The following is a 56493-nucleotide window of genomic DNA, read 5'->3' as shown; positions in this document are numbered from 1 at the left end:
CCAACAGTTCCGTCATTGTCCCCCACCTTGTCCGCCGACGGCAGCCGTTGCCTTCAGCACCATTTCGTCGTACTCCGCGACCGGGTCGGAGTCGAGCACGATCGCACCCCCGGCCCCGATCACGGTCTCGTCCGCGGTCAGCACCGCCGTCCGGATCACCACACTCAGGTCCGCCCGCCCGTCCACGGTCAGGTAGCCGAGCGCACCGGAGTACACCCCCCGCGCACTCCACTCCAACGAGTCGATGATCTCCATCGTGCGGATCTTCGGCGCGCCGGTCATCGACCCCGGCGGGAAGCACGCGCGGACCGCGTCCACCGCGGTCACGCCGTCGCGCAGCCGGCCGCGGACGGTCGTCACCAGCTGGTGCACGGTGCGGTAGCTCTCGACCTGCATCAGCTGCGGCACGTTCACGGTCCCCGGCACGCTGACCCGGCCGAGGTCGTTGCGGATCAGGTCGACGATCATCAGGTTCTCGGCGCGGGTCTTGTCGTCCTCGGCCAGCGCCTTCGCCGCGAGCTGGTCCTGCGCCGGGTCGAGGTCCCGCGGCGCGGTCCCCTTGATCGGCCGGCACTCGGCCCAGCCGTCCGCGTCCACGGTCAGGAACCGCTCCGGCGACGAGCTCGCCACCGCGAGATCGCCGTGCCTGAGGAACGCGGCGTACGGCGCGGGGTTCGCGGACCGCTGCCAGCGGAAGAACTCGAACGGGTCCTGGACCGCCGGCAGCCGGACCCGGTTCGTCAGGTTGACCTCGTACGTCTGGCCCGCCTCGAGCTCGGCCAGGACCCGCGCGATGCCGTCCAGGTACGTCGTCCGGTCCTGCTCCAAGTGCGCTTCGAGATCCATCCGGGCGATCGCGGGGACGTCGACGCTGCCCATCCACCAGTTCGACGCGGCTTCCTCTGCCTTGTCCAACCAGTCCTCGCCGACGCCGGCCTCGTCGAGGGCCACCAGATGGGTGACGTCGCGGTCGTGGTCGATGACGACGAACCGGTTCGCCCAGATCCACAGCGCGTCGGGCGTCGGGGCCTCGTGTGCGGCCACTCCTCCGGTGAGGGCCTTGAGCTCGTAGCCGAAGTAGCCGACGTATCCACCGCAGAACAGGCCGGTCAGCTCGAGGGGCGGCTCCGCGGCGCGGGCCGCCAGCAGCTCGTTCAGCTCGGCGAAGACGTCACCGTCGGTCACGTCGCGGGTGATGACGTCGTCTGTCGTCGTACCGAGCACCGAGAGCTTGCGGGCCGTGCGGTCGGTCAGGCTGCCGTCGAGCCAGTAGGCGACTGGCTCGGCGGCGAGCAGCTCGCGGTAGACAGTCTCACCGTCGAGCGCCCGGTCGAGCGTCCGGACGGACCAGCGCAGCGCACTCACACGCACACGGTACCGAGATCAGGACGTGCTCAGCGCCACCTTGGTCCGCATCGCGGTGATCCGGCGGATCGGGATCGCGACCTCGAGGCCGTCCTTGGACTCGGCGCGGTCCGCGAGCCAGGCGGCCGCGGTGTCCCGGCGGACGTCCGGCGTACCCGGGAGGTAGAGCGCGTTCACCAGCCGCATCGCGTCGTCGCGGCTGTGGATCATGTACACGTACCGCTCGCGCTGGCTCTCCATCACGTCGAACCCGGCGTGCCTCAGTTGGTCCTTCAGCTCGGTGATCTCACCGCCGGCCGGGAACTGCGGCGTCGATCGCAGGCGCGTGGTCAGACCGCTCAGCGTGCGGATGTCGCCGCGCCGCAGCGGCCGTACGGCGGGCACGATCGCGGCCAGTACGCCGCCGCGTCGCAGCACCCGTGCCGCCTCGGCGAGCACGTCTGCCAGCGGCTGGAGGACCATCAGACCCATCGAGCACGTGACGACGTCGAAGACCTCGTTCGCGAACGGCAAGTGCAGTGCGTCCGCCCGTACCTTCGGGCCGGGCGCCCCGGCGAGCTGGGCCTGGTTGTTGTCCACCCCGACGACCCATCGCCCGTACAGCTCCCGCGCCACCGGCCCGTTGCCGCAGGCCAGGTCGAGCACCCTGCGCGCCTCGCCCGAGACAGCACGGACGAGCCAGCGGTACGGCGTGTGATCGCCGGCCACGGCACGGGACAACAGGGCTTCGGTACTCCCCGGAGCCGCGGTGTGGAACTCCCGCAGGTACTCCGGCCAGTTGATCGCATTCTCAGACATCGCGGCCCGAACCTACCGGCTGGCGACCCGGCGTGCCTCGTCGGGTGCTCAGCGTTAACACTTTGTTGACTGTCAGACCCTGCTGACGAAGATGTGGCCCGCGGTTTCGTCGGTGATGACGCCGCCGGCTTCGCGACTCCCGACCAGGACGCCCTCGGCGTCCAGGGTGGAGTCGACCTCGCGACCGGGCAGTGCCCCGGCCCGGCGCAGGACCGCCATCGCGAAGTCGTCGGTCTGCACCGGCTCGGCGATCCGCCGTACCAGCACTCGCACGCTCTCCCCGGTGGCCGCGTCGAGGACCTGGTCCAGGGGCTCGACGCCGATCCGGAAGTCGCCGATGTTGCTCACCTGGTGGTCCTTCTGCAGCTCCTCCAGGCCCGGGATCGGGTTGCCGTACGGCGATTCGGTCGGGTTGCCGAGGAGCTGCAGCAGCCGCAGCTCGACGGCGTCGCTCATCACGTGCTCCCAGCGGCAGGCCTCGGCGTGCACGTCCTCCCACTCGAGCCCGATCACGTCGACCAGCAGCCGCTCGGCCAGGCGGTGCTTGCGCATCACCCGGACCGCCTGCTTGCGGCCGACGTCGGTGAGCTCCAGGTGGCGATCGCCCTCCACCTTGATCAACCCGTCACGTTCCATCCGCGCGACCGTCTGGCTGACCGTCGGACCGGACTGGTGCAGCCGCTCGGCGATCCGCGCGCGCAGCGGCAGGATGCCCTCTTCTTCCAGCTCGTAGACGGTCCGCAGGTACATCTCGGTGGTATCGATCAGCTCGCTCACGACCACCATTCTCACCTATTGAGGCAAGCCTTACCCAATTCGGCTGGGTACCGGGGCACGATGAGCACGGTGACGTCAGTGATGTGGTTCCGGCGGGACCTTCGGTTGAGCGACAACCCGGCGCTCCTCGATGCCGCGGCCCACGGCCGCGTGCTCGGACTGTTCGTGCTGGATCCGTTGCTGTGGGGACGATCGGGCGATCCGCGCAGGGACCAGTTGGCCGCGTCGTTGCGCAGCCTGTCCGAGTCGATGGGCGGGCGGCTCGTCGTACGGCGGGGTGATCCGGCGGTCGTCGTACCGGCGATCGCGGACGAGGTCGGTGCGGCGAGTGTGCACGTGAGCGCGGACTACGCGCCGTACGGGCAGCAACGGGACGAAGAGGTTGAAGCCTCATTGAAGTGTCCGTTGGTGCGGACGGGATCGCCGTACGCCGTCGCACCGGGGCGGGTGCTGAATCAGCAGGGCCGGTCGTACCAGGTGTTCACGCCGTACTTCAAGGCATGGCTGGCGCATGGGTGGCGGCAGCCGGTGGAGGCGCCGTCGCGCGTCCAATGGATCAACGCGGAGAGCGAGGACCTGCCGGAGAGCTCGCTGGTCGCGGGTGAGCAGGCGGCGCTCGAACGATGGCGGGACTACGACGTTGCGGCGTACGACGACAAGCGCGACCGGCCCGATCTCGACAGTACGTCGCGGATGTCGATCCCGTTGAAGTACGGCGAGATCCACCCGCGGACGATGCTCGCCGACCTGGCCCGCAAACGCAGCGCCGGCGCGGAGGCGTACCGCCGCGAACTGGCCTGGCGCGAGTTCTGCGCCGACCTCCTGGCGCGGCACCCGCACGCCGCGTGGAAACCGCTGCGTCCCGAGTTCGACCGGATGCGGTACGACGAACCGGGTGAGCTCCTCGAAGCCTGGCAGGAAGGCCGCACCGGCTTCCCGTTCGTCGACGCGGGGATGCGGCAACTGGCCGAGACCGGGTTCATGCACAACCGCGTCCGGATGGTCGTCGCGTCGTTCCTGGTCAAGGATCTCCACGTGCACTGGAAGTTCGGCGCGCGGTGGTTCATGCGCTCGTTGCGCGACGGCGACCTCGCCTCGAACTCGCTCAACTGGCAGTGGGTGGCCGGCTGCGGCGCGGACGCGGCGCCGTACTTCCGGATCTTCAATCCGGTCAGCCAGGGTCTGAAGTTCGATCCCGACGGCGCTTACGTACGGCGCTGGATCCCCGAACTCCGCGACCTCGACGGCCGGACCGCTCACGAGCCGTGGAAGCACGGCGGCGCCGACGGCTACCCGGAACCCGTCGTCGACCACGCGGAGGCGCGGACCGAGGCCCTCCGCAGGTACGACGCCATCCGCTCTTGACGCCGGTTCGCCTCGTACATCTATAGTGCTAGTTACATAGATGAATGGGGATATCGATGATCGAGTTCCATCTGGACGGCCGGTCGGGGGTCTCGCCGTACCAGCAGATCGTTCAGCAGGTCCGGAACGCGTTGCGGCTCGGACTGCTGCGGGAGGGTGACCAGCTGCCGACCGTGAAGGACGTGGTGGCGGCGCTGGCGATCAACCCGAACACTGTGCTCAAGGCGTACCGCGAGCTGGAGCACGAAGGCCTGGTGCAGGCCCGGCCCGGGCGCGGCACGTTCGTCACCCGCACCCTCACCGACAACACGCTCGCCGCCCACGGCCCGCTTCGCCAGGACCTCCGCCGCTGGCTGGCCAAGGCCCGCAAAGCCGGCCTCGACGAGGAAAGTATCGAAGCCCTGTTCCTGACCACCTTTCGGTCCGCCGCTCAGGAGGACATAGCGTGACAACAGTTCTGCAGGCCCACGGGTTGGGGAAGAAGTACGGGCGGCGCTGGGCGCTGGCCGGGTGTGATCTGGAAGTGCCGGCTGGGCATGTGGTCGGGCTCGTGGGGCCGAACGGCGCCGGTAAGAGCACATTGCTGAATCTGGCGGTCGGGATGATCACGCCGTCCGCCGGATCGGTTGAGGTGCTCGGAGGGCCGCCAGGAGCACAGCAGGCCAAGGTCGGGTACGTCGCCCAGGACACGCCGACGTACGCACGGTTGAGCGTCGCGGATCACCTGCGGCTGGGGGCCCGGCTCAACCCGGCGTGGGACGAATCCCTTGCACAGCAGCGACTCCAGCATCTTCGATTCGATCCGAAGCAACGTGCGGGCAGGCTGTCCGGGGGGCAGCGCGCGCAGCTCGCGCTCACGCTCGGGCTGGCCAAGCGCCCCGATCTCCTGATCCTCGACGAACCGGTGGCCGCGCTCGATCCGCTCGCCCGGCGCGAGTTCCTCCAGGACCTGATGGAGGCGGTCGCCGACCAGGAGCTGAGCGTCGTACTTTCCTCGCACCTCGTCTCCGACGTCGAGCGGGCCTGCGACTTCCTGATCGTCCTGGTGGAGTCACGGGTGCAGGTCAGTGGCGAGATCGACACGCTGCTGGCGACGCACTTCCGGCTGACCGGTCCGCGGCGCGACCAGGAGGACCTGCCGCGCGACCAGCACGTCGTCACGGCCAGCCACACCGACCGGCAGTCGACGTACCTGATCCGGACCGACAAGCCGATCCTGGATCCGGCCTGGACGGTCTCCCAACTCACGCTCGAGGATCTCGTGCTGGCCTACATGGGCCGCGACGTCCAGCCCGAGCGCCCGGTCCTGGAGGTGCAGCGATGATCTGGCTGACCTGGCGACAGTTCCGCGTCCAGTTCCTGGTGGTCGCGACGGTCATCGCGGCCGCCGCGGTCCTCCTGGCGGTCACCGGGCCCGGCCTGCTCGACGACTACCACCGACTGACCGGCAACTTCATCCAGAGTCTCGGCTTCGAGCGCCTCAACCCGTTGCTGTACTTCGTCGGCCAGGTGCTGCTGTACGCCGTTCCGCCGGTGATCGGGGCGTTCTGGGGCGCACCGATGATCGCTCGCGAACTGGAGACCGGTACTCATCGGCTGGCGTGGAGTCAGAGCGTCTCCCGCGCGCGGTGGCTCGCGACCAAGGTCGGTGTCACCGGCCTGAGCGCGGTCGCGATCACAGGTCTGCTGAGCCTCGCGGTGACCTGGTGGGCGGACCCGATCGATGACGCGATCAACGCCGGCCAGGACTCGAACACCTACATGCCACGGATGTTCCCGGGGGTCTTCGGCGCCCGCGGCCTGGTCCCGATCGGGTACGCCGCGTTCGCGTTCGCTCTCGGAGTCGCGATCGGTCTCGTCGTACGCCGGACCCTGGTCGCGCTCGCGATCACCCTGGCGGCGGTGATCCTGGTGCAGATCCTGGCGCCGACGTTCGTCCGGCAGCACCTGCTCGCTCCGACGGAGTCGTACCTCACCGTGTCCCAGGACAACATCCGCGGCTTCGGGATGACAGGTCCGAACGGCACGGTCAAGGAGATAGAGGTGGCATCCGGGGCTCCGGCCGCATGGAAGTTCTACGACAGGACTGTCGACAAGGCCGGTAAGCCGGTGAGCTCGCTTCCGGACTGGGTGGTCGACTGTGCACCACCTGCACCGCCTGCGGGGAACGGCAAGACGTCGTTCGAGGGCACGGTGTCACCCAAGTCCGCCGCCTGTTACCAACGACTGGCCGACGAGGGCTATCGCCAGCACCTGAAGTACTTCACGGCAGACCGCTTCTGGGCGCTGCAGTGGCGGGAGTTCGGGTTCTTCGTGCTGCTCGCGCTTGCGCTGACCGGGTTCAGCTTCTGGCGGATCCGGCGCGACCTGTCGTGAAACGCCGTACCAGCAGGGCTGCGGCGAGGACGGCCGCGGCGACGACCGCCGACGTCCACGGCAGGGTGACCGCGAGGACGACGCACCCGGTCAGGCCGATCACATTGACGGCGCGCGGCCAGCGGCGCTGATCGGCCGGCTGGGTGAAGGCGGACGCGTTCGCAATCGCGTAGTACAGCAGGACTCCGAACGACGAGAAGCCGATCACGCCCCGTAGATCGGTCGTGAGGACGAGGATCCCGACCACCACGGCGAGCGCGAGCTCGGCGTGGTGCGGGACCTGGTAGCGGGGATGTACGGCGGCCAGCCAGGTGGGCAGGTCGCGATTGCGGGCCATGGCGAGCGTGGTGCGGCCGATGCCGGCGATCAGGGCGAGCAGGGCGCCGAGGCTGGCGAGGGCGGCACCGATCCGGACGACCGGGACCGCCCAGACCGCACCGACCCCGTCGACCGCGGCCGCGAGGGGCGCCGTGGTCGACGCGGGGTCGCCGGTCCGCAGCAGGGCCAGTGCGACGGCCAGGTAGATGCCGATGGCAATGACCAGCGCGATCGTGATCGCCCGCGGGATGGTTCGCGCCGGCTCCCGGACCTCCTCCCCCATCGTGGCGATCCGCGCGTAGCCGGCGAACGCGAAGAACAACAGGCCCGCCGACTGCAGAACGCCGTACGGCGAGGTGCTGGTCGTCTCGTGATGCTGCGGGGTGCCCGTGAACAGGACGACGAGCACGAGGGCCAGTACGACGAGGGTGCAGGTGACGAGGATCCTGGTGAGGCGTGCCGTCCTCGTCACGCCCCGGTAGTTGACGGCCGCCAGCGCGAGGACCGCCGCGAGGGCGGTCAACCGTCGCAACCAGCCGATGTCGGTGACGTAGGTTGCGAAGGTCAGCGCCATCGCGGCACACGACGCGGTCTTGCCGATCACGAAACACCAGCCGGCGGCGAACCCCCACCACTGCCCCAGGCGCTCACGCCCGTAGACGTAGGTGCCGCCCGATACCGGGTAGACGGCCGCCAGTTGCGCCGACGACGCCGCGTTGCAGTAGGCAACGATCGCGGCGAGGACGAGGCCGAGCAGCAGACCGGACCCGGCGGCCTGCGCAGCCGGCGCCCAGACCGCGAAGACCCCGGCCCCGACCATCGACCCGAGCCCGATCAGCACCGCATCCCCCACCCCCAGCCGCCGCGCCAGCGCGGGACCGGGGCGAGCCGCGTCTTCCAGGCCGGGGCGGTCGGCGTTCATCTCAGTCGTCCGCCGCCATCGCCGCCGCGATCTTGGCTTCGGCATCGGCGACGTCCTCCTTGGGGGCTTCGGGCAGCAGGTCCGCCCACAGCGGCAGCATCTCCCGGCGCGCCTCGAGCATGCCGAGTGGACGCGGGTAGAACCAGACGTGGAAGTGGGCCGAACCGTCGCCCCAACGATAGACGTGCACCCGTGCGATGTCGCCGAGGGCGAGGATCGCCCGCTCGATGCGTGCGACAACCGGACCGTAGCTCTGCGCCACCTTGTCCGGCAGGTCGGAGAACGAGTCGTGGTGACCGCGGCCGGCCAGCCACACCACGCCCGGGATGGTGACGCCGGTGGCGCGGCACAGCGCCCAGTCGTCGTCGTACCAGAGCGGCGGTTCGTGTTCGGAGTTCTCGAAGTCGGCGAGCCAGTCGCACAGGCCGCAGTGCGGGCCGCCGGGTTCACCGACGCGGGGCGGTTCGGGGATCACCCGGGGCTGCGGGTCGAGGCGGACCAGCGGCTCGGCGTACGGAAGCGTCATGGCGGTCTCCAGGGTTCAGGAGGTGATGATGCCCTCTAGTGAAACATGTTCGTTGCATGCCCTGCAACAGGTATGTTTCAGGCTTCGATGACGCCGCGGAGCACCAGGTCGAGGGTGAGCCGCCGGGCCCGGGACCGCGACCAGTGGTGCCGGCCGCGCATGTGGACGTAGGTGAAGGCCGCCGAGACCATCAGCACCTCGGCGACGTCGCTGACCCGGCCGTGCGGGTGCAGCGTGCCGTCCGTCTCACCTTCGCGGAGGAACCGCTCGAACGGGTCCAGGAACGACACCGGCCCGTTGCGCGCCTGCTCCTGATGGAAGACCAGGTCCGACGACAGCATCAGCGGCAGATGCCGGTCGATCACGTCGAACAGCGCCTCCAGCGTCCGGATCAGGCCCTCCCGACCGGACCCCGTGCCGGCGAGCACCGGCCACAACGTGTCGCGGTAGTCCTCGGCCAGCGCGTCGAGCAGCGAGTTCAGCAACATCTCGACGGTGAATCCCTGCCGCCACAGCGTGACCCGGGAGCGTCCGACCTTCTCCGCGACCCGCTCCAGGGTCACACCGGACCAGCCGTGCTCGGCCAGTACGGCGATGGTCGCCGCCCGGAGCGTCTCGTCCACCGCCACCGTCATCCGCGACCCCTCACTCTTGTGCAACGAGGCTGTTGCACTGCACGATGACTGTACCAACCACCGAGGAGGCAATGGCCATGAATGGCGTCGACCGCGTGGGCGGCGTGGACACCAGGACCGAGCTCCGGGTGCGGTTCACCGACCAGGAGCGGGACGGACTGACCGCGCTCGCGGCCGGTCTGCGAGGAGTAGCCGAGTCCGACCTCACCGAGGAAGACGCGCTGGTCGCGGCGCTGGAGCTCGCCCTGACCCGCCTGATCGACGACTTCGAGGTCCCCGACCCAGCCACCCGCGCCCAGGTCCAACAAGCCCGCGACAACCTCCGAGCCAACTGGACCCGCGGCAGCGCAACCCTCTAACCACCCACCCGTGCATTCTGGACAGGAGGTGTCGGGTGGCTGGGTAGTGCACCTGAGCGTGAGTGTGGTCGTGCGTACGGTGTCTCGCTGGTGCTCTACCTGTCGAGCTTGCACGCCGTCGGCCGACTGCCTGGGCGTTCGGGGTGGTGACGGGTTGCGTGTTGGGGTGGGTGGTTAGACCGCGTTCAGTACGCCGAGGAGGCGGGCGACCTCGGTGGCGACGGCGTCTCGGGCCGGGCCTAGGTACTTGCGGGTGTCGACCAGGTTGGGGTTGTCGGCGAGGACCTGGCGGACCTTGTCGGTGAAGACGTTGTTGAGGTGGGTGGCGATGTTGACCTTGGTCATGCCGGCCTCGACCGCCCGGGTCAGGTCGGGGTCCGCGACACCGGAGGAGCCGTGCAGCACCAGCGGTACGGCGACAGCCTCGTGCAGGCGGGTGATGAGGTCGAAGTCGAGCGTCGCCGTACGTTCGGTCATCGCGTGCGAGGAACCGACCGCGACGGCGAGTGCGTCCACACCGGTCGCCTCGGCGAAGGCGACGGCCTCGTCCGGACGCGTACGGGCGCCGGGCGCATGGACGCCGTCCTTCCCGCCGACCTCGCCGATCTCCGCCTCGACGAAGACACCGTGATCGTGGCAGAAGGCCGTCACCTCGGTGGTCGCTGCGACGTTGTCGGCGTACTCGAGCTTGGACGCGTCGTACATCACGGACGTGAACCCGAGCGTGACGGCCTCGGTGACCAGGTCCCGATCCATCGCGTGGTCAAGGTGTACGACGACCGGCACCGTGGCGGCGGCGGCCGCGGCCAGCGTCGCGACGCCGATCGGCTTGAGCGCACCGTGGTACTTCACCGCGTTCTCGCTGATCTGGAGGATCACCGGCGCACCGACCTGCTCAGCGCCCGCGATCAGCGCGATCGCGTGCTCCAACTGGATCACGTTGAACGCGCCGACCCCACGGCCGGCCTTGGCCGCGGCCAGCACGACCTCGGCACCGGAAACCAACGGCATGGGAACTCCTTCTAGTTAACGATGACCTGGGGTTGCCAGCGCCGATAGGCGGCGAGATCGATGTCTCCGGCAACAGGTGTCAGCACAGCGGCGGCAGAAGCAGCGACCGCGGACTTGAGTACAACGGACCAGTCCGGCTCCGGTGAATCCGCAACAGCAGCCGCGACGACCGCCGTACACGCGTCGCCCGCACCGGTCGGGTTGCCTCGCACGGTCTCGACCGGCAGCGCCCGCCAGACGCCCTTCTTGCTGGCGGCAACCATTCCGCGTGGCCCGTCGGTGATCACGGCCGCGGTCGCACCGAGCGCGACCAGTTCCGAAGCGCCCTCCTCGACCTCGACGTCACCAACGGCAGCACGCAGTTCGGCGGCGTTCGCGCGCACCACCGCACCGGCGCGCGCAGCGGCGTTCAGCGCATCGCCGCCCGCATCGATCACGGTCAGTACGTCGTGGTGCCGGGCGCGGACCGCGATCTCGGCGTACGCGTCGGCCGGCAGCCCGGGCGGCAGACTGCCCGAGCACGCGAGCACTCCGAGCCGTCCCCACGGCATCCGGTCGCCGAACGCGCGCCACTCGTCCGCGGTGACCGTCGGCCCGGCCTCGTTGAAGATCGTCGCATCCCCGTCCACATCGTTGACGATGGCAACGGTACGGCGGGTCTCGCCGGCGATCGGAGTGAGCAGCGCGGTCAGCCCGGCGTCGAACAACTCCTCGGCGACCAGCTCACCGGTCACCCCGCCGACGAATCCGAGCACCAGCACCTGATGTCCGAGCGTCGCCGCCACCCGGGCGACGTTCACGCCCTTACCGCCCGCGCGTCGCCGGATCCGGTCGACGCGATGGCTGCCGCCGACCCGCAACTCGTCGACCTCGTACGTGACGTCCAGCGCGAGGTTGAGGGTGACGGTACCGATCAATCCAGCCACGACCCGGCCCGCATGACCTTCTGTACGGCGTACTCGTCGTCGAGCAGCACCAGATCCGCCCGCTTCCCGGTCTCGATCGAGCCCACGTCGTACCAGCCGAACGTCTGCGCCGGCGTCGTCGACGCCATCCGGGACGCGTCCACGAGCGATACCCCGGACTTCACCGCATTGCGGTAGGCCACGTCCATGGTGAGGGTGCTGCCGGCGATCGAGTGGCTGCCGTGGGCGAGCGTCGCCAGACCGTCCTTGACGTCGACCTCGAGGCTGCCGATCTTGTACCGGCCGTTCGGCATCCCGGTCGCCTCCATCGCGTCGGTGATCAGCGCGATCCGGTTCACCCCGGCCGCCGCGAGCGCGACCCGGACCACCTGCGGGTCCAGGTGCATGCCGTCGTTGATCACCTCGAGCAGCAACCGCTCGTCGTTCAGCGCGGCGCCGACGGGGCCCGGGTCGCGGTGGTGGAACGGCCGCATCCCGTTGAACAGGTGCGTCGCCACGGTCGCGCCGGCGTCGGCTCCCGCGACCATCTGCTCGTACGTCGCGTCCGTGTGCCCGAGCGCGGCGACCGCGCCGGCGTCGACGACCTGACGAATCGCGTCCAGCCCGTTCTCCAGCTCCGGCGCGATCGTGATCATCTTCACCGCGTCGCTCAGCACCTTGGTGACATCGTCCTTGAGCGGCGGCCGGAGCAGCGTCGGCTCATGCGCACCGCAGCGCGCCTCGGACAGGAACGGTCCTTCGAGGTGCACGCCGGCGATGACACCGTCGGCGATCAGCTCGGCGAGGCAGTCCGTCTGCGCGACGAGCTCGTCGAGCGGCGCCGTCACCAGGCTGGCCAGCGTGGTCGTCGTACCGTGCTTGCCGTGGAAGGCTGCGACCTTGCGCGCCTCCTCCGGATCGGTGGTCGAGTACGTCGACCCGCCGCCGCCGTGCGTGTGGATGTCGACGAACCCCGGTACGACGGTCACGTCGCCGAGATCCTCGGGCCGTTTGCCGTCGGCCGGCATCCCCTCGGACCGCCGGCCGAAGGCGCGGATGTCCTCGCCCTCCACCTGGATCCAGGCGTTCTCCAGCACGTCGTCCGGCGTCACCACGCGACCCACGCGATAGGTCGTCATCCCCGGTCCTCCTCGTCGGCGTTTGCGCGGTCCCAGGCCATCTGGGCGGCGCCGAGCATGCCGGCCTCCTCGCCCAGGACGGCCGCCACGATCTCCGGTTCGCGCTGGAACGTCAGTCGCGCGTGGACACCTTCGCGCAGCGGCTGCAGCAGCGTCTCGCCGGCGCCCACCAGACCGCCGCCGATCGCGATCCGGGTCGGGGCGACCAGGGTCGTGTAGAGCACCAGGGCGTCGATCAGGGCGGCCAGCGCGTCGCGCCAGACCTGCGCGGCGTCCGGGTCCCCGGCCGCGAGCAGTTCCATCACCTCGCGCGCGCCGTCGACGGTCCGTCCGGTGCGGGCCGCGTACCGCCGGGCGAGCGCGGCCGCGGACGCGACCGTCTCGAGGCAGCCCCATTGACCACACGCGCAGAGTTCGGCGGCGTCGCCGTGGATGAACTTGGAGTGGCCGAGCTCACCGGCGTACCCGTCGCCGCTGACCAGGGAGCCGTCGACGATCATCGCGGCCGCGATCCCGGTGCCGAGCGGGAGGAACATCGAGTTCGTGGTGCCGGCCAGCGCGCCGTGCCGCAGTTCGGCGTACCCGCCGGCGCGGACGTCGTGCGCGAGCACGATCGGTACGCCGTCGCCGACCGCGGCCTTCAGCTCGGCGAGGACCGGCGTACCGGTCCATTCGAGGTTCTCGGCGCCGACCGTGCCGTGCTCGGCGTCGATGACACCAGGGACGACGACACCGATGGCGCGCACATGATGACCCGCTGCGGTCGCCTTCTGGCTGAGCTCGACGACGGTCTCCAGCAGCACGTCGAGCACGGCACGGCCACCGTCTCGCGCGTCGGCCCGGGGCGTCGGCCTGGTCTCGCGGTGCAGCACGGCACCGTCGGCCGCGACCAGGCCGCACTTCATCCGGGTTCCACCGAGGTCGACGGCAACCACGACTTCACAGGGGTCCACGGAGCGCCATTATGCAGCGTTACCTGGCAGTCCGAACATCCATGAGCAGAATCCGGACAAACTCACACGGACCAGTGCGCAATCCGGTCCTAGGATGCGCCTCACTCTGACTCGTATCTGACTGGGAACCGTGGGCAGGGAATCCACGGTTTCCAGGTGTCAGGAACCCAGGCCGTGGTCGAACGCGGCCACCAGGAAGGTGACCAGGTTCTCGGCCAGTTTGCCCGGGTCCTCGTTGCCGGCGGCACCCGGCGTCGGGGACAGTGCCTGCGACTGATGAAGCGCCAGCAGGCCGAGCATGTTCATGTAACCGAACGCGACCGCGTCCGGTGATGCCTGCGGCAGCGCCTGCTGCAGCGCCGCCAGGTACCTGCTCTCGATCGGCTCCGACTCGATCGCGTACAACTCACGGATCCGGCGGCTCGGATCGAACGCGATCCTGCCGATGAACCGTGCGATCACGGCGCCGCGCTCACCGCGGCGCAGAACCAGTTCCAGTCCGGGCTCGACGAAGGCCCGGATCAGGGCCTCCGGTGTCGGCGGAGCGCCCGCCTCCAACTGGTCCAGCCGGCGCCGCCGTTCGGCGTTGACCGGCGCCATCGCCCGCGCCACGGCAGCGCGGAGCAGGGCCTCTTTCGAGCCGAAGTGATAGTTGACCGCGGCGATGTTCGCCGCCGCCGCGACCGTGATGGCGCGCAGCGACGTTCCTTCGTAACCCCCTTCACCGAACCTTTGCTCGGCGACGTTGAGCAACCTCTCCCGGGTCGTTTCGACCGGTGTCTCCACAGAGTTCTCCTTCCCCCCGGCTACCGCACGCGCAGGCACCCCACCTGCTCACGCGCAGTAGCCTGCAGTCAGCATAGTTCAAACGGTCATTTGAACTGGAGGGCTCAGCTCACTTGTTCCGAGAAATCCTCAGATTTCTCTGAAACCCTTTCCTTCCCAGCACTCTCACCGTTCACACCTCCACCACGGCACGTACACAAACGAGTGATTCCTGTTAGTGGCCTAAGGTCCTGGGTCATGGCTTTCGTGCGGATCCAGCGGCGGTTCCAGGGGCCGGAGAGGTCGGGCAACGGCGGGTACGTCGCCGGTCTGGTCGGGACCGCGCTGGCAGCGGACCTCGGGCCGGAGTCGGTGCCGAAGGTGACACTGCGGATGCCGCCGCCACTGGACAAGGACCTCGAACTGGGCGCCGGCCGGTTGACGGACGGTGACGCGTTGGTGGCCGAAGCGCAGCCGGTCGGCAGTGAGTTCCTCGCCGACGCGACGATCGATCCGGTGCGGCCCGAGGAGGCTCGCGCGGCCGAGGCGGCGTACCGCGGGCTGCGCGACCACCCGTTCCCGGGGTGCTTCGTGTGCGGTCCGGCGAACCAGAACGGTCTGCGCCTGAAACCCGGCCCGATCGGCGATGGTCGTACGGCGTGCACCTGGACTCCCGCCGCGGACCTCGCGACCGACGGCCTGGTCGACGAGGTGTTCCTGTGGGCGGCGCTCGACTGCCCCGGCGGCTGGACGATCGACCTCGAAGGACGACCGTCGGTGCTCGGCCAGCTGACCGCGTGCATCGACGCGCGCCCGGAGGCGGGTGAGGAATGCGTCGCGCTCGGCCGCTATCTCGGCGAGGACGGCCGCAAGACGTTCACGGCCAGCACCCTGTACGACGCCGACGGCCGCGTCCTCGCCCGCGCCAAGCACACCTGGATCACAGTCGACCCAGCCGCCTTCAACTAGCGAGCCCGAGCGGCGTGGGCGCGGACCTTGGCGCGGTTGCCGCAGGTGGCCATGGAGCACCAGCGGCGGCGGCCGCGGGCGTCGAGGAACAGCCAGCCGCACGACGGGCAGGTCCGCACGTGCTCGCGAGACGAGCCGGTCAGTAGCTCGCCCGCGAGCCACGCGAGATTGTGCAGCGGGAGCTCCAGATCCTCCGGCAACTCCCAGGCCGGCCCGGCTTCCGAGCGCACGAGCTGCCGTCTCCCCGAGGCCTTCTCGATCAACCGGGCCGCGGCCGCGAACGTGTGATCGGTCGCCTGCCCGGTGAGTACGTCGTACAACTCGGACCGGAAATCGAGGGTGGTCCGCAGTCGCCGGCCCAGTTCGGTCGGACTGCTCCCGGCCCGCTCGATCAGCCGGAACACGGTCGCCGGCGGCAGCAGGCCGACGTACGAGTTCCAGATCAGGAAGGCCTCGTACGACGTCAGCCACTCGGTCCGGGCGGGGCCACGGGTGGTCCACTCGGACCGGGTGTTGACGAAGTCGAGGACCGGATGCGCGCCGACCGGCTTGGGCAGGACGACGCCCTGCACAAGCTCGAGATGGGACGGCAGCGAACTCATCGAGTTACCTGGCCGGTGTCGTGGGCTGGGTGGTCGGTTGCTGGTTGGTCGTGGTCGGCACCGGGATGCTGACGTTGCCGTTCTGCGGGATGACCATGAACTGGATCTTGCCCGACTCGATCGCGGTCTTCAGCAGGTAACCCTGCGCCCCGAGCATCGCGACCTGCTGCTTGACCGACTGCAGCTCGACGTTCACCTGCTGGTTCTTCTGCTCCTGCGTCGCCTTTGCGAGCTCGGCGCGCTGCTTGGCCTCCAGCCCGTCGATGATGCCCTTGTCCAGCGGCATCGGCTTCTGGACCGTGAAGGACAGCTCACCGCAGTCGTTGCTGCCGTTGTAGCCCGGGCCGCAGAAGTAGTCGCCGCCGACCGCGGCCGGCAGCAGCCGGGTGAACTCCTTGGCCGCCGCGGACTGGAACGCCGACTTCATCTTCTCGTTGTTGTAGAGCTCCGCCCAGCCGTAGTTGGTCGCGACCGCGGACAGGGCGCGGTCGATCTGCGGGCGGAAGTAGCTCTGCAGCATGTCGTTCCAGCCGCGCTCCTCGTACGCCTCGGTCTTCAGGCCGATCCGCTCGTGGAACGACTTCAGCACGTCCTTGTTGCGGTTCAGCGTGAAGTAGACCTGGACGCGGACGCCGAGCCGGACGTTGTCCTTGCTGACCACGGTGACCTCGTCGGCAGCATCCGTGTCCGCGCCGTCGCCGCCGATGATGTACGAGCGCTGGTCGATCGGGTACGTGTACAGCGTGTCGCCCGGGCCGATCAGCTTGTTCGTCGAGCCGGGCGGGATCACCGACTTGAACTTCTTGTCCTCGATCACACCGCCGCCGTAGTGCAGACCGATCCGGTTGGCATCGGTGTTGGCGAAGTTGAAGATGTTGAACAAGATGATGATCACGATCACCACCAGGAACAGCAGCCCGATCACCTTCGCCTTGCCGCCGCCCCCCTTGGGCTTGATCGCCGCCGCGGCGTTCCCCAGCTTTGCCATCAGTCGTGTAGCTCCTTGCGTTCCACCAGTCGCCGGACGTCGGCGAGGGTCAGGTCGGCGGTGACCGCGACGTCCCGCGGCACCGACGGATGCGAGCTGAGCGTACGCAGACCCTGCTCCGCAGCCGCGACTGCCCGCTCCAGTGCCCTGACCTCCTGCAGCAACGCCCGATGTTCGGCGTTCAGCGTGGCCAGTGCCTGCTCCGCGTCGACGGCCCGCCGGTACGAGGACCACGCGAACCAGGCAGCGCCGATCAACAACACGATCGCCGGCAGTCCGAGTCTGATCATGCCGTCGATTGTGGTTCATCCCAGGGCGAAATTGTGTTGAAGCGACAAGCGGGTGGCAGTAAGTTCGCAGTACACGCGAAGGGAGGTGGTCCAACGCATGAATTGCTATCGGACTCGTGAGGTGGCGGCGGGCTAACCGCCAACCACAGTTAAGTGGGCAAGTGGTCGGCCGAAACCAACGCCAGCCACCGGGCCTGCGGGCAGTCAGGTAGTCCGCCTGACCCTGAGTTCGGCCACCCGGTCGTGTCTCTGGAAGCGCCCGCAGGCTTTTTCTTTTACTCGGGCTCCGGGCAGTCCAGGCCCAGGGCCTTCCCGATCTCGAAGAGCTGCGCCTCGAAGTACGCCGCGGCGTCCGGCAGCACCCAGTGGAGCTGGCCGAAGACCTCCATGCAGATCAGGCCGTAGAGCCGGGTCCAGTAGTTCAGCGACAGGTAGATCGCGCCGGGCGGCATCCCGTGGAAGTGCTCCGACTCGGCCGTGAGCTGCTCGACCAGCACGGTCCCGAGCTCGTCGTCGGCCGGGTGCGGGAACGGCTTCTGGTGCCAGATCTGCGCCACGAGTTCCTTGAACAGCGCCCCGAACCGCATCGCCGCCTGATGCCCGGGCGTCTCCTCGTGACCGTCGTCCTCAGGATCGGGTACGGCGGTACCGAACAGCAGCCCGAACTCGGCCGGATGGGCCAGCGCCCAGTCCCGCAGACCGTTCGCGAGCAGATAGAGCCGGGCGCCGAGATCGACGTCCTCCTCGGCGCACTGCAGGTCCATCAACGCGGTCGTCAGCTCGTCGTACAGGTCCGCGATCAGGGCGCTGATCAGCGCCTCGTGGCTCGGGAAGTACCGGTACAGCGCGGGCGGGGTGAGGCCGAGCTCGCGCGCCACCGCGCGCAGGCCGACGGCCGCGGTCCCGCCGCTGACCAGCAACCGGCGGGCGGCCGCCTTGATCTCCGCCAGCGTCGCTGCTCGCCGCCGGTCTCGGCTATCCACCTTCAAAACTCTCCTTGACATCGCCGTAGGGCAGGACCTTAGAGTGAACACCGTTAACAGTTAACGCTGTTCACTCATGCTCCTGCCGCTCAATCTACGCCCTGGGAGACAGTTTCGTGTTCGAGACGCTCGGCCGTTTCGCCTACCGGCGGCGCCGTCTGGTGCTCGCCCTCACCGGTGTGTTCGTCGCCCTCGGCCTCGTCTGGGGCACCGGCGTGTTCGGCTCGCTGGCCAACGGCGGCTTCGACGCGCCGGACACCGAAGCCGCGAACGCCGTCAAGACCATCGAGGAGAACGTCGGCCGCACCGGCACCGACGTGATCGTGCTCTACCGCGACCCGTCGTCGACCGTGGCCGATCCGGCCTTCCGGCAGTCCGTCGAGAGCGATCTGGCCGAGTTGCCGACCGCCGACGTGACCGCGGTCTCGACGTACTGGAGCACCAAGTCGCCGGTGTTCGTGTCGAAGGACCAGCACAGCACGTACGCCGTGCTCACGCTGGCCGGGGCGACGCCGGAGGACCGGCTGGAGACGTTCCACAAGATCGCCTCGCAGCTCCGCTCGGGACCGGCGGGTCTGGACACGAAGGTCGGCGGCGAGGTCGCGGTCTTCGACGAGGTGAACACCCAGACCGAGCACGACATCGTGAAGGCCGAGACGATCTCGACGCCGATCGTGCTGGTGCTGCTGGTGGTCGTGTTCGGCGGCCTGGTCGCCGCGTCGCTGCCGCTGTTCGTCGGTGCGCTCGCGATCCTCGGCGCGTTCGTGCTGCTCCGCGGCCTGTCGGCGGTCACCGACGTGTCGATCTTCTCGATCAACATCGTCACGATGATCGGTCTCGGACTGGCCATCGACTACGCGCTGTTCATCGTCACCCGGTTCCGCGAGGAGCTTGCTCGCGGCAACGATGTGGAGACGGCGCTGACCGCGACGATGGCGACGGCCGGGCGGACGGTGGCGTTCTCCGGCGTGACGGTCGGCGTGGCGATCAGCAGCCTGGTCCTGTTCCCGGTGATGTTCCTGAAGTCGATGGCGTACGGCGGTGCGGCCGCGGTGGCGATCGCGATGATCGCGGCCCTGACCGCGTTGCCCGCGTTGCTCGGGGTCCTCGGGCACCGGGTGAGCAACCTGCGCATCTTCAAGCCACGCAAGACGTCCAGCGATCACGGCGCGTGGTACCGGCTGGCGCACAGCGTGATGCGACGCCCGGTGCGGTACGTCGTCGTGCTCGTCCCGGTGCTGCTCGTGCTCGGAATTCCCTTTCTGAACGCACAACTCGGCGGGGTCGACCATCGGTCGTTGCCATCCGGTGCCACCTCGCGGACGGTCACCGAAACGCTGCAGCGCGACTTCCCGGGAGCCGGCGGGTCGGACATCTACGCGGCGGTGCGGTTCGACTCCGCCCCGAGTGATCCGTCGGCGGCATTGGGGCCGTACATCGCTGGGTTGAAGCAGGTGCGGGACGTGGAGAACGTGCGGATCGGTGGGTACGAGCACGGCGTCGCGTCGGTCGTCGTGCACACTCGCTTCACCGGGCAGGAGTTGCCGGCGCGGGATGTCGTGCACGGGGTGCGGGCGGTGCCGGCGCCGTCGGGGACCGACGTACAGGTAGGTGGTGAGACGGCGGCGGTGATCGACCTGCTCGACGTGCTGAAGGAGCGGGCGCCGTACATGGCCGGATTCATCGTGGTGGTGACGTTCCTGCTGCTGTTCGTTGCCTTCGGCTCGTTCGTGCTGCCTTTGAAGGCATTGGTCATGAACGTGCTGTCGCTGTCGGCGGCGTTCGGCGCGATGGTGTGGATCTTCCAGGACGGGCATCTGTCCGGGTTCCTCGATTTCACACCGGCCGGGTTCCTCGACGCGACCAACCCGGTGCTGCTGTTCGCCGTACTGTTCGGGTTGTCGATGGACTACGAGGTGTTCCTGCTCAGCCGGATCCGGGAGGAGTACGACAAGTCCGGCGACAACGCGCAGGCGGTCGCGCTCGGGCTGCAGCGGACCGGCGGCATCATCACCAGCGCGGCACTGCTGCTGATCATCGTGGTCGCGGCGTTCTCCACGTCGGGCATCGTGTTCGTGAAGATGATCGGTGTCGGACTGGTGATCGCGATCGCGCTGGACGCGACGATCGTGCGGGCGTTGCTGGTGCCCGCGACGATGCGGCTACTGGGGCGCGCGAACTGGTGGGCGCCGGCGCCGCTGGCGCGCTGGTGGAAGTCGCACGGGTTCCGCGAAGAGCCTCAGGGCTGGAGCCGCGACAGCTCCCAGTCGCCGGAGCTGGTCCGGCGGTAGGCCAGGCGGTCGTGCAGACGGCCGGTGCGACCCTGCCAGAACTCGAACGCCTCCGGGGTCACCAGGTACCCGCCCCAGAAGTACGGCGTAGAGATCTCGGTGCCCTCCGGCCACTGCCGCTCGTACGACTCGTACTGCAGGTCGAGCTCCTCACGGGACGCCACCGGCTGGCTCTGCTGGGACGCCCACGCGCCGAGCTGTGACTCGCGCGGGCGGCTCGCGAAGTACTCGTCGACCTCGTCGCCGGGCAGCTTGGTGACGGTCCCTTCGACCCGGACCTGCCGCTCCATCGCGTGCCAGGGGAACACGAGGGCGCAGCGCGGGTTGGCAGCCAGGTCGTCGGCCTTGCGGGACTGCTGGTTGGTGTAGAAGACGAACCCGCGCTCGTCCACACGCTTCAGCAGTACGGTCCGCGCTGACGGGCGTCCGTCCTGGTCGGCGGTCGCGAGCACCATGGCGTTGGGCTCGGCCAGGCCGACTTCCCTGGCCTGCTCCAGCCAGGTCTGGAACTGCACGACCGGGTCGGGAGCGACCTGGCTCTCCAGCAACTCACCGAGTCCGTACGTACGGCGCATCTCCGCAAGGTCCACGCTTCGAGCCTACTTACGTCCGAAGCTGCTCCGTCGATAGGCCCGCCACAACTTGGTGCGCGCGATCTTGCGGACCAGTGGGCTGCGGCGCGGCACAGGCTGCTTAGGAGCTTGTTGTAGTGCAGCCTTGGTGGCCGGCGCGCTCGGCAGGTGGCGGTTGACTTCGTCGAGGTGCTGATCGAACGTGGCTCGCCAGAGCGCCTGACGAAGCGTGGCTTCACCCGCAGCCGAGCTGGCGCCGGCCACCGAGGCAGCCCACAACGTGTCGAGGGACTCGAAGCCGTCAACGTCCTTGAGGAGCTGCTCGATCAGGTCACGGTCGGCGGCATCAGCAAGGCAACGGACCTTCGCCGGGCTTCTGCGCGTGCTGACCGTCGGGCTGGGTTTGAAGAACGGTACGTCGGCCCACGCGGGCACCAGCCGCCGGACGAGCTCGCGGTGTAGCGCGTTGTCGACGCGTTGCGCGGGATCGAGCGCGAACGCCGACCGCACGAACGAGGGGATCAGAAGGGGCGAGACGACGCCGGTGCGCTCCCCCGTCGTACCCCAGCGGCGGAGGCGTTCGACGACGTAGAAGTAGTCGAGCATCGTCGCGTTCTCGATGCCACCGTGGACCGCGGTCCGCAGTACGCGCTCGACCTGCTCGGCGACGACCGCACGGGCTTCGCGCGCGGGTCCTGCTGCCGCGACCAGACGGCCCTGGAGGTGGTTGCTGAAGGCATTCAGCTTGCTCGGCAGCGGCAGTGCGTCGAGTTGCAGCACGTCGCGTGGGTAGAAGTGGCCGTGCGCCACCTCACCGCCGGCGCCGCCGATCGCTAGATGGGCAACGCCCGCAAGCGTTGCGGGTGGCGTGTGGAAGAGGTAGCTGGCCGGGCGCAAGCCCTCGGCGTACCGGTGCCAGCGGAGCGCTCGGTTGACCATTTCCAGCGGTTGCGGCTTGGCGATGGGTTTGGCAGCGACCGGCCTACCTGGGGCCTTCCGACTCACCACGTGTTCGACTGGCTGCTCCAGCAGCTGCACCAGTGACTCCGCGACCTCCAGCTCACCAGGGACCGCGTCGTAGCTGTTGAGCTTCACATCCACACCTGTAGACAGAAACGCGCCCGCGACCACACGCGAGTCTCGGCCGCCACTCAGGTCGACCGTCGCCTGCCCCGGCCAGAGGCTGTCGACCGATCGCGCCACGTCCTGCAGTGCGGCAGCGGTCTCCTCTGCTGTGTCCGCATCATCCGTCGACCACACACTGGTCATCTCGATCCGGCTGACGGTCCGCTGCCGACGGTAGCCATCGGCAACGATATGCGTCGCACCGGGAACAGCCAGCACACCGTCGTACGGCGTGCTGTCGTCCATGAACCAACCGCAGGCCGCGGCGAAACTCCAGCCACGCGCTGCTGCAACAGCGGGAACGCCCGCGAAGAGCAAGGCAGCAGCGGGCCGATTGCTCCAGACCCACCCGTCGGGCAGTCGCAGCTGGAACAGCCGTCCGACACCGATCGAGTCGGTGAACAGGTCCAGGCGTTCCTCACTCGGGTCCAGGACCGCCAGCGTGAACGGTGGCGCCAGTTCGAGGAAGCTGGCCGGAGTACGCCGTACTGCCTTGGCCAGCTGGGCCGGGGCGTCACACGGCTTGATGTCGCCGATCACGCGCTGATAGCCGAGCGGGGCGTGCACGCTGGCCACACGGACGTCAGCGGTGTCGTGCCAGAACGGCCAGAGACACGTGCCGTCGTGACGATCCCACATGTGCAGTCCCACCGTGAGTCCGTCGTACCCCTGGTGTTTGGCCTCGTGCTTCCAGAGATCGCCGTAGTACGCCTCCACGCGCGCACGACCGGCCGCGGCCCGCGCGGCGCTGTCGTGCGCGACCGTGTAGGCGATCAGCGTTTCCATGCAGAGCCTGATGCAGGCTCCGCTGGGAAAGTTACTGCTGTTGGCCCGGGTACTGCGGGGGCTGGTTCTGGGGCTGGTCCTGTGGCTGGCGGTATGGCTGCGGTGGCTGGTACGGCTGCTGGCCGGGGTAACCGCCCCACTGCTGCGTTTGCTGCGGGTACGTGGACTGGTAGCCGCTGCTGCCCTGCGCCAGTCCAGGGGGCGTCGGGAGCTTGGCCAGCTTGGACTCCTGCGTCCAGCGCCGGATGCCGACCAGCAGCAGCGGTATGCCGAAGAGGATGACGGACCCGTCGAACAGCAGGTACGACGCGCCGTACCGCGAGCCCGGGAACTCGAAGAGCTTCATCAGGTCGATCGTCTGCCGCACGGGCAGCAGCATCGCGGCCAGACCGACCGCCGTCAGCAGCAGCCCCGACCCGGTCGTCACCCCTGCGCCGATGGCCGGAGCCATCATCAGCAGGCCGAGCACGACGGCGATCACGACCAGCAGCGCGAGCCAGGGCAGCGACCCGCCCAGGTCGTCGCGGAACAGTTGCAGGCGCTGCGTCAGCCGGGTGGTCGCGTAGGACGAGGCACCCACCGCGACGTAGGTGGCGATGACGCCGATCACGAGCCCGAGGGCAGGGAGGGGCTTTGTCATGAACCGAGACTAGACCTCCGTACGGTCCACCGCCCGAACCTCCGAACCGGTCACAAAACTGCCCGCGCGTCGGCGCGGAGAACTATGCTGCCTGAGCGCCCAGGCGCGGGCTCTTCCTGGTGGGCCTGCGTCCTGACACGAGGACGAGGGAGTCGCATGTCTGATCCGAGGACCGAGGTGCAGCACGGGCTGGAGGGTGTGGTCGCGTTCGATACGCAGATCGCCGAGCCGGACAAGGAAGGTTCGGCGCTCCGGTACCGCGGCGTGGACATCGAGGACCTGGTCGGCCGGGTGCCGTTCGAGAACGTCTGGGGCCTGCTCGTCGACGGTGCGTTCACGCCGGGACTGCCGCCCGCCGAGCCGTTCCCGCTGCCAGTGCACACCGGCGACGTGCGCGTCGACGTACAGTCCGCGCTGGCGATGCTGGCACCCGCCTGGGGTCTGCGGCCGCTGTACGACATCGACGACGTGCAGGCGCGTGAGGATCTGTCCCGGGCCGCCGTGATGGCGCTGTCGTACGTCGCGCAGGCGGCGCGCGGGACCGGGCAGCCGATGGTGCCGCAACGCGAGGTGGACAAGGCGACCACGATCACCGAGCGGTTCATGATCCGCTGGCGTGGCGAGCCGGACCCGAAGCACGTGCGGGCGGTCGACGCGTACTGGACGTCCGCGGCCGAGCACGGCATGAACGCGTCGACGTTCACCGCGCGGGTGATCGCATCGACCGGGGCGGATGTCGCCGCCGCGCTGTCCGGTGCGGTCGGCGCGATGTCCGGGCCGCTGCACGGCGGGGCGCCGGCGCGGGTGCTGACGATGATCGAGGGCGTCGAGCGCAGCGGTGACGCCCGTTCGTACGTGAAGGGTCTGCTGGACGCGGGCGACCGGCTGATGGGCTTCGGGCACCGCGTCTACCGGGCCGAGGACCCGCGCGCCCGCGTGCTTCGCCGTACGGCGCGTGAACTCGCCGCCCCGCGGTACGAGGTGGCCGAGGCGCTGGAGCAGGCCGCGCTGGCCGAGCTACGGGAGCGGCGTCCGGACCGGGTGCTGGAGACGAACGTGGAGTTCTGGGCCGCGATCGTCCTCGACTTCGCGGAGGTGCCGCCGCCGATGTTCACCTCGATGTTCACCTGCGCGCGAACCGCCGGCTGGAGCGCCCACGTCCTCGAGCAGAAACGCACCGGCCGCCTGATCCGCCCCTCGGCGATCTACTCCGGCCCGGCCTCCCGCCCCGCCGACGCGATCGAGGGCTGGAACCCCAACTGGGCTTAGGGCCTGGCTTCCGACCCCACGCCGTAGCGAGCAGGTGCCGAGTGCCGCGCAGTAGGCGTGGGGTTGGAAGCCAGGCCCTCACGGTCTTGGCTGGGGGTGCGGCCGGTTCGTTGTTTGTACTGGCGGCTGAAGTACGGGACGTCGGTGTAGCCGAGGGCGGCGGCCGTTTCGGTGACGGTCATGCCGCTCTCGGTGAGCAGCTGGTGTGCGCGGTCGATCCGCGCCTGGATCAGGTACTGCGCGGGTGACATCCCGAACTGCGCGACGAACCGGCGGGTGAACTGGGCCCTGCTGAGCGACGCGCGGCGCGCCATCTCCGCGACGGTCCAGTCCCGGCCCGGGTCCTGCCGGAGCTGCCTGGCGATGTCGTCGACCGCGGTGTCGGTGACGCTGCGGCCCGGGTGGTGGACGGCGTCCCAGATCAGCGCGACCAGTTGCTCGAGGCACAGTTCGGCCTGATGCCGGCCGAGGGCGTCACCACGGCGGTACGACGCGTCGCTGGTCCGCGCGAGGACGCCGAGCAGCTCGCGGTCGAGCACCTCACCCCAGCGCGGATCAGGTGCGGCGGTCGTGGTGGTCTCGAAGTGCATGCCGAAGACCAGGAGCCTTCGGTGCGGGTCGTGAGTGGCTCGTGGGGCGTCACCGGGTTGGAAGACCGCGCAGACGCCGGGGCGAAGCTCCTGGCGGTTTCCGTCGAGTTCGAGGGCGCCCCGACCGTCGACGACGCACCAGAGCAGATGGTCCCGCAGCGGGCGCGACGTCCAGGACCAGCTGGGTTCGCAGCGCCAGAAGGTCGGGGCGGACATCCGCTCGAGCCACAGTCGGTGCAACAAAAGTTCAAGTCCTCGCGTGAATCGTCCGTGGTCCCGTGCGGTGGAGACGCAGGAAAATGGGGTTCAACGGAAGACTAGGGCAGATTCGCGGGAGCTGTGCATGAGCGTTTCATCCAACGTTGTCGACGTACATCAGGAAGAGTTCGAGCGCACCGGGTACACGTTGGTGCGGGGGTTGTTCTCCACGGACGAGGCCGAGCGGCTGCGGGACCACTACATGGACGTACGCCGCCGCGGGCCGCAGGCGCACGACTTCGCGGGGCACACGTCGACCGACCGGGACCCGCTCAAGCGGTACCCGCGGATGGCGCAGATGCACCGGTGGGACGACGTGTCGCTGCAGTGGATGATCGACCCGCGCATCGACCAGGTGATGACCGCGCTGCTCGGCAGGTCGCCGTACGCGGTGCAGACGATGCTCTACTTCAAACCGCCGGGCTCCCGCGGGCAGGCGCTGCACCAGGACAACTTCTACCTGAAGGCCGATCCGGGGACCTGCGTCGCGGCGTGGATGGCGCTCGACCGGGTCGACGAGGCGAACGGGTGTCTCGAAGTCGTCCCCGGGTCGCACCGCTGGCCGATCCTGTGCACGGAGAAGGCCGACACCACGGTCAGCTTCACCGACGTCACGGTCCCGCTCCCGTCCACGGGCGCCGCCGTACCCGTGGAGATGGAGCCGGGTGACGTGCTGTTCTTCCACGGCGCCCTGGTCCACGGCAGCAACCCGAACATCACGACCGATCGCTTCCGGCGGGCGCTCATCGGTCACTACATCCAGGGCGAGGCGGAGCGGGTCGCACAGTACTACCACCCGGCGCTGCGGATGGACGGGACCGAGCTCACCCTCGAGGTCGCCGAAGGCGGCGGGGCCTGCGGCGAGTGGACCGAAACCCCCGACGGGCCGGTAGCCCTCCTCACCGGCACCGAACGCACCACCCGCAAACACGAGTAGCCCCTCCGCGCGTCTTCGGGCACCGGATCCGTACGGCGGGACGCTCGGCGTACGGATCCGGTGCACAAAGTGGACCCCGGGTGGTGGGTCGGGTGGGATGTGCGAAGATGGAGCGCGCTGACAGCGTCGTCGGCCTTCTTGCTGCAGACGACGAAGGGGACCGCTGGTGACCAGCGAAATCAAGATTCCTGAAGAGCTCAAGCCCGCCGACGGCCGCTTCGGGGCCGGGCCGTCCAAGGTCCGTCCGGAAGCCGTCGCCGCCCTGGCGACCGAGGGCGCGAAGCTGCTCGGCACCTCCCACCGGCAGGCGCCGGTGAAGAACCTGGTGAAGCGGGTCCAGGAAGGCGTCGCCGAGCTCTTCCAGCTGCCGGACGGGTACCAGGTGGTGCTCGGCAACGGCGGCTCGACCGCGTTCTGGGACATCGCGACGTTCGGGCTGATCCGGGAGAAGAGCCAGCACCTGAGCTTCGGTGAGTTCTCCTCGAAGTTCGCGAAGGCCTCGCAGCTGGCACCGCACCTCGGCGACCCGTCGATCGTGAAGGCCGAGCCCGGCAGCCGCCCGGTCGCGGTGGCGGAGGCCGGCGTCGACCTGTACGCGTGGCCGCACAACGAGACCTCCACCGGCGTGATGGCGCCGGTCAAGCGGGTCGAGGGCGCCGACGAGGGCGCGCTGATCGCGATCGACGCCACCTCGGGCGCGGCCGGCCTGCCGGTCGACCTGAACGAGGCCGACGTCTACTACTTCGCACCGCAGAAGGGCTTCGCCTCCGACGGCGGCCTGTGGATCGCGCTGATGAGCCCGGCCGCGCTCGCGCGGGTCGAGGAGATCGCCGCCTCCGGCCGGTGGATCCCGGCGTTCCTGGACCTGGCGACGGCGGTCGACAACTCCAGCAAGAACCAGACGTACAACACGCCGTCGCTCGCCACCCTGTTCCTGATGGCGGAGCAGACCGACTGGATCAACAGCCAGGGCGGCCTGGAGTGGAGCGTCGCCCGTACGACGGACTCCAGCACCCGCCTGTACACGTGGGCCGAGAAGTCCGACTACGCCACGCCGTACGTCACCGACCCCGACGCCCGCTCCCTCGTCGTCGGCACCATCGACCTCGACGACTCGATCGACGCCACCGCGGTCGCCAAGACCCTGCGCGCCAATGGCATCGTCGACACCGAGCCCTACCGCAAACTCGGCCGCAACCAGCTCCGCGTTGCCATGTTCCCCGCGGTCAACCCCGACGACGTCGAAAAACTGACCCAGTCCATCGACTACGTAGTCGAGAACCTCAAGTAACCCGCACCCCCCAACAGCCGCCGACCCCACCCGGGCCGGCGGCTGTCCCTTTCCCCCACCCCCACCACCCGCACGCACCGCACCACCGGAGGGCGGCATGCAGGCTGGCGGGTTATGTGTGCGGTGGCGGGAAGTAGGAGGCCATCGGTGACATAACCCGCTACTGGTGACCTGCAGGCGGACTGGCCTGAGGCCACTACCAGCGGATCTCCAGCACTCACGAACCGCGTGTGTCGGGCGGTTCACGCCCGCCGCTGAGCGTCAGGTGTACCGGCGCCGGCCAGTTGGTGAGTGGTGGCGATCCGCCCGACGCCGGCGGGATCGGACCGCCGTGGCAGATGTAGCCGCGGCAGGTGCGGGCCGGGGCGGTCGGGGTCAGGAGTGTTGGCGGCGGCGGGGGGTGGGTGGGGATTGGCCTGTCAGGCGGGCGTTCTCGGCCTGGCGGTCCAGGCGTTCGCGGCGGCCCGGGGGGAAGGTGACGACGGTGATGATGAGGGCGAACAGGGCGGCGCCGATGATGATCCAGCGGAGGTTGTGACTCTTGCCGGAGTCGGAGTTGTTGCTGTCGGCGCTGGTTGCGGGCTTGGGAGTGGCACTGGCCGAAGGGGGCGTGGAGCCGGCCGCCTTGGCGGGCACCTGGACCTGGTAGACGGCCGAGTTCGCGCCCTCGCTGCCGACCAGGACGGTCCCGTCGGTGGGACCGACGGCGACGGTCTCTCCCTGGCCGAGGGGTGCGGCACCGCGGGCGATGGCGTTGGGGGTCTCACCCCAGGCCACGGTCGTCACATCGGCGTACGTGCGCAGCACCACCCGTTGACCGTCCGGCAGGAACGTCCCGTCGGTGATCACCCCGGACGGCGCCGCCGCGAGCTTGGACAGGTCGTTGGTGCCCTCGCGGGACGGTGCGGGCGGAGCCGCGTAGATCGCGCCGGTGCCCTTGAGCGCCTTCGTCACGATGTAGAGCTGGCTGGTCCCCGGCTCGATCAGCAGGGTTTCGGCGTCGTGCGCACCGTCCGGGTACTTGAAGTCGTACCGGTGGTACTTGACGTTCGACTGGTCCTCGAGCTTTTCCGGCTCCGGGATCGTGTAGATCTCGATCTGGTCCCGGTTCTCCTTGTTGTCGCCGATGTCCGCGACGTAGATCGTGCCGTCCCGGTCCACCCCGAGCGCTTCGACGTCGGTGACCTTCGCACCGAACCGCAGGACTGCTTCCACCTTGCCGTCGGCGTCGAGCGCGAACACCCGCCCGGTGTCGCCGGAGTCGTTCACGGTCCAGTAGGTCCCTGGGTGCTTGACACTCTTCGCCAGCCCGGACGACTCCTGGATCCGATCGTCCCGGATCGTGAACAGCTTCTTCGGCGCCGGCGCCGTCGGCCCCGCGCCCGAACCCGCCGAACCCGCCGAACCCGCCGAACCCGCCGAACCCGCTGCAGCCGTCAACGCGGGCAGCGCCACACCCGCCAGCGTGCACAGCGTCGCCCCGAGCAGAGCGAGCGCGGTCCGGACCTGTTTCACGACACCACCTCGGCGGCCGGCGTCTGCTCAGCCGGCGGGAGGAGCAGCTGGGCCAGCCGCGGCGTCACCTGCCATTCGGTGACCATCGACCGGTACTCGGCCTGCAGGTCCGCGGTCGGCTTGGCACCGGTCCGGGCAGCGCGGAGCAACAGATTGCGCGGCGTGTGCTGACTATCCACGAACTGCACGACCTCCACCCGGTAACCGACCTGTCGGAGCACCGCTGCCCGCAGGGAGTCCGTCAGGACGTCGGCGAACCGCTCACGAACGATGCCATACCTCGTCATCAGCGCATAAGGCGCCGGTGGTGTGACGCTCTTCAGCTGCTTTTGGATGTCGTGATGACAACATGGAGCCGCGAGAACCAGTGAAGCCTCCCAGCCGACGGCTCGCGCGAGCGCGTCGTCGGTCGCGGTGTCGCAGGCGTGCAGCGCCAGGACGACGTCCGGCCGCACGTCCAGCTCCGCGCCCTCGATGGTCGCATCCAGGAACCGCAGGTGCTCCTGCCAGCCGAGCGCCTCGACCACCCGCGTGTTCCGCTTCCGCGCCGCCGGGTTGTGGTCGATACCGGTCATCCGGACATCGTGACCGGCCGCGGTGAGCAGGTGGTACGCCGCGAGCGTGAGGTACGCGTTCCCGCAGCCGAGGTCGACCACCTGCAGCGGCCGTCCGGCTGCGATCCGCCCGGCCGAAACCGCGTCCTCGAGCGCCGGCGCGAGCAGCTTGCAGAACTCCTCGATCTGCTTGTACTTCGCCTGCCGGGACGGCTTCACCCGGCCCTGGTGGTCGCTGATCCCGAGCTCGATCAAGAACGGCGCCGCCGGATCGAGCACCCGGCGCTTCACCCGGTCGTGACCGGTCTCCTGCTCCCGGTGGTCCTCCTGCCGGTGCAGCAGCTCCTTGCCCTTCTTGGTGTACCGCAGCCGCAGCGTCTGGCTCGTCGTCTCGACGTGCCACGACCCGTACGGCAGGTCGAGAAGCTCGTCGACCGCCTTCTCCAGGTCCGCACCCGCCACATTGCGCGTGTGCGCCTGGCGCTCGTCGAACTCGGTGATCTGCAGGTGCCGCTGACCCTTCAGATCGACGTACCGCAGCTCCACCCGCAGGTACGACGGCGGCTCGAGGCCGCGGCGCCGGCCCGAGGCCAGACCGCGCACCAAACCACTCTGATCGAGCAGGGCAGCACGGACCACCGCCCGCGCTCCGGACTCCTCCGGCAGCGCCGACTCGTCCGACCGCACCTCTGGCTGCACCGCGCCATTGTCCCCGACCCGTCGGGTCGATCACAAAAGGGTCTCGTCCACCCACCGTCGCAGCCCATGAACCCGCCGCAGTCACCCCCGGTCGGCTCATGGGAGTTGCTGGTCGTCGGCGAGTAGTCCCAGCCCCCTGAGGCGGGTGATGATGCCACCTTCCTGGCGGCCCAGGGCCTCGACAAGTTGCTCCAGGGTCGCGCTGTCGTTGTACATCTCGATCAGGGTCTGCTCGTCCTCCGGACTCCACTGGCGGAACGCGTTCGGATGGGTCTTCCGGGCGCGCTTGATCTTGTGGGTCATCGAGCGCGGGTTCATCGGCTCGAGCGACCGGATCCGGGCCTGCCGGTGGCGGCCGACCTCCTCGCCCTCCCGCCAGAACACCACTGCCCCGTCGTCGAACGTCATCAGGTCGGCCGGCACGTCGCAGTAGTCGGCGTCCTCGAGCATCACGCGCATCATCGCTGGTTCACTCCATTTCCTCGGTGGATGCGTGGTCGACAGAGAAGATGCCGCGATCCCGCCAGCCCTCGACGCACCGATTCGCGACCTGTGGACAACCGAATCGCACACCATCTTTGCAAAATCACTTTGCAAAGAGTCTTTGCAGTTCTATCCTCGGAGTCATGAGCGACGAGAACCAGAGCGTGGAGCCCGCACGGACGGTCCAACTAGACCGCCATCTCGTGCGCGCCCTGGCACACCCGATGCGGAACCGGATCCTCGGCCTGCTCCGGGTCTACGGCGCGCAGACCGCCACGACCCTGGCAGGACGGCTGGGTGTGAACACCGGCGCGACCAGCTACCACCTCCGCCAACTCGCGGACGCCGGCCTGGTGATCGAGGACGACAGCCGCGGCAACGCCCGCGACCGCTGGTGGAAGTCCGCCCACCAGGGCACCGAGTTCAACGCGGCCGAGCTGCTGGACCAGGAGCCGGAGCTGGCTCTGGGCTTCCTGCACGGAGTCGGCCAGACGTACGCCGAGAACATCTTCGGCTTCATCGACGCGATGCAGACGATGCCCGACGACTGGCGCGACGCCAGCACACTCGCGGACTACTTCTTCCACCTCCGGGCCGACCAGCTGGAGGCGATGATGCGCGAGGTCATAGCGGTCCTGGAGAAGTACAAGACGCCGGACCTCACGGCTCCGCTACCGGAGGGCGCCGAGCAGGTGACCGTCCAGATCCAGGCGTTCCCACGCGAGACGCGCTAGCGGCACAGGGGTGAGGCGAACAATGAGCGACAAGCCCAAGGGCAATCGGGCGCCGTTGGCGGCGTTCCTGGTGGCTAACGTGGTGTCGATCTGCGGGACCCGGGTCAGCGCGATCGCGATCCCGTGGTTCGTCCTGATCACTACGGGCTCGCCGGTCAAGACCGGCTTGGTAGCGCTGGCAGAGATGGCGCCGCTGGTCGTAGTGAAGGCAGTCGGCGGCCCGCTGATCGACAAGGTCGGTGCACGCCGGATCAGCGTCGTGGCAGACACCTTCAGTACGGCGGTGGTCGCACTGATCCCTCTTCTGCACGAGCTACGCCTCCTGCACTTCCCGACCCTGCTGGTGCTGGTTGCGATCGCCGGCGCTCTCCGTGGACCAGGAGATGCCGCCAAGGCGACCTTGATCCCGGACATCGCCCGGGTGGCCAGGGTCCCTCTGGAGCGGGTGACAGGCCTGGAGAGTACGACGGAACGCCTGGCGGGCTTCTTCGCGTTCGCGCTCGCCGGCGGCCTCATCACCCTGGTCGGAGCAGTCAACGCTCTCTGGATCGACGCGGTCTCGTTCGGCATCTGCGCCGTACTGATCGCCCGCTGGATCCCCAAGCACACGACGCCCGCGCCAAAGGAGGAGGAGAACTACAGCCGCCGGCTGCTCGAGGGCTGGACCTTCCTGCGTACCGACAAGCTCCTGCTGCCGCTGGTCGTCATGATCGCGGTGACCAACCTGCTCGACGCCGCGACAGGCACCGTCTTACTGCCCGTCTGGATCAAGGAGCACGGCTACGGTCCCGGCCACACCAGCCTGATCCTCACGTCGTTCGGAGTGACGGCGACGCTGTTCGCCTTGCTGGCCTCGGCCATCGGCGACCGCATCCCGCGCAAGCTCGTCTTCACGGTCGCGTTCCTGATCGCCGGAGCGCCGCGCTTCGTCGCGATGGCCACCGATGCGCCGATCTGGACCCTGATGGCGGTGTACGCCGTCGGCGGCATCGGAGCCGGCTTCATCAACCCTGTGCTCGGCGCGATCCAGCTCGAACGGATCCCCAGCCACCTGCGCGGACGGGTCAACTCACTGTCCAACGCTGTCTGCTGGACCGGCGTACCCCTCGGTGGTCTTGTGGCCGGTGGGGCCGTTGCCGCTATCGGTCTGGCACCTGCACTGCTCGCGGGCGGAGCGATCTACCTGATCGCGACGATGTCACCGGTGCTGATCGGCCGACATGAGCAATGGAGAGCTACACAGGGTCAGACGGATCCTCCGGAAACGGCGGCAGATCCAGATCGGGTGGCAGTCGGAACGTCTTAGCCTTCGCGGCGTTGTCCAGCTCGCGCCGCATCCGCTCTCGCTCCGCTCGCAGCAGACCGAGCATCACCAGGTCCAGCAACATCCCACCGGCGGCCGCGAACTGCGTAGCGGCAAACTGGAAGACCTGTGTCATCAGCAACGACACCAGCACCGCCAGCTCGAACAGCCGGACCGCCCTGGCCCGGTTGCGCCTCCGCAACGCCAAGGCGCCACGCACCGTGAACGTTGCCGACAGCAAGCTCCCCGCCGTCACACCGAGTACTGGAAGGTGGTTGAGGCCGTCACCCAGGACAGCGGCGATGACGAGCGCTGCGACGAACTGGACCGCCAGTGCGGCGACAGCGATCGGTGGCGCCATCGGGTGGGTGGCGAGCCGCTCGAACCCGCGCTGCAGCGCCCGCCAGGCCGCGTCCACCGGAGCGGCCAGCTCGACCTCGTCCGGCGGACACGCGGCCAGCAGCTCGGCAGTCTCCCGACGGCCCTCGATCTGCGGGGGCACAGCGCGCAGTAGCTCCGCCGCCTCGGCACGGCGCCGGCGGGACAGGCCGCCCGCGACCCCTTCGACCGTGTGGTCGATGACGTTCGCCAGCTCCTCCCGCGGGTCGATCGGCCGCCGCGTGGTCAGGAAGCGGAACCCGAGCACGATCAGCACGAAGACGACGTACACGATCGCGGCTGTCGGCTTGTAGAAGTAGTTGTTGTCCGAGGTGACGAACTTCCCCACCTCGTCGATGAACAGCCCGAACCCGATCCCGCCGACCGTCGCCGCGGCCGGCCGCACCACGGGACCGACGTACCCGAGGAGCAGGGAGATCGCCACCAGCATCAGCAGCCCGCCGGGCAGCACGTGGGCGATGTGCAGACCTTTGCCGCCGATCTGCGGGTATCCGCTCAGGCTGAGGATCAGCCGGGTGATCAGCACCGTCGCGACCCCGGACACCACGAACGTGGTCAGGTGCTCCCCCGACCGCACGTTCCGGACCAGCCCCGCCCGCATCAGGTACGACGAACGTTCACCGGCGGCTGGGGTACTCATGGGGCCACACGTTAGCGTCAGCGGACTAGTGCGGCGACCACGACGATGGCGACCAGGGCGGCCAGTACGAGCGAGGTCACCAGTCGGCGCGTGCGGGGGTCCACGAAGTCAGGGTATGGGGAAGTTCCTGAGGAGCGTCCTGTGGGGGTCGGTGGGGACGGGTGGTTCAGCGGAGGCTGACCAGTGGTTCCGGGCGGTGGACGCCGCGGGGGTGGTAGCCGAGGGCGTCTGACAGGCCGAGGTAGTCGGAGAGGAGCCAGATGATGGCCAGCCACATCTCGGTGCCTTGCAGGCCCGGGATGGCGCGGTCGGCGGCGCCGTCCGGGGCGAAGGCGAAGCCGGCGCCGTCGACCCAGCGGGTGAGGATCGCACGTAGCTGCGCCTCGGCCCAGCGACGGCCTTCCTGCTCGCCGTACGTCGTCTGCTTGCGCGCCAGCCACAGCGGGTGGATGACGTCGAGCACGTTGCACGCGTTGTAGTTGTCGCCGGTGAACATCCGCCGGTCGTTGCTGTGGGCAAGAACCGTGGCGACGGCCTGCTCGGGGTACGGCAGCGGGAGCCCGAACTGGGCGTAGGTGCCGCGAGTGAGGCGGTAGAAACCGTTCACGACCTGCAGCAGTCCGTCGTCGGGATGCGGCGAACCCCAGGTCCCGGAGGCCGGATCTGCCCGCGTGAGCAGCCATCCCATCAGCGGTTCGAGCGCGCCGGATTCCTTGTGGTCATGGAGGTTTCGGGCGAGCGCAGTACCGAGTGCGTCGATGCCGGAGCCGGCCGACCAGGCTCTTCTTGCCCAGGGCAAGTTGTCGAGATCGTCGAGGGTGAAGTCGGTGGTGATCGGGTGTTCGAAGCTGCTGCCGAGGACCTGGAGGGCGTAGCCGACGCACAGGACGTGGTAGCTCGCGGGCCCTTCCAGGACTGAGAGTTCGGCGTCCGACGGCTTGCCGAGACCCTCGTCGGACAGGTCTCCGGGTGATACCAGTCCGGTGGCCGGATCCTGGCGTGCACGGAGCCGCCGGACGAGGTCGTCACGGGTGTGGCCGGCCGGCGTCCGACGTACCAGCAGGTCCGCGATCTCGATCGCGTCGCACCAAGGGCGGATCTCGGGTTCACGGTCGATCCCGGGACGGTCGACGAAGCGGGAGCCGTCCCAGCAGCGCGCGAGTACGTCGTCGGTCTGCTCGCGAGCCTTCGCGGCAAAGTCTTTGAGCAAGGTCGGTAGATCACCTGACATGGATGCTCCTGTCCGCGAGCGGAGGATTCGGGCGGGGTTGCCGGCCGCGACCGAGTTGGCCGGGATGTCCTTGGTGACGACGGCGCCGGCGCCGATGATGGTGTGCGGCCCGACGGTGACGCCGTCCAGGATCGTCACGTTGGAGCCGATCCAGACGTCGTCGCCGATCGTGATGCCGACAGCGGTGTGCGGCTGCTTGAAGATCGGCTCGCCGGGTGCGGTGCCGTGGTTGAACGCGAGCAGCGAGGTGTGCGCGCCGATCCGGACGCCGTCGCCGATCGTCACCACACCGCGCACCGCGGCGAACGGGTTGATCGTCGAGTCGGCGCCGAGCGCGATCCGCCCGGTCACGTAGGCGTGCGCGGCGATGTACGAGCGGTCCCCCATCCGGAGCTCGTCGCAGTACACCGCGGCCGACTCCGCGACGTACACGTCCGGGGCGAGCTCGACCGACCCGCCGAGCCGTGCCTGTCGTTCGGCCTGCCGGTCACGCTCGGCCCCGGAGGCCTTCCGGGCGTACTCCCAGGGCAGGAAATCCAGGCGCAACGGCTCGTTCGGCAGCATGGGAAAACGCTATCCAATTCCCGGGACCCAGACCAGCCCCGAAAAGCCGCTGCTAACCTCCCGTCTGACATGAACACTTTTCCGTCTGTGCGAGGGGCGGCCGGGCGATGACGACGAGCGGACCCGTGGCAGACGGCGACGACAGCGGTGACGGTGGCGGTGACGGTACGGCGGGTAGCACCCGCCGGAGCCACCGCGTCACGATCAGCGACCTCGCCCGCCGGCTGCACATCTCCAAGGCCTCCGTCTCGTACGCGCTGAACGGCCGCGCCGGAGTCAGCGACGAAACGCGCCAGCGGGTGCTCGACCTGGCCGAGGAGCTGGGCTTCCACCCGAACTCCGCCGCGGTCGCGCTGTCGGCGAGCCGCACCCGGACGATCGGGATCGTGATCGCCAGGGACCCCGCACTGATCTCGACCGAAGCGTTCTACATGCGCACGCTGGTCGGCATCGAGCAGTACCTGAACGAGGTCGACTCGTCGCTGCTGCTGCGGCTCACAGGCGAGCACGGCGAGGACCTCGACGTACTGCGGCGGTGGTCGCGACAGGGGCGCGTGGACGGGTTCATCCTGTTCGACGAGCACGACGACGACCCGCGGATCCCGGTCCTCAAGGAGCTCGGGGTGCCGTGCGTGGTGGTCAGCTCGAACGCGCCGGACGACTCGGTCGGGCGCCTGATCAGCTCGTCGGAGGAGACCGTCACGCTGCTGCTCGATCACCTGGTCGGGCTCGGGCACACGAACGTCGCCCACATCAGCGGGCCGTTCACGTTCATCCATGAGCGGTTGCGGGTGCAGACGCTGCGGGAACACGCCGCGCGGCACGGGATCACGGTGCAACACATCGAGGGCAGCTACCGGTACGACGACGGCGCGGAACTCACCCGCCAGCTGCTGACCGGCCCCAATCCGCCGACCGCGATCGTGCTCGGGAACGACCTGATGGCGGTCGCGGCGCTCCGGGTCGCGATGGATCTGGGTACGGCGGTGCCCGGTGAGGTCTCGATCGTCGCCTGGGAGGACTCGCCGCTGTGCGAACTCGCGCGGCCCGGGATCACCGCGGTCGACCAGAAGACCATGGAACGCGGCCGCGCCGCCGCCGACCTGCTGCTCCGGATCGTCACCGGCGACCGAACGCTGCACGAGGAGGCCCCGGCCGGCGAACTCCGTCACCGTGAGTCGTCCGGGCGCGCACGCACCTGAATCTTCGGCGCAGTTTGAAGACTGTGTGAAATCGGGCTCTCGCAGAGAGTGTTGGATTGCGCTTGCCGGGCGCGAGGTGAAGATTGGCCGGTCACGAGGTCGTAACGAAGACGCCTCTACTGAACCGGTTAGGGTTACGGAACTTAACCGGTTAGGCCAGTATGGGGCCGATCCGCCTCCGCAGCTCTGCGGGGGCTCGAGACGGGACGAGGGAGTCCGACGTGAGACTGCGTTCGCTTGTAGCCGCGGTTGCGGCGACCGCCATGGGAATCAGCCTCGCCGCCTGTGGTGGCGGCGACAAGGACGATTCCTCCGGCGGCAGCACCGGTGACCAGACGCTGACCTACTGGGCCAGCAACCAGGGCACCAGCCTCGACAACGACAAGGAGGTCCTGACCCCGGTCCTGCAGAAGTTCACCCAGGAGACCGGGATCAAGGTGAACCTCGAGGTGATCGGCTGGAACGACCTGCAGACCCGGATCCAGACCGCGATCACCTCGGGTCAGGCGCCGGACGTGGTCAACATCGGCAACACCTGGGCGGCCTCGCTGCAGGCCACCGACGCGTTCCTGCCGTTCGACGGCGACGCGATGACCGCGATCGGGGGCAAGGACAAGTTCGTGCCGACGGCTCTGGCGACCGGCGGCAAGGAGGGCACCGACCCGACCTCGGTCCCGCTCTACGGTCTGGCCTACGGCCTGTACTACAACAAGGCGATGTTCACCGCGGCCGGCCTGCAGCCGCCGAAGACCTGGGAAGAGATGGTCGCCGCGGCCAAGAAGCTGACCAACCCGGCCAAGAACCAGTGGGGTATGGCGCTCGCGGCCGGCAGCTACACCGAGAACGTGCACTTCGCGTTCATCAACGCCGCGCAGAACAAGGCCGACTGGTTCAACAACGAGGGCAAGCCGACCTTCACCGGTGACGGCAACGTGCAGGGCGTGCTGCGGTACCTCGACCTGATGCAGAAGGACAAGGTCGCGAACCCGTCGAACGCGCAGTACGACAACGGCACCAAGTCGGTGAACGACTTCGCCACCAAGAAGGTCGCGATGGTCATCAACCAGAACAACGCCGACTCCTCGATCGTTGCCAACGGCATGAAGGCCGGCGAGTACGGCGTCGTACCGTTCCCGGCTCCGACCGGTGGCGAGCAGGTGGCCAGCCACGTGGCGGGTATCAACCTGTCGGTGTTCAAGAACACCAAGCACAAGGACGCGGCGCTGAAGTTCGTGAAGTACATGACGGACGCGAACACCCAGAGCACGCTGGGCAAGCCGTTCTCCTCGCTGCCGGTGCTGAAGGACGCCAAGCCGGTCTTCACCACCGACGCGGCCGAGGCGGCCACCTTCCAGGACGTCTACAACACCAAGTCCAAGCCGCTGCCGCTGGTGCCGGCCGAGGACCAGTTCGAGAGCACTGTCGGCAAGGCGATGAACGCCATGTTCGCCAAGATCGCGACCGGCGGGACGGTGACCGCCGACGATGTGAAGGCGGCCCTCAAGACCGCCGAGGACCAGGTCGCCGCCAGCAGCTGACGTACGGCGCTTGCGTCCGGAGGACCGGCGGTACCTCTCGCCGGTGCTCCGGACGCAACGCACGTGTCCACTGCGATCCGAGAGACAGGAGGCGACCACCCGGATGTCCGTCGCAACCGAAACCGCCGCTCCGGCACCGGCCCCGCCGGCGAAGCGGAGCCGGCTCGAGCACCGGCCCGGCCTGAACCGGTGGCTGCCGTACGCGCTGCTGGCGCCGGCAGTGCTGCTGGAACTGTTCATCCACATCATCCCGATGCTGGTCGGGATCTGGATGAGCTTCGTCAAACTGACCAAGTTCTTCATCGCGAACTGGTCCTCCGCGCCCGGCGCCGGGCTCGGCAACTACAAGGTCGCGCTCGACTTCAACAACGCGGTCGGCCAAGGGCTGCTGAAGTCCTTCGGCGTCACGGTCGTCTTCTCGCTCGTCACGGTCGCGTTCTCGTGGGTGCTCGGGATGGCCGCCGCGGTCGCCCTGCAGCCGGAGTTCCGCGGCCGGGGCATCGTCCGCACCTTGTTCCTGGTGCCGTACGCGCTCCCGGCGTACGCCGGAATCCTGACCTGGAACTTCATGCTCCAGCGCGACACCGGCGCGGTGAACCACGTGCTGAACCAGCTGCACCTGACCGACGGGAAGCCGTTCTGGCTGATCGGGAGCAATGCGCTGATCTCGCTGATCACGGTGGCCGGCTGGAAGCTGTGGACGTTCGCGTTCCTCACGTTGATGGCCGGCATGCAGAGCATCCCGCGGGACCTCTACGAGGCCGCGTCGGTGGACGGGGCCGGCAACATCCGGCAGTGGCGCAACATCACGCTCCCCTCGCTGCGGCCGGTGAACCTGGTGCTCGTCCTCGTGCTGTTCCTGTGGACGTTCAGCGACTTCAACACGCCGTACGTGCTGTTCGGTACGGCCCAGCCGCCGGCCGGTGACCTGATCACGTTCCACATCTACAACGCGTCGTTCCTGACCTGGAACTTCGGCACCGGTGCGGCGATGTCCGTGCTGCTGCTGATCTTCCTGATGATCGTCACCGGCGCCTATCTGCTCGTCACCGGAAGGAGGTCGCGTCGTGCGTGAGACCAGGGGTTTCAAGATCTACCGCGGTGTCACCCTCACAGTGCTCGGGTTGTTCGTCCTGGTGCCGCTGTACGTGATGGTCACGTCGTCGCTCAAGCCTCTGAAGGACGTGCAGGGCGCGTTCACCTGGTGGCCGTCGAACCTGACGCTGGCACCGTTCGTCGACATGTGGAAGACGGTGCCGCTGGCGAAGTACTTCGTGAACTCGACGATCGTGTCGGTGGCGGCGACGGTGTTCTCGGTGGCGATCGCGATCCTGGCCGCGTTCGCGGTGTCGCGCTTCAAGTTCCGCGGGCGGACCGTGTTCACGACGACGGTCCTGTCGACGCAGATGTTCCCGGGTGTGCTGTTCCTGCTGCCGTTGTTCCTGATCTTCGTGAACATCAACAACGAGTTCGGGCTGCAGTTGGTCGGGACGCGGCTCGGGCTGATCATCACGTACCTGACGTTCAGCCTGCCGTTCTCGATCTGGATGCTGGCCGGGTACTTCGACAGCATCCCGCGCGAGCTGGACGAGGCGGCGCTCGTGGACGGCTGCGGTCCGATGGGCGCGCTGTGGCGGGTCGTACTGCCCGCGGCGCGACCCGGCGTGATCGCGGTCGCGATCTACTCGTTCATGACCGCGTGGGGCGAGGTCCTGTTCGCGTCGGTGATGACGACGGAGGCGAACCGCACGTTGTCGGTCGGTCTCCGCCAGTACTCGACCCAGACCAACATCTACTGGAACCAGATCATGGCCGCCGCCCTGGTCGTCAGCGTCCCCGTCGTCATCGGCTTCCTCCTGGCCCAACGACACTTCGTCGCGGGAGTAACCGCAGGAGCGGTGAAGTAGCGGACCTGCAGCACTCATCAATTGGCTGACGGAGCACTGGCTGAGCGTGGCGGCCGGTCGTCCGACGCAATTGATGAGTGCTGGCGGTCCGCGCGGCTCAGGAGAAGAGCTTTTCGCCCCAGTAGGAGCCGGGGGTTACGCCGGCGGGGCAGGCGAAGATGCCAGAGCCCACGTGGTGGATGTATTCGTTCATCGTGTCGTTCTTGGCCAGTTGGTTCTGGATGGGGATGAACTGTTTGCGCGGGTCGCGTTGGTAGGCGAGGAAGAACAGGCCCGCGTCGAGGCGGCCGAGGCCGTCCGAGCCGTCGACGAAGTTGTAGCCCCGGCGTAGCAGCTCGGCGCCGTTGTTGAACTGCGGGTGCGCGAGCCGCACATGCGAGTCCATCGGCACCTTCGGCTGCCCGTCGGAGTTCTTCGCGGTGAAGTCGATCGCGTCGAACTCGTCCGCCTTGCCCAGCGGGGCGCCGGTGCCCTTCCCGCGGCCGATGATCGTCTCCTGCTCGCCGAGCGACGTACGGTCCCAGATCTCGATGTTCATCCGGATCCGCCGCGACACAAGGTACGCGCCGCCGACCATCCAGTCCGGGCCGTCCTCGGGCTGCACCCACAGCTGCTGCTCGAGCTTGTCGGCTTCCTCGAGCTTGAGGTTGTTCGTCCCGTCCTTGAACCCGAACAGGTTACGCGGCGTCGCCTGCGCCCGCGACGTCGACGACGTACGGCCGAATCCGAGCTGCGAGTACCGTACGGCGACCCGTCCGAACCCGATTCGCGCCAGATTCCGGATCGCGTGTACGGCGACCTGCGGGTCATCGGAACACGCCTGTACGGCGATGTCGCCGCCGGACCGCGCCGGGTCGAGGTCGTCGCCGATGAAGTGCGGCAGGTCCACAAGCGCCTTGGGACGCCTGCCCGCGAGCCCGAACCGCTTGTCGAACAACGACGGCCCGAATCCGACAGTGATCGTCAGCCGCGCCGGCGGCAGGCCGACCGCCTCGCCGGTGTCCTCCGGCGGCGCCTCACCCGGCCCGTTCACCGCGCCGTACTGACCGATGTCGCGACCGGCTGTGAGCAGCGCCGCCGCGGCGGTCCACTCCTTCAGCAGCGCGATCAGGTCGTCCCGCTTCGTCGTGGTCACGTCGAAGGCAGCGAAGTGCAGCCGATCCTGGACCGGCGTGGTGATCCCGGCCTGGTGCGGGCCGTGGAACTCGACCGGCCCGTTGTTGTCCGCGGCATGCGACTCCTCACCGGACAGCGCCGAGTGAGCGGCGTATCCGGCGACTCCGGTGGCGACGGCCGCGCCTGCGGCACCGAAGAGGCCGCGGCGTGAGATTCCCTTGCGGTCGCTCATTTCTTCGCGAGCACCCCGGCGACCTTGCTGACCGGCTCGGCCAGCCCGTCGACCACCGCGCCGAGCGCCTTCTTCTCGGCCTCCGTCGCGGTGTACGGCTTGAAGCCGTCACCGTCGCGGTACTTGTCCAGCGACGCGAAGACAGCCTTGAACTGAGCGTCCAGCTGGGTGACGAGCGCCGGGTCCCGCTTCTGCAGGGCCGGGCGGAGCGCCTGGATCGCGGCCTGCGAGCCCTCGACGTTCGCCTCGAAGTCCCACAGGTCGGTGTGCGAATAGCGGTCTTCCTCACCTGTGACCTTGCCGGTCGCGACCTCGTCGAGCAGTTCCTTGGCGCCGTTCGCCAGCTGCAGCGGGGTGAGCTTCACGACCTTCGCCTTCGCGACCACCGTCTTCACGTCGGTCAGCAGCAGGTCGGCGTACTTCTCCATGCCCTTGGTGGAGTTGGACACCCACAGCGCCTGCTCGATCCGGTGGTACCCGGTCCACTCGGTGCCCGGCTCGACGTCGTTGACGCGGGCGTCGATCTTCGGGTCGAGATTGCCGAACGACTCGGCGACCGGCTCGATCCGCTCCCAGTACGTCCGCGACACCGGATACAGCGCCTTGGCCTTCGCGACGTCGCCGGCCTTCACCGCGGTCACGAATTCGGTGGTCTTCTGCTCCAGCGCGACCGCCTGCGAGTTCACGTACCGCTGGTAGCCCTCGGTGGCCTGCTTCAGCGCGGTGTCGGAGTCCGCCTGCGCGGGCGTGTCGCCGGTGACAGTGAGGTCGCCGCGGATCCCGTCGCCGACCATGCCCGGCTTGCAGACCGCCTGGTACTTACCGGTCGGCAGTTCGACGATCAGGTCCCGCTTCAGACCCGGTCCGATGTTCTCGACCTCACCCATCACCCGGTCGCCGTCGGCGTACACGTAGAACTCGGTGACCTTGCTGCCGCCGTTCGTCACCGAGAACGTGCTGGTCCCGGACTTCACGTCGCGGCGGCTCAGGTCGCAGCCCGAGTCGGACGCCTTCACCGACACCGGGCCGGTGCTGTCGTCCTTCGCGGCGGGCTCGTCCTTCGCACACGCGGTCAGCGCGGCGAGGCCGAGGACGACACCGAAAATGGAGGCCCGACGGGCCAGTGAGGTGGACATGGTTCTCCTGGTATTCAGGTGGTGTTCAGGCCGCGTTGTGAGCGGTCGTCGCCGGTACGGCGGGTGGTGTGGAGCTCCTCACCGGACGGAAGTAGAGCACCATCACCGGGACGAGATAGACGACCCACGCGATCGCCTCCAGCACGGACGGTGCCGGGTTGAAGTTGAAGATGCCCTTCAGCAGTACGCCGTACCAGCTGTCCGGCGGGATCACGTGGGAGATGTCGAAGGCCAGCGTGTGCAGGCCGGGCAGGATGTTCGCCTCCTGCAGGTCGTGGAAGCCGTACGCGAAGATGCCGGCCGCGACCAGGATCAGCACCGCGCCGGTCCACTTGAAGAACACGGCCAGGTTGATCTTCACGGCGCCCTTGTAGATCGCGACGCCGAGCAGGACCGCGGTCGCGAGCCCGAGCAGGACACCGACGAACGGTACGGCGGTGGTCGCGGTGGCGGCCGAGGCGTACACGATGAACGCGGTCTCGATGCTCTCCCGGAACACCGCCAGGAACGCGAGAATGACGACCGCGCGCGACCCCACCTCGAGCGCTTGCCCCATCCGCTCGCGCAGTTCCCTGGCGATGCTGCGGGAGGCCTTGCGCATCCAGAAGATCATCCAGGTGACGAAGCCGACCGCGAGGATCGACATCACTCCGCCGACGGTCTCCTGGGTGGTGAACGACTTCGCGGTCAGCGCGGTGACGAACTGGAGCAGACCCCAGGCGGCGACCGCCACGGCCAGCGCCGTGGCGACACCGATCCAGACCAGTTTGAGTCGATCCCGGTGACCCGACTTGACCAGGAAGGTGGCGAGGATGCTGACGACCAGCGAGGCCTCGAGTCCTTCACGAAGTCCGATCAGGTAGTTCGCGAGCATGGCGGGACTCTCTCAGTACGGTGTTACAGCATTAGGTACGGCTAACCTTCCTGAGGTTAACCTAAGAAGTCCCATTCGCCTACCGTGACGTACGCCGCACTGTGGCCCGGCCCTTCACCCAGCCGGGACTCGATCAACTGCAGGCTGCCCGCGGTCCAGACCGGACCGTTGTAGGTGTCGAAAACCCTGACCCACTTGGTGACGTCGATCGGTCGCCGCAATCGCGCCAGTGTTACGTGCGGGGTGAATTTCCTTCCTTCCACGGTCACTCCGGCGCGACTCGCTGCCGCCCGGGTGGTCATCGCCAGGTGCTTGAGCGACTCGGTCTCGTCGCGTACGCCGGCGTACAGCACCCGGGCGTCCGGGACACCGGGGAACGCGCCGGCTCCGGTGAGTTGCAGCTCGAACGGTCTCTGTCGCTTGGCGGCGAGCTCCAGCCGCTCCTCGAGTTCCTCGGTCTTCCAGTCCGGCACCTCGCCCAGGAACGCCAGCGTGAGATGCCAGTGCTCGTCCGACGCCCACCGGATGTCGTCGTCCGGATGGTCCCGGCGCGGCTCGACGAACTCGCTCAGATCCTCCACTACCTCTTGAGGTGGCACTACTGCCACGAACAATCGCATCCGAAAAGGGTATCGATCGTGGAAACTGCTTTTGTGTCCGAGTTCAAGCTGCCGTCGCCGTGTGTGGTGATCCTGGTCGGTCCGGGGGCGTCCGGGAAGTCGACGTGGGCGGCGGAGCATTTCGGGGCCGACCTGGTGGTGTCGAGTGATCGACTGCGGGCGTTGGTCGGGGCCGGTGAGGATGACATCGCGGCGAGTGCCGACGCGTTCGCGTTGTTGGACGAGGTAGTGCGGCAACGGATCGCCCGGCGCCTGACGACTGTCATCGACACCTTGGGGCTGGATCGCGAGAAGCGGGTGCGCTGGCTCAGCCTGGCTCGTGAGGCCGGGATGCCCTGTGTAGCGGTGGGTTTCGATACGCCGGCCGAGGAGTGCCGGCGGCGGAATCGGGAGCGTACGGCGAAGCGGATCCCGGCCGACGTACTGGCGTCGCAGCTGCGGACCTGGGCTTCGGTGAAGCAGGAACTGCCGACGGAGGGGTACGACGACATACTGCAGCCGACTGCCGTGCGGGTGGTGCCGAACGCCTTCGTGGAGTCGACCGCGGCGCACGCGCGGCAATCCGAGACGCCTGTGGGGTTGCGATTCGGGCTGCAACTGAGCAGATATCCAGGCGGTCGGGAAGGCCTGGCTTCGTGGGTTCGTGAGGTGGCGGAGCGGGCCGAGGCGGTCGGGTTCGACGCGATCTACGTGATGGATCACTTCCGGCAGATCCCGCAAGTGGGGCGGGCGTGGGAGGACTTCCTGGAGAGCTGGACGACGCTCGGGTACCTCGCCGCGTGCACGACCCGCGTTCGGCTGGGGACGCTGGTTTCGGGCATCACCTACCGGAACGTCGCCCACCTCGGGAAGATCGCCGCGACGCTGGATGTGTTGAGTGGTGGGCGGGCGGTGTGCGGGGTCGGGCTCGCGTGGTTCGAGGCGGAGCACAAGGCGTACGGCTGGCCGTTTCCGCCGGTGAGTGAGCGCTATGCGCTGCTCGAGGACGCCTTGCAGCTGCTGCCGGTTTTATGGGGACCTGGCAACAAACCGTTCCGCGGCAAGGTTCTCGACGTACCGGACACCACTTGTTATCCGCGTCCGCTGCAAGAGCACCTGCCCGTGCTCGTCGGCGGGAGCGGGCCGCGGACACTGCGCTTGGCCGGGCGGTTCGCGGATGCGGTGAATGTGTTCGGGGATGTCGCCGCGGTCCGGAAGGCGGCCGGCCACCTGGGGGATCGACCGGTTGAGCTGACGCATCTGTCGACAGCCCTGGTGGGCAAGGACTCGCAGCAGTTGGACGAGCTCGTACGGCGGTTGCGTCCGCGGAACGTGAACCCGGCGAAGTACGCGGCGTCCGTGAACGCCGGCACCGTCGACGATCAGATCGGGCGGTTCCGCGAACTCTCCGAGGCCGGGGTGGCCGAGGTGATGATCAGCCTCCCCGACCTCGCCACCCTCGACACGGTCGCCGACGTGATCTCAGCCTTTCGGCTTTAGCTTCAGCTTCAGCAGGGCGTTCTCGATCAGTTCGGGCATGGCCGGGTGGATCCAGTACTGGCCGCGCGCCATCGTGTACGCGTCCAGTCCGAAGCTCATCGCCTGGATCACCGGCTGGATCACAGTCGGCGCCTGCGGGCCGATCACATGGCAGCCGAGGATCTGCCCGCTCTCCGGGTCGGCGAGCACCTTCGCGAACCCGGTGGTGTCCTCCATCGCCCAGCCGTACGCGATGTCGGCGTACTGCTGAACCGCCTTCACATAAGGGATTCCGCGTTCCTGCGCCTGCTCCTCGGTGAGGCCGACCGACGCGATCTGCGGTGCGCTGAACACCGCGTGCGGGACGAAGCGGTGGTCGGCCTCGATCCGGTTGTCGGGGTTGAGCAGGTTGTGCTTCACCACCCGGGCCTCGTGGTTCGCGACATGCTTCAGCTGGTGCGGAGTGGTCACATCGCCGAGCGCGTAGATGCCGTCGACGTTGGTCTGCTGGTATTTGTCCACGACCACGCGGCCCTCGTGGTCCACCTCGACGCCCGTCGCGTCCAGGGTCAGCAGGTCCGAGTTCGCTTCCCGGCCGACCGCGACCAGCAGCTCGTCGACGACCAGCTCGTCGGAGCCTTCCGGATGCAACATGCCGAGCAGGATCGAGCCGTCGTCACGCCGTGTCACCCGGACGGTTTCGTGGTTCAGGCGTACGTCGTACTTCTCCTGGGCGATCTCGGTGTAGCGCTGGGCGAGCTCGCTGTCCTCGTGCCGGAGCAGCAGGCTGGAACGGGCGATGATCGTCACCTCGACGCCGAACGACGCGAACACGTGCGCGAACTCGGCCGCGACGAACCCGCTGCCGATGATCGCCAGCCGGCGCGGCAGCTCCTCGAGCCGCATGATCGTGTTCGACGTGTGGAACCCGGTCTCCTCCAGACCCGGGATCGGGGGCACGATCGGCCGGCTGCCGCTGGCGATCACGAACCGGTCGGCGCTGAACACGCTCGTCGAGCCGTCCTTGCCGTCGACCGTCAGTTCCTTGAACCCGGTGAACCGGCCGGTCCCGTCGTACACGGTGACGTTCGCGTTGTCCGGGTTGTGGTGCCGGTACTCCGAGCCGCCCGCCGCGATCGGATCGATCCGGCCGAAGATCCGGTCCCGGACGTCGGTCCAGCGCACGTCGAGCAGTTGCTCGTCGACGCCGTACCGCGCACTCACCGACGGGGTCGCGGCGACGTCGGCGGCGTGCACGAACATCTTGGTCGGGATGCAGCCGACGTTCAGGCAGGTGCCGCCGAACGTCCCGCGCTCGACGATCGCCACCTTCCAGTCGGCGAACCGCCGATTGACGATGGTGTTACCGGAGCCGGTCCCGATGATGACGAGGTCGTAATGGGTCACACCCCATTGTGCGCGTTACGCGCAACTGGCCCGGTGACCGGGGAGGATGAGCGGGTGGCACTCGGTGAGCTGACGAGCACGTACGGCACGGTCCTCTGGGACGGCATCGGCACTCTCCGGATCCGGTACGGCGGGACGGTCGTACGGACTCGCCTGGGTGAGCGGATCGTGCCCGTCGAAGCATTGCGGGCCGTGGAGCTCACCCAGACGGGACTCCGGCTCGTACTTCGTGACGGCGCCGACCCGCTGCAGTCGGTGACGCAGCCGATCGAGCTCTACGACTTCCCGGGCGTCGATCACCAGGTCGCCGAGGGGATCGCCCGTGACATCGGCCAGGCCCTCGTACGTCGCGACGTACCGGAGACGGCCGCCACCGCGTGGCTGGTCGCGCCGCCGCCCGCGCCCGACCGGATCGAGGGGCGGGACGCGACGCTCGCGGTGGCGAACGGGCAGCTCACCTTCAAGTACCACCGGTCCGTGGGCCGTCAGAAGAAGGCACTCGGCGATCCGTGGTCGGTGCCGCTCGGGGACATCGCCGACGTGGAATGGGCGCCGTCGGCCGGCCTAGGTACACGTGGATTTCTCCGGATCACCACGGCCGCAAGCCCCGACGTACGCCCGAAGCCCAAGCACGACCCCGCCGCGATGCTCACCCGGCGCGCGGCGGAAGTCGATGCGTTGTTCTTCGGCGCCCGCCTCCTCACCCGAATTCGCCCCTAGGCGACCTGGGGCTTCTTCTGCGGTACGTCGGGTGCGTCGACGACTGCCTTCTCGCCGAGTAGTTCGGTCTGGGGCAGGACCTCGAGGTGGGGGCGCGGGAGCAGCCGCGGGCGGATCGCCAGACCGCGCCGGCGGGAGAAGTACAGCACCGAGCCGACCGTGCCGAGCACGGTGAGCCCACCGCCGACGATCAGCGACCAGCGGGCGCCCATCACCTGGCCGATCCAGCCGATGAACGGCGACCCGAGCGGCGTGCCGCCCATCAGGACCGTCATGTACAGCGCCATCACCCGGCCGCGCATCGTCGGCTCGATGCTCAACTGCATCGTCGCGTTCGCCGAGGTGAGCATGGTGAGCGAGGTCAGTCCGACCAGCGGCAGCACGAGCGCGAAGGTCAGGTACGTCGGCATCAGCGCACTCACGATCTCGAGCACACCGAACGCCACCGCCGCACCGATCACCAGCCGCGCGCGGATCCGGACCCGCCGGGCCGCGAGCAACGCGCCGGACAGCGAGCCGATCGCCAGGATCGAGCCGAGGATGCCGTACTCCCCCGCGCCCTTGTGGAACGCGCTCGTCGCCATCAGCGCCGAGGTCATCTGGAAGTTCAGCCCGAACGTGCCGGCGAAGAACACCGCCACCAGGACCATCATCAGGTCCGGCCGCCGCCACAGGTAGCGCATGCCGTCGCGGATCATGCCCTTGTCCCGGGCCGCGGGCTTCGGCGTGTGCAGTTCACCGGTGCGCATCAGCCGCAGCGACACGATCACCGCGGCGTAGGTGAACCCGTTGATCATGATCACCGGACCGGTGCCGATCCAGTTGATCAGCAGACCGGCCAGCGCCGGGCCGAGCAGCCGGGCCGCGTTGAAGGACGCCGAGTTCAGTCCGACAGCGTTCGAGAGTTCGTCGCGGCCGACCATCTCGACCACGAAAGCCTGCCGGGTCGGGGCGTCGAACGCCGTACCCACACCGAACAGGAGAGCCAACAGGTACACGTGCCACGTCTGCACGACGCCGGCGATCGTCAGACCACCGAGGGTCAGGGCGACGGCGGCCATCGCGATCTGGGTGAGCGTCAGCACGGTCCGCTTCGGGAAGCGGTCGGCGACCAGACCGGCGTACGGGCCGAGCAGGAGCGCCGGCAGGAACTGCAGGCCGGTGACGATGCCGAGCGCCGTACCGGAATGGGTCAGCTCCAGGACCAGCCAGTCCTGGGCGACCCGCTGCATCCAGGTGCCGACGTTGGAGATGATCGCGCCCGAGGCGTAGAGCCGGTAGTTCCGGACCTTGAACGCGCGGAAGGTGGGGCTCATCGAGCCGCCAGTCGTTCGAGAACAGGTGCTGCCTTGCGCAGGATGTCGCGCTCCTCAGGGGTCAGTTGCTTCAGCTTCTTCTGCAGCCACTCGTCGCGGCGCTTGCGGTTCGCCAGGATCAGCTCGTCGGCGCGGGCGGTCAGCTCGACGACGATCTGCCGCTTGTCGGTCGGATGCGGGCGGCGGACCAGCAGGCCCGCCTCCTCCATGTTCGTCACGATCCGCGTCATCGACGGCGGCTTCACCTGCTCGTGGGCGGCCAGCTCGCCGATTGTCATCGCCTCGTGCTTGGCCAGCGCGCCGAGCACGCTGAGCTGGTTCGCGGTGAGGTCGTGACCGGGCTCGCGCTGCCGGCGGATCTGCCGGGACAGCCGCAGGGTCGACGACCGCAGGGCACTCGCCAGCCCGACGTCACTCTTCACCTGCTGCGCTACGACTTCGGGCATGTCTTTACCTTAACTCATTACCTTTGCTAACTAAAAACGTTGGACCGCCGGCTGGTATTCCCGAGGTCCGGGCGGCCGATAGAGTTCGCGCTCATGGGGACGACGGCGGAGCTGGAGCGGTACGAGCAGAGGTTCCGGCGAGCGGGACTGCCGCTGTTCATCGAGGACTTCTCGCCGACGCACGACATCTTCACGCGGGCGGCGCCGCTGCTGGTGCTGGTGTTCCTGGCCGAGATGCTGGGTGCCACCTCGCTCGAATGGCACTGGTGGCAGAACCTGCTGGCCGCGATCGGCGGTCTGGTCGCACTGATCGCCGGGTTCGGCCTGCTCAACGGGCTACGAGGGCGACCGTTCGGATCGTTGCCCACCCGCTTCGGCACCCCGGAGCTGGCGGTGTTCGTCTTCCTGCCGGCGTTGCTCCCGGTAGTCACGCAAGGACAGGTCAAGCAGTTCTTCGGCGTCGCCTTCGGCAACCTACTGCTGGTCGGACTGGTGTACGTCGTGGTCGGCTACGGCTTCATCGCGACCGTCGTCTGGGGAGTACGCCAACTGGCCCGCGAGCTGGCCAACTCGGTCGCCAGCTTCGTCCGGGCACTGCCGCTCCTGCTGGTCTTCTCGCTGGTGCTGTTCATGACCGCGGACATGTGGCAGGTGTTCGCGTGGATGCCCGCCGCCTTCATCGTCTTCTCCGTGATCGCCTTCACCCTGCTCAGCACGGTGTTCCTGCTGATCCGGTTGCCGCTGGAGGTGGACGCGATCGAGCGCACCGCCGGCTCCGGCCCGCCGCTGAGCCGCAGCCAGCGCTTCAACGTCAGCGTCAGCCTGGTGATCCGGCAGTGGATGCAGGTGCTCGTGGTGAGCGCCGGCGTCGGCCTGTTCTTCATTGCCTTCGGCATGCTCGCGATCAGCGAGCACATCTACCGGCAGTGGGGCGTCGACGCCGGCTCGTGGTCGTACCACGTCGAGCTGCTGAACCATCCGCTCGTCCTCAGCGCCTCGCTGATCAAGGTCGCCGTCGGCATCGCGAACTTCACCGGGCTCTACTACTCGATCGCGTTGCTCACGGACTCGACGTACCGCACGGAGTTCCTCGACCACGTCAGCAACGAACTCCGCGAACTCTTCACCGCAAGGGCCGAGTACCTCGAACTTCGCCGTACCGGGCCTTCGGCAGGGGTCAGGTGAGCCAGTCGGACAGGGGGCCGATGGCGAAGTAGACGACGAACAGGGCCGCGACGACCCACATCAGCGGGTGCACCTGGCGGGCCTTGCCGCGCACGGTCTTGAGGATCACGTACGAGACGAAGCCGGCGCCGATACCGGCCGAGATCGAGTACGTGAACGGCATCAGGACGATCGTCAGGAACGCCGGGAACGCGACCTCGAGGTCGTCGAAGTCGATGCCCTTCACCTGCGTCATCATCAGGAACCCGACCAGGATCAGCGCCGGCGTCGCCGCCTCGTACGGAACCAGCGTCACCAGCGGTGCGACCACCATCGAGATCAGGAAGCAGATCCCGGTCACCACACTCGCCAGCCCGGTCCGCGCGCCTTCGCCGACGCCGGACGCCGATTCGATGTACGACGTGTTGCTCGAGACGGACGCGGCACCACCGGCGGCGGCCGCGAGGCTGTCCACGATCAGGATCCGCTGCGAGTTCGGCGGGATGCCGTCGGCGTCGTTCAGGCCCGCCTCGGCGCCGATCGCGGTCATCGTGCCCATCGTGTCGAAGAAGTCGGCGAGCATCAGCGTGAAGATCAGCAGCAGCGCCGACACCACACCGACCTTGTCGAACGAGCCGAACAGGTTGAACTCGCCGACCGTGTCCAGGTTCGGTTTGGTGAACCACTGGTCCGGCAGCTTCGGCACGCTCAGGCCCCAGCCGCCGGGGTTCTTGTCGGTGCGGGCGCCGAGGTTCGCGATCGACTCGATGACGATCGCCAGCACGGTCGCGGCCAGGATGCCGATCAGGATCGCGCCCTTCACCTTCCGGGCGTACAGCGTGACGATCAGAAGCAGGCCGACCACGAAGACCAGCACCGGCCAGCCGCGGAGGTTGCCGCTGACACCGAGTTCGACGGGCGGGCCGCTGAGCGCCGCGGGACGCCGTACGAAGCCCGCGTCGATGACGCCGATGAAGGCGATGAACAGGCCGATACCGACGCTGATCGCGACCTTCAGTTGCAGCGGCACCGCCTCGAACACCGCTCTGCGGAAGCCGGTGAGCACCAGGACCAGGATGATCAGGCCCTCGAGGACCACCAGACCCATCGCGTCCGCCCAGGTCATCTTGGTCGCGATCGAGAACGCGATGAACGCGTTCAGGCCGAGACCGGCGGCGAGGGCGAGCGGGAAGTTCGCGACCAGGCCCATCAGGATCGTGACGACCCCGGCGACCAGCGCCGTCGCGACCGCGATCTTCGCGATCGCCGCCGCCGGGTCGGTGCCGCCGCCGACGAACTGGCCGGCGCCGTCCTTGACGGTGCCGATGATGAGGGGGTTCAGGACCACGATGTAGGCCATCGTGAAGAACGTGACCAGCCCGCCGCGGATCTCCCGGCCGAGCGTGGATCCGCGTTCGCTGATCTTGAAGAACGAGTCCAGAGGACCGGAACCGGAGCGGGCCGTCGTGGCCTGGGTCGAGCTCATGAACGCATCGTGCCAGTTCCTACCGGGCAGTTGCGAGTACTAATCGCAAACGAAGCTAAGGTAGTGGCGTGACGGAGGAGCAGGGGGCAGCCAAGGAGCGCGCGGACAAGAAGCGCACCGACCCGACCAGCCAGCTCGCCCGCGGCGAACTGGTGCACGCCGAGGTCAAGCCGCTCGACCTGTCCGGCATCCCCAGCGTGATCACCGGTATCAGCCTCTGGGCCGTCGCGTTCGTCGTACTCTTCCTCTTCCGCGGCCGCCTCGAGGACGACGGCCTCGACTGGTGGCTCTGGGTCCCGGTCGCCGGCTTCGGCCTCGGCCTCATCGGCCTCTGGTACTGCAGACGCCGCTGGGCCGCCATCCAGGGCGGCCACCGCTCCGCCACCGAAGACTGACCCCGCGCGTCACGAGCAGGGCCGGAGCTCACTGCCTGGTGCCTGTGAACAGGCAATTCCCTGTTCACCGAGGCCGCGGGGTGTGCAACGCCCCGCTTTGCGATCAGTCCTCGGTGAGGGTTAGGTCGAGGGTGTCGTAGGCGGTGGTGTCGAAGGCGTGGTCGGGGGTGGGGGGTTCGGCCAGGTCGATGGTGGCGTCGGAGTGGGCGCCGCAGCCGTAGTCATAGGCGACCACGCGGGCCTCGCCGGGGGCCATTTCGTTGGCGCAGACGCCGAAGGCCTGACCCAGGCTGTCGGCGAGGCGGATCCAATAACCACACGAGAAGCACTTGTACGGCACCGCCTGCGCGATCGCCGACGTCGGGCCGAACTCCCCGCCGTACCAGCGCTCGGCGGCGTCTTCACGCCCGTACGGCGAGAGCACGCGCTCGCGACCGAGGCCGAGCTCCTCGACGACCGTGAGCACGTCCTCCGGTGCGTCCGCGGTCTCGGTGAACCCGGGCTCGAGGCGCGGGTCGTCGGGAAGGGTCGGGAACAGGTCGCCGGGGCGGAGGTCGCCGGGCTGGACACGTTCCGACCACGGGACCCATTCCGGCGCGACGACGGCCTCGTCGCCGGGCAGCATCACGACCTCGTTGATCGTGACGGTCTTGGCGCGGGCCGCACGCGTCACCGTGACCGCCCAGCGCCAGCCGCGGTACCCGGGGTGGGTGGAGGCGAAGTAGTGGGTGACGAGGCGCTCGCCCTCGACCAGATGACCGAGGTGCTCCCCGACCTGCGCGGCGCCGGCCTCGGCGATCGCGGCCTCGCGCGCCGGTTCGATCGCCGCGACGCTGACGGCGTCGGGCTTCGCACGTACCGGTTCCGGGCTTTTGACGGGAGTCACAATCGCCCATTCTCGCATGCCTTCTGCCGTACGCCGAACCGCCGTCACCCACCCGCGATCAGGGGTCCTTTCGCGCCGTGCCTGCCGTCTGTCCCCGGCACGAGGCAGGATGGATTCATGCAACCCCGCGACCCGAGCGCCTCCGGCGGCAAACGCGACGGCGATCCCGCCGCCGGAGGGCCGCGCGCGGGCGCCGGGCCCGGCGCCACACACACCGGCAACGGGAAGGCAGACGGGAAGTCCGCGGGCGAGCGGCTCAGCGATGCTCGGGAGCGGGTGGGGACTGCCGGCAAGAAGGTGGGCCACGCTTCGAAAATCGGCGCCGAGGGGGTTGCTTCGGCATCCAAGAAGGCCGCTGAGGTCGGCGGCAAGGTCGGGCGCGCGACCGGGCGCCGGATCCGCGGCCTGACCAGCGCTCAAGGCGCCGGCGAATCAGGCCTGTCACGGCTGATCGAGCTGGGTGCGGTGAACGCGGCAGGCGACACGGCCTTCGCGGTCTCCCTGGCGGGGACGGTGTTCTTCACCGTGCCGAGCGACCAGGCCCGCGACCGGGTGGCGTTGTTCCTGCTGCTGACGATGGCGCCGTTCGCGTTGATGGCGCCGCTGATCGGCCCGATCCTCGACCGGTTCCGGCATGGCCGCCGCTGGGCGATCGGTGCGACCCTCGGCGTCCGCGCGTTCCTGGTCTGGAGCCTGGCGTCGTCGATCGCCGGCCACGGATCCGCCTGGTTGTATCCGGCCGCCCTCGGCTGCCTGGTCGCATCCAAGGCGTACGGCGTGACCCGCGCGTCCGCCGTACCGCGGCTGCTCCCGAAACAGATCACACTCGTCACGGCCAACTCCCGGATCTCGCTCGCGGGTGTCGCCGGCGCGACCATCGGCGCCGGGATCGCCGGCGCGTTCGCCGCGATCGGCCCGCAGTGGTCGCTGCGCTGGGCCGCGCTCGTGTACATCGTCGGCCTGGTGCTCGCGATCCGGCTGCCCTCCGCGGTCGACTCCCCCGCCGACGAAGAAGTGACGGGTACGGCGGGACGGGACGCGCGCCGCCGCGCGATCACCGCCGCGGTGGCCCGCGGGATCCGCTGCAACCTGGGACTGCGGTTCGTGTCCGGGTTCCTGACCATGTACCTGGCGTTCCTGCTCCGCGACCAGCCGATCAGCGGGATCAAGGGTGCCGTCGCGGCCGGCGCGGTGATCGCCGCGGCCGGGATCGGGAACAGTCTCGGCACCCTCGTCGGATCGTTGCTCAGGGCACGCAAACCGGAAGTGGTCGTGCTCGTGGTGCTGCTCGCGGACGCGACGGTGGCGGTCGCGGTCGCGGTGCTGTACGGCCTGCCGATCCTGATCGCCCTCGGCCTGGTCGCCGGGCTGTGCAGCTCGCTCGGCAAGCTGTCGCTGGACGCAATGATCCAGCGCGACGTCCCGGAATCCGTGCGTACGTCGGTGTTCGCGCGATCGGAGACGGTGCTGCAGCTCGCGTGGGTGATCGGCGGTGGCTGCGGGATCGTGCTGCCGCTGATCCCGCGCCTCGGGTTCGGGTTCCTCGCGGGCGTGCTGCTGATCGTCGTGTTCCTGGTACTGCGGATGCGCCCGACCGACCGCCCGGCCGAAGGGCCGCTGCGCCCCGGCGGCCTCGGCGGGCCCCGCACCGACCGCGCGCCGCATCGGCACCCGACCGAGCACCGGCATCCGGCGAGCGACGAGCGCCCGGAGAGCACGACCCGGACGATCCTCAGCGTCGCCGAGCAGCGGGCGAACCGCCAGCGCCGTTCGACCTCGCACGACGAGCCGACGGTCGAGTGGCGCTCCGGCGATCAGAAGCCGCCGCCCGAACAACCCATGGGCCGCTGGTGGAGCGGCCAGACCGACGAGGACGAGAACACCGGCGAGAACACGGCCCCCTGGTCCGAAGAACCAACCGTCGAACGCGACCAGAACCGCCCCTTCAAACGCCGCCCCGGCGGCGACCCCCCGCGCCACCCACCCCGCTGACACCGTCCCGCGCCACCCACCCCGCTGACACCGTCCCCCGCCACCCACCCCGCTGACACCGTCCGCCGCCACCCACCCCGCTGACACTGTCCCGCGCCACCCACCCCGCCTGCGCTGTCCGCATCTGATGGGTTGACCCACGAGATGGCGGGTTGGCCCATCGCATACCACCCGCAAACCCACCATCTCGTGGGTTGACCCCTGAGATGGTGGGCGGCGGCCGCTCGTTTGCGGGGATCAAGCTGCGGGGGCTAAGTCAGCCTCCTCGGAGGCGGGCTCCTCGGTGGGGGCGGTGGTGTGGGTGGCGCCGCGGAGGGTGAGGGTGGTGGCTACGGCGGTGGCGAGCAGGAGGACGGCACCGACCAGGGCGACGACGTTCATGCTGTGGGTGAAGGCGTGGCGGGCGGTGGCCAGGACGGTGTCGGCCAACTGCGCGGGCAGGTGAGCGGCTGCGGCAGTCGCCGCGGGCAGACCCTCGCGGACAGGAGCCGCGACACCAGCCGGCAGGTTGGACGGGACATCGGCGCGGTAGACCGCAGTACCGATCGATCCCAGGACCGCGATCCCGAGGGCCCCGCCGAACTCCGCGCAGGTCTCCATCACCGCGGATGCCGAGCCGGCGCGCTCCGGGGCAACCGAACCGACGACGGCCTCGGTCACCAGAGTCATCA

Annotated in this window: 56 protein-coding genes (2 of these 56 running past the window's edge); 21 read left to right on the top strand and 35 right to left on the bottom strand. The window is 68.7% G+C overall.

The window, feature by feature from the left end; all coding sequences use genetic code 11:
• From EV651_RS05075 to EV651_RS05060, 4 genes are all read right to left on the bottom strand, one after another.
• A protein-coding gene (locus EV651_RS05075; protein WP_133782538.1) for an aminotransferase class IV crosses the window boundary here: on the bottom strand, positions 1 to 16 show its start. Its footprint begins 683 nt before the window's first position; only the first 16 of its 699 coding nucleotides appear in the window; it begins with the start codon at positions 14 to 16; its stop codon lies beyond the left edge, outside the window.
• The gene (gene pabB / locus EV651_RS05070) at positions 13 to 1365 is read right to left on the bottom strand and encodes an aminodeoxychorismate synthase component I (protein ID WP_133782536.1); all 1353 of its coding nucleotides are present in this window, start codon (positions 1363 to 1365) and stop codon (positions 13 to 15) included. Before pabB ends, EV651_RS05075 begins: the two co-directional genes overlap by 4 nt.
• A gap of 18 nt (positions 1366 to 1383) precedes the next feature.
• Entirely contained in the window at positions 1384 to 2163 is a 780-nt protein-coding gene (locus EV651_RS05065; RefSeq protein WP_133782534.1) for a class I SAM-dependent methyltransferase, read from the bottom strand.
• A 72-nt stretch (positions 2164 to 2235) separates the two neighbouring features.
• Positions 2236 to 2940 carry a metal-dependent transcriptional regulator gene (locus tag EV651_RS05060; protein ID WP_238156674.1) on the bottom strand — a complete coding sequence of 235 codons (705 nt, stop codon included), beginning with the start codon at positions 2938 to 2940 and terminating at the stop codon, positions 2236 to 2238.
• Between the two features lie 69 nt (positions 2941 to 3009).
• Between EV651_RS05060 and EV651_RS05055 the strand changes: the two genes are divergently transcribed.
• The 4 genes from EV651_RS05055 to EV651_RS05040 are packed head-to-tail and all read left to right on the top strand — an operon-like array spanning position 3010 to position 6681.
• Positions 3010 to 4305: a deoxyribodipyrimidine photo-lyase gene (locus EV651_RS05055; protein ID WP_133782532.1), complete on the top strand. Its 1296-nt coding sequence runs from the start codon at positions 3010 to 3012 to the stop codon at positions 4303 to 4305.
• Positions 4306 to 4361: 56 nt separating this feature from the next.
• Positions 4362 to 4754, top strand: a complete 393-nt coding sequence (locus EV651_RS05050; protein ID WP_166658502.1) for a GntR family transcriptional regulator — start codon at positions 4362 to 4364, stop codon at positions 4752 to 4754.
• Positions 4751 to 5629 (top strand): ABC transporter ATP-binding protein, encoded by an 879-nt coding sequence (locus EV651_RS05045; protein WP_133782528.1) that lies wholly within the window; start codon positions 4751 to 4753, stop codon positions 5627 to 5629. Before EV651_RS05050 ends, EV651_RS05045 begins: the two co-directional genes overlap by 4 nt.
• Positions 5626 to 6681, top strand: coding sequence for an ABC transporter permease (locus EV651_RS05040; RefSeq protein ID WP_133782526.1), 1056 nt, complete (start codon positions 5626 to 5628; stop codon positions 6679 to 6681). The genes EV651_RS05045 and EV651_RS05040 overlap by 4 nt, the downstream gene beginning before the upstream one ends.
• Here the strand turns inward: EV651_RS05040 and EV651_RS05035 are convergent.
• The 3 genes from EV651_RS05035 to EV651_RS05025 all read right to left on the bottom strand — a co-directional run bounded on the left by EV651_RS05035 (position 6647) and on the right by EV651_RS05025 (position 9082).
• Positions 6647 to 7966 carry an APC family permease gene (locus EV651_RS05035; RefSeq protein ID WP_238156673.1) on the bottom strand — a complete coding sequence of 440 codons (1320 nt, stop codon included), beginning with the start codon at positions 7964 to 7966 and terminating at the stop codon, positions 6647 to 6649. The genes EV651_RS05040 and EV651_RS05035 overlap by 35 nt on opposite strands.
• Entirely contained in the window at positions 7923 to 8447 is a 525-nt protein-coding gene (locus EV651_RS05030) for a hypothetical protein (RefSeq protein WP_133782524.1), read from the bottom strand. Before EV651_RS05030 ends, EV651_RS05035 begins: the two co-directional genes overlap by 44 nt.
• A gap of 77 nt (positions 8448 to 8524) precedes the next feature.
• Complete coding sequence (locus EV651_RS05025) at positions 8525 to 9082, bottom strand: TetR/AcrR family transcriptional regulator (protein WP_133782522.1); 558 nt, start codon at positions 9080 to 9082, stop codon at positions 8525 to 8527.
• Between the two features lie 77 nt (positions 9083 to 9159).
• Here EV651_RS05025 and EV651_RS05020 point away from each other — a divergent pair, with 77 nt between their 5' ends.
• Positions 9160 to 9441 (top strand): hypothetical protein, encoded by a 282-nt coding sequence (locus EV651_RS05020; protein WP_133782520.1) that lies wholly within the window; start codon positions 9160 to 9162, stop codon positions 9439 to 9441.
• A 174-nt stretch (positions 9442 to 9615) separates the two neighbouring features.
• On the opposite strand, the gene EV651_RS05015 is transcribed toward EV651_RS05020, so the two are convergent.
• The 5 genes from EV651_RS05015 to EV651_RS04995 form a co-directional block, all read right to left on the bottom strand.
• On the bottom strand, positions 9616 to 10452 hold the full coding sequence (locus EV651_RS05015; RefSeq protein WP_133782518.1) for a class II fructose-bisphosphate aldolase: 837 nt from the start codon (positions 10450 to 10452) through the stop codon (positions 9616 to 9618).
• A gap of 11 nt (positions 10453 to 10463) precedes the next feature.
• Positions 10464 to 11378 (bottom strand): 1-phosphofructokinase family hexose kinase, encoded by a 915-nt coding sequence (locus EV651_RS05010; RefSeq protein ID WP_202870164.1) that lies wholly within the window; start codon positions 11376 to 11378, stop codon positions 10464 to 10466.
• Positions 11366 to 12496 (bottom strand): N-acetylglucosamine-6-phosphate deacetylase, encoded by a 1131-nt coding sequence (gene nagA / locus EV651_RS05005; RefSeq protein WP_133782516.1) that lies wholly within the window; start codon positions 12494 to 12496, stop codon positions 11366 to 11368. The genes EV651_RS05010 and nagA overlap by 13 nt, the downstream gene beginning before the upstream one ends.
• Positions 12493 to 13449, bottom strand: a complete 957-nt coding sequence (locus tag EV651_RS05000; protein ID WP_238156672.1) for an ROK family protein — start codon at positions 13447 to 13449, stop codon at positions 12493 to 12495. Before EV651_RS05000 ends, nagA begins: the two co-directional genes overlap by 4 nt.
• 159 nt (positions 13450 to 13608) lie before the next feature.
• On the bottom strand, positions 13609 to 14235 hold the full coding sequence (locus EV651_RS04995) for a TetR/AcrR family transcriptional regulator (protein WP_133782514.1): 627 nt from the start codon (positions 14233 to 14235) through the stop codon (positions 13609 to 13611).
• Between the two features lie 237 nt (positions 14236 to 14472).
• Between EV651_RS04995 and EV651_RS04990 the strand changes: the two genes are divergently transcribed.
• Entirely contained in the window at positions 14473 to 15183 is a 711-nt protein-coding gene (locus EV651_RS04990; RefSeq protein WP_133782512.1) for a hypothetical protein, read from the top strand.
• On the opposite strand, the gene EV651_RS04985 is transcribed toward EV651_RS04990, so the two are convergent.
• The 4 genes from EV651_RS04985 to EV651_RS04970 all read right to left on the bottom strand — a co-directional run bounded on the left by EV651_RS04985 (position 15180) and on the right by EV651_RS04970 (position 18046).
• Entirely contained in the window at positions 15180 to 15785 is a 606-nt protein-coding gene (locus EV651_RS04985) for a CGNR zinc finger domain-containing protein (RefSeq protein WP_133782510.1), read from the bottom strand. The genes EV651_RS04990 and EV651_RS04985 overlap by 4 nt on opposite strands.
• A 4-nt stretch (positions 15786 to 15789) precedes the next feature.
• Positions 15790 to 16773, bottom strand: a complete 984-nt coding sequence (locus EV651_RS04980; protein WP_133782508.1) for an SPFH domain-containing protein — start codon at positions 16771 to 16773, stop codon at positions 15790 to 15792.
• Positions 16773 to 17063, bottom strand: coding sequence for a hypothetical protein (locus EV651_RS04975; protein ID WP_238156671.1), 291 nt, complete (start codon positions 17061 to 17063; stop codon positions 16773 to 16775). Before EV651_RS04975 ends, EV651_RS04980 begins: the two co-directional genes overlap by 1 nt.
• A 275-nt stretch (positions 17064 to 17338) precedes the next feature.
• Entirely contained in the window at positions 17339 to 18046 is a 708-nt protein-coding gene (locus EV651_RS04970; RefSeq protein ID WP_238156670.1) for a TetR/AcrR family transcriptional regulator, read from the bottom strand.
• A gap of 116 nt (positions 18047 to 18162) precedes the next feature.
• On the opposite strand from EV651_RS04970, the gene EV651_RS04965 reads away from it, so the two are divergent.
• Positions 18163 to 20337 carry an MMPL family transporter gene (locus EV651_RS04965; protein ID WP_133782502.1) on the top strand — a complete coding sequence of 725 codons (2175 nt, stop codon included), beginning with the start codon at positions 18163 to 18165 and terminating at the stop codon, positions 20335 to 20337.
• On the opposite strand, the gene pdxH is transcribed toward EV651_RS04965, so the two are convergent.
• The 3 genes from pdxH to EV651_RS04950 are packed head-to-tail and all read right to left on the bottom strand — an operon-like array spanning position 20286 to position 23460.
• Positions 20286 to 20927 (bottom strand): pyridoxamine 5'-phosphate oxidase, encoded by a 642-nt coding sequence (gene pdxH / locus EV651_RS04960; RefSeq protein WP_238156669.1) that lies wholly within the window; start codon positions 20925 to 20927, stop codon positions 20286 to 20288. The genes EV651_RS04965 and pdxH overlap by 52 nt on opposite strands.
• Before the next feature lie 9 nt (positions 20928 to 20936).
• Complete coding sequence (locus tag EV651_RS04955) at positions 20937 to 22820, bottom strand: hypothetical protein (RefSeq protein ID WP_133782500.1); 1884 nt, start codon at positions 22818 to 22820, stop codon at positions 20937 to 20939.
• A 31-nt stretch (positions 22821 to 22851) separates the two neighbouring features.
• Positions 22852 to 23460, bottom strand: coding sequence for a hypothetical protein (locus EV651_RS04950; protein WP_133782498.1), 609 nt, complete (start codon positions 23458 to 23460; stop codon positions 22852 to 22854).
• A 156-nt stretch (positions 23461 to 23616) separates the two neighbouring features.
• Between EV651_RS04950 and EV651_RS04945 the strand changes: the two genes are divergently transcribed.
• On the top strand, positions 23617 to 24729 hold the full coding sequence (locus EV651_RS04945; protein WP_133782496.1) for a citrate synthase 2: 1113 nt from the start codon (positions 23617 to 23619) through the stop codon (positions 24727 to 24729).
• Here the strand turns inward: EV651_RS04945 and EV651_RS04940 are convergent.
• Entirely contained in the window at positions 24726 to 25535 is an 810-nt protein-coding gene (locus tag EV651_RS04940; protein WP_133782494.1) for an AraC family transcriptional regulator, read from the bottom strand. The two genes, EV651_RS04945 and EV651_RS04940, sit on opposite strands and share 4 nt — an antisense overlap.
• Positions 25536 to 25662: 127 nt before the next feature.
• Between EV651_RS04940 and EV651_RS04935 the strand changes: the two genes are divergently transcribed.
• Positions 25663 to 26514, top strand: coding sequence for a phytanoyl-CoA dioxygenase family protein (locus tag EV651_RS04935; protein WP_133782492.1), 852 nt, complete (start codon positions 25663 to 25665; stop codon positions 26512 to 26514).
• 166 nt (positions 26515 to 26680) lie between these two features.
• A complete protein-coding gene (gene serC / locus EV651_RS04930) occupies positions 26681 to 27805 on the top strand; it encodes a phosphoserine transaminase (protein ID WP_133782490.1) in 1125 nt (374 codons plus the stop codon).
• 375 nt (positions 27806 to 28180) lie between these two features.
• Here the strand turns inward: serC and EV651_RS04925 are convergent, their stop codons facing one another.
• From EV651_RS04925 to EV651_RS04915, 3 genes are all read right to left on the bottom strand, one after another.
• The gene (locus tag EV651_RS04925; protein WP_133782488.1) at positions 28181 to 29320 is read right to left on the bottom strand and encodes a hypothetical protein; all 1140 of its coding nucleotides are present in this window, start codon (positions 29318 to 29320) and stop codon (positions 28181 to 28183) included.
• Positions 29317 to 30573 carry an SAM-dependent methyltransferase gene (locus EV651_RS04920; protein WP_238156668.1) on the bottom strand — a complete coding sequence of 419 codons (1257 nt, stop codon included), beginning with the start codon at positions 30571 to 30573 and terminating at the stop codon, positions 29317 to 29319. Before EV651_RS04920 ends, EV651_RS04925 begins: the two co-directional genes overlap by 4 nt.
• 96 nt (positions 30574 to 30669) lie before the next feature.
• Complete coding sequence (locus tag EV651_RS04915; protein WP_133782486.1) at positions 30670 to 31035, bottom strand: hypothetical protein; 366 nt, start codon at positions 31033 to 31035, stop codon at positions 30670 to 30672.
• A 164-nt stretch (positions 31036 to 31199) separates the two neighbouring features.
• Here EV651_RS04915 and EV651_RS04910 point away from each other — a divergent pair, with 164 nt between their 5' ends.
• Both EV651_RS04910 and EV651_RS04905 read left to right on the top strand, forming a co-directional pair.
• A complete protein-coding gene (locus EV651_RS04910; protein ID WP_133782484.1) occupies positions 31200 to 31790 on the top strand; it encodes a helix-turn-helix transcriptional regulator in 591 nt (196 codons plus the stop codon).
• A gap of 22 nt (positions 31791 to 31812) precedes the next feature.
• Positions 31813 to 33096, top strand: a complete 1284-nt coding sequence (locus tag EV651_RS04905) for an MFS transporter (protein ID WP_133782482.1) — start codon at positions 31813 to 31815, stop codon at positions 33094 to 33096.
• Here the strand turns inward: EV651_RS04905 and EV651_RS04900 are convergent.
• Positions 33026 to 34132 (bottom strand): hypothetical protein, encoded by a 1107-nt coding sequence (locus tag EV651_RS04900; RefSeq protein ID WP_238156667.1) that lies wholly within the window; start codon positions 34130 to 34132, stop codon positions 33026 to 33028. The two genes, EV651_RS04905 and EV651_RS04900, sit on opposite strands and share 71 nt — an antisense overlap.
• A gap of 166 nt (positions 34133 to 34298) precedes the next feature.
• Complete coding sequence (locus EV651_RS04895) at positions 34299 to 35927, bottom strand: acyltransferase (protein WP_133782480.1); 1629 nt, start codon at positions 35925 to 35927, stop codon at positions 34299 to 34301.
• 125 nt (positions 35928 to 36052) lie between these two features.
• Between EV651_RS04895 and EV651_RS04890 the strand changes: the two genes are divergently transcribed.
• The 4 genes from EV651_RS04890 (at position 36053) to EV651_RS04875 (ending at position 40574) form a co-directional block, all read left to right on the top strand.
• Positions 36053 to 37129, top strand: coding sequence for a LacI family DNA-binding transcriptional regulator (locus EV651_RS04890; protein ID WP_238156666.1), 1077 nt, complete (start codon positions 36053 to 36055; stop codon positions 37127 to 37129).
• A 221-nt stretch (positions 37130 to 37350) separates the two neighbouring features.
• On the top strand, positions 37351 to 38667 hold the full coding sequence (locus tag EV651_RS04885; protein WP_133782476.1) for an ABC transporter substrate-binding protein: 1317 nt from the start codon (positions 37351 to 37353) through the stop codon (positions 38665 to 38667).
• Between the two features lie 103 nt (positions 38668 to 38770).
• A complete protein-coding gene (locus tag EV651_RS04880; RefSeq protein ID WP_133782474.1) occupies positions 38771 to 39742 on the top strand; it encodes a carbohydrate ABC transporter permease in 972 nt (323 codons plus the stop codon).
• On the top strand, positions 39735 to 40574 hold the full coding sequence (locus EV651_RS04875; protein ID WP_133782472.1) for a carbohydrate ABC transporter permease: 840 nt from the start codon (positions 39735 to 39737) through the stop codon (positions 40572 to 40574). The genes EV651_RS04880 and EV651_RS04875 overlap by 8 nt, the downstream gene beginning before the upstream one ends.
• 97 nt (positions 40575 to 40671) lie before the next feature.
• On the opposite strand, the gene efeB is transcribed toward EV651_RS04875, so the two are convergent.
• Genes efeB through thpR form a run of 4 tightly spaced genes read right to left on the bottom strand, consistent with a single transcriptional unit; the run spans position 40672 to position 44552 of the window.
• Entirely contained in the window at positions 40672 to 41922 is a 1251-nt protein-coding gene (gene efeB, locus EV651_RS04870) for an iron uptake transporter deferrochelatase/peroxidase subunit (RefSeq protein ID WP_133782470.1), read from the bottom strand.
• Positions 41919 to 43058 (bottom strand): iron uptake system protein EfeO, encoded by a 1140-nt coding sequence (gene efeO, locus EV651_RS04865; protein WP_133782468.1) that lies wholly within the window; start codon positions 43056 to 43058, stop codon positions 41919 to 41921. The genes efeB and efeO overlap by 4 nt, the downstream gene beginning before the upstream one ends.
• 25 nt (positions 43059 to 43083) lie before the next feature.
• Positions 43084 to 43932, bottom strand: a complete 849-nt coding sequence (gene efeU / locus EV651_RS04860) for an iron uptake transporter permease EfeU (protein WP_133782466.1) — start codon at positions 43930 to 43932, stop codon at positions 43084 to 43086.
• A gap of 56 nt (positions 43933 to 43988) precedes the next feature.
• Positions 43989 to 44552, bottom strand: a complete 564-nt coding sequence (gene thpR / locus EV651_RS04855) for an RNA 2',3'-cyclic phosphodiesterase (protein WP_133782464.1) — start codon at positions 44550 to 44552, stop codon at positions 43989 to 43991.
• A gap of 33 nt (positions 44553 to 44585) precedes the next feature.
• Between thpR and EV651_RS04850 the strand changes: the two genes are divergently transcribed.
• Positions 44586 to 46031 (top strand): LLM class flavin-dependent oxidoreductase, encoded by a 1446-nt coding sequence (locus tag EV651_RS04850; protein WP_238156665.1) that lies wholly within the window; start codon positions 44586 to 44588, stop codon positions 46029 to 46031.
• On the opposite strand, the gene EV651_RS04845 is transcribed toward EV651_RS04850, so the two are convergent.
• The gene (locus EV651_RS04845; protein ID WP_133782460.1) at positions 46014 to 47417 is read right to left on the bottom strand and encodes a mycothione reductase; all 1404 of its coding nucleotides are present in this window, start codon (positions 47415 to 47417) and stop codon (positions 46014 to 46016) included. The genes EV651_RS04850 and EV651_RS04845 overlap by 18 nt on opposite strands.
• Before the next feature lie 54 nt (positions 47418 to 47471).
• Between EV651_RS04845 and EV651_RS04840 the strand changes: the two genes are divergently transcribed.
• On the top strand, positions 47472 to 48137 hold the full coding sequence (locus EV651_RS04840; RefSeq protein ID WP_166658501.1) for a DUF4429 domain-containing protein: 666 nt from the start codon (positions 47472 to 47474) through the stop codon (positions 48135 to 48137).
• Here the strand turns inward: EV651_RS04840 and EV651_RS04835 are convergent.
• Both EV651_RS04835 and EV651_RS04830 read right to left on the bottom strand, forming a co-directional pair.
• Positions 48134 to 49453 (bottom strand): MFS transporter, encoded by a 1320-nt coding sequence (locus tag EV651_RS04835; protein WP_133782456.1) that lies wholly within the window; start codon positions 49451 to 49453, stop codon positions 48134 to 48136. The two genes, EV651_RS04840 and EV651_RS04835, sit on opposite strands and share 4 nt — an antisense overlap.
• Positions 49450 to 49899: a MarR family winged helix-turn-helix transcriptional regulator gene (locus EV651_RS04830; RefSeq protein ID WP_133782454.1), complete on the bottom strand. Its 450-nt coding sequence runs from the start codon at positions 49897 to 49899 to the stop codon at positions 49450 to 49452. The genes EV651_RS04835 and EV651_RS04830 overlap by 4 nt, the downstream gene beginning before the upstream one ends.
• A 93-nt stretch (positions 49900 to 49992) precedes the next feature.
• Between EV651_RS04830 and EV651_RS04825 the strand changes: the two genes are divergently transcribed.
• Positions 49993 to 51084: a hypothetical protein gene (locus tag EV651_RS04825; protein WP_133782453.1), complete on the top strand. Its 1092-nt coding sequence runs from the start codon at positions 49993 to 49995 to the stop codon at positions 51082 to 51084.
• Here the strand turns inward: EV651_RS04825 and EV651_RS04820 are convergent.
• Complete coding sequence (locus EV651_RS04820; protein WP_133782451.1) at positions 51077 to 52549, bottom strand: NCS2 family permease; 1473 nt, start codon at positions 52547 to 52549, stop codon at positions 51077 to 51079. The two genes, EV651_RS04825 and EV651_RS04820, sit on opposite strands and share 8 nt — an antisense overlap.
• Positions 52550 to 52617: 68 nt before the next feature.
• On the opposite strand from EV651_RS04820, the gene EV651_RS04815 reads away from it, so the two are divergent.
• Complete coding sequence (locus tag EV651_RS04815) at positions 52618 to 52944, top strand: DUF2530 domain-containing protein (RefSeq protein WP_133782449.1); 327 nt, start codon at positions 52618 to 52620, stop codon at positions 52942 to 52944.
• A 103-nt stretch (positions 52945 to 53047) separates the two neighbouring features.
• Here EV651_RS04815 and EV651_RS04810 read toward each other — a convergent pair whose 3' ends face one another.
• The gene (locus tag EV651_RS04810; RefSeq protein ID WP_133782447.1) at positions 53048 to 53830 is read right to left on the bottom strand and encodes a DUF3027 domain-containing protein; all 783 of its coding nucleotides are present in this window, start codon (positions 53828 to 53830) and stop codon (positions 53048 to 53050) included.
• A 117-nt stretch (positions 53831 to 53947) separates the two neighbouring features.
• Between EV651_RS04810 and EV651_RS04805 the strand changes: the two genes are divergently transcribed.
• The gene (locus EV651_RS04805) at positions 53948 to 55822 is read left to right on the top strand and encodes an MFS transporter (RefSeq protein WP_133782445.1); all 1875 of its coding nucleotides are present in this window, start codon (positions 53948 to 53950) and stop codon (positions 55820 to 55822) included.
• Between the two features lie 237 nt (positions 55823 to 56059).
• On the opposite strand, the gene EV651_RS04800 is transcribed toward EV651_RS04805, so the two are convergent.
• Positions 56060 to 56493, bottom strand: the 3' end of a protein-coding gene (locus tag EV651_RS04800) for an MFS transporter (RefSeq protein ID WP_133782443.1). Its footprint extends 1120 nt past the window's final position; the window shows 434 of its 1554 coding nt (coding positions 1121-1554); its start codon lies beyond the right edge, outside the window; the stop codon is at positions 56060 to 56062.

The organism is Kribbella sp. VKM Ac-2571 (assembly GCF_004362255.1).
Classification (GTDB): domain Bacteria; phylum Actinomycetota; class Actinomycetes; order Propionibacteriales; family Kribbellaceae; genus Kribbella; species Kribbella pratensis.
This window is presented reverse-complemented; position numbering and strand designations above follow the sequence as displayed.

Excerpts from the sequence above, each read along its gene's own strand:
- efeB (WP_133782470.1), bottom strand. The coding sequence starts at position 41,922 with ATGAGCGACCGCAAGGGAATCTCACGCCGCGGCCTCTTCGGTGCCGCA.
- EV651_RS05065 (WP_133782534.1), bottom strand. The coding sequence starts at position 2,163 with ATGTCTGAGAATGCGATCAACTGGCCGGAGTACCTGCGGGAGTTCCAC.
- EV651_RS04880 (WP_133782474.1), top strand. The coding sequence starts at position 38,771 with ATGTCCGTCGCAACCGAAACCGCCGCTCCGGCACCGGCCCCGCCGGCG.
- EV651_RS04990 (WP_133782512.1), top strand. The coding sequence starts at position 14,473 with ATGGCTTTCGTGCGGATCCAGCGGCGGTTCCAGGGGCCGGAGAGGTCG.
- EV651_RS04950 (WP_133782498.1), bottom strand. The coding sequence starts at position 23,460 with ATGACAAAGCCCCTCCCTGCCCTCGGGCTCGTGATCGGCGTCATCGCC.
- EV651_RS04935 (WP_133782492.1), top strand. The coding sequence starts at position 25,663 with ATGAGCGTTTCATCCAACGTTGTCGACGTACATCAGGAAGAGTTCGAG.
- EV651_RS05015 (WP_133782518.1), bottom strand. The coding sequence starts at position 10,452 with ATGCCGTTGGTTTCCGGTGCCGAGGTCGTGCTGGCCGCGGCCAAGGCC.
- EV651_RS04940 (WP_133782494.1), bottom strand. The coding sequence starts at position 25,535 with ATGTCCGCCCCGACCTTCTGGCGCTGCGAACCCAGCTGGTCCTGGACG.
- EV651_RS04895 (WP_133782480.1), bottom strand. The coding sequence starts at position 35,927 with ATGCTGCCGAACGAGCCGTTGCGCCTGGATTTCCTGCCCTGGGAGTAC.
- nagA (WP_133782516.1), bottom strand. The coding sequence starts at position 12,496 with ATGACGACCTATCGCGTGGGTCGCGTGGTGACGCCGGACGACGTGCTG.
- EV651_RS05035 (WP_238156673.1), bottom strand. The coding sequence starts at position 7,966 with ATGCCGAAGCCAAGATCGCGGCGGCGATGGCGGCGGACGACTGAGATG.
- EV651_RS04820 (WP_133782451.1), bottom strand. The coding sequence starts at position 52,549 with ATGAGCTCGACCCAGGCCACGACGGCCCGCTCCGGTTCCGGTCCTCTG.
- EV651_RS04955 (WP_133782500.1), bottom strand. The coding sequence starts at position 22,820 with ATGGAAACGCTGATCGCCTACACGGTCGCGCACGACAGCGCCGCGCGG.
- efeU (WP_133782466.1), bottom strand. The coding sequence starts at position 43,932 with ATGCTCGCGAACTACCTGATCGGACTTCGTGAAGGACTCGAGGCCTCG.
- EV651_RS04900 (WP_238156667.1), bottom strand. The coding sequence starts at position 34,132 with ATGAGTACCCCAGCCGCCGGTGAACGTTCGTCGTACCTGATGCGGGCG.
- EV651_RS04805 (WP_133782445.1), top strand. The coding sequence starts at position 53,948 with ATGCAACCCCGCGACCCGAGCGCCTCCGGCGGCAAACGCGACGGCGAT.
- EV651_RS04985 (WP_133782510.1), bottom strand. The coding sequence starts at position 15,785 with ATGAGTTCGCTGCCGTCCCATCTCGAGCTTGTGCAGGGCGTCGTCCTG.
- EV651_RS05030 (WP_133782524.1), bottom strand. The coding sequence starts at position 8,447 with ATGACGCTTCCGTACGCCGAGCCGCTGGTCCGCCTCGACCCGCAGCCC.
- EV651_RS04905 (WP_133782482.1), top strand. The coding sequence starts at position 31,813 with ATGAGCGACAAGCCCAAGGGCAATCGGGCGCCGTTGGCGGCGTTCCTG.
- efeO (WP_133782468.1), bottom strand. The coding sequence starts at position 43,058 with ATGTCCACCTCACTGGCCCGTCGGGCCTCCATTTTCGGTGTCGTCCTC.
- EV651_RS04825 (WP_133782453.1), top strand. The coding sequence starts at position 49,993 with ATGGGGACGACGGCGGAGCTGGAGCGGTACGAGCAGAGGTTCCGGCGA.
- EV651_RS05025 (WP_133782522.1), bottom strand. The coding sequence starts at position 9,082 with ATGACGGTGGCGGTGGACGAGACGCTCCGGGCGGCGACCATCGCCGTA.
- EV651_RS04980 (WP_133782508.1), bottom strand. The coding sequence starts at position 16,773 with ATGGCAAAGCTGGGGAACGCCGCGGCGGCGATCAAGCCCAAGGGGGGC.
- EV651_RS05050 (WP_166658502.1), top strand. The coding sequence starts at position 4,362 with ATGATCGAGTTCCATCTGGACGGCCGGTCGGGGGTCTCGCCGTACCAG.
- EV651_RS04975 (WP_238156671.1), bottom strand. The coding sequence starts at position 17,063 with ATGATCAGACTCGGACTGCCGGCGATCGTGTTGTTGATCGGCGCTGCC.
- EV651_RS04945 (WP_133782496.1), top strand. The coding sequence starts at position 23,617 with ATGTCTGATCCGAGGACCGAGGTGCAGCACGGGCTGGAGGGTGTGGTC.
- EV651_RS04915 (WP_133782486.1), bottom strand. The coding sequence starts at position 31,035 with ATGATGCGCGTGATGCTCGAGGACGCCGACTACTGCGACGTGCCGGCC.
- thpR (WP_133782464.1), bottom strand. The coding sequence starts at position 44,552 with ATGCGATTGTTCGTGGCAGTAGTGCCACCTCAAGAGGTAGTGGAGGAT.
- EV651_RS05040 (WP_133782526.1), top strand. The coding sequence starts at position 5,626 with ATGATCTGGCTGACCTGGCGACAGTTCCGCGTCCAGTTCCTGGTGGTC.
- EV651_RS04830 (WP_133782454.1), bottom strand. The coding sequence starts at position 49,899 with ATGCCCGAAGTCGTAGCGCAGCAGGTGAAGAGTGACGTCGGGCTGGCG.
- EV651_RS04835 (WP_133782456.1), bottom strand. The coding sequence starts at position 49,453 with ATGAGCCCCACCTTCCGCGCGTTCAAGGTCCGGAACTACCGGCTCTAC.
- EV651_RS04910 (WP_133782484.1), top strand. The coding sequence starts at position 31,200 with ATGAGCGACGAGAACCAGAGCGTGGAGCCCGCACGGACGGTCCAACTA.
- EV651_RS05020 (WP_133782520.1), top strand. The coding sequence starts at position 9,160 with ATGAATGGCGTCGACCGCGTGGGCGGCGTGGACACCAGGACCGAGCTC.